Origin of the sequence: Streptomyces sp. Ncost-T10-10d (assembly GCF_900091955.1) — a bacterium.
GTDB lineage: Bacteria > Actinomycetota > Actinomycetes > Streptomycetales > Streptomycetaceae > Streptomyces.
Map to the genome: position 1 here is coordinate 1 of NZ_FMDF01000071.1, position 57,671 is coordinate 57,671.

Sequence of the window (57,671 nt, forward strand, 5' to 3'; positions counted from 1 at the left end):
CGGATACGGCGCGCGGGACGGTCGGCGGACATGGCTGCGGTCAGCTCCGTCCGTGCCGGAGCGCCGGGTGGGCGCCTGCGGCGACCAGGTCGGCGACGGCGGCCCGCGGGTCGCGGCCGGTGACCAGGGATTCGCCCACGAGCACCGCGTCGGCGCCCGCGTTGGCGTACGCGATCAGGTCGTGCGGGCCGCGGACGCCGGACTCGGCGACCTTGACGATGTGGTTCGGGATCTCGGGGGCGACGCGCTCGAAGGTGGAGCGGTCGACCTTGAGGTCCTTCAGGTTGCGCGCGTTGACACCGATGATCTTCGCTCCGGCGTCCACGGCTCGTTCCGCCTCCTCCTCGTCGTGCGCCTCGACCAGCGGCGTCAGGCCGATGGACTCGGCGCGCTCGATCAGGGAGACGAGGGCCTCCTGGTCGAGGGCGGCGACGATCAGCAGGGCGAGGTCGGCGCCGTAGGCGCGGGCCTCCCAGAGCTGGTACGAGGTGACGATGAAGTCCTTGCGCAGGATCGGGATGTCGACCTTGGCGCGAACGGCCTCCAGGTCGGCGAGCGAACCGCCGAAGCGGCGCTCCTCGGTGAGGACCGAGATGACGGACGCGCCGCCCGCCTCGTAGTCCGCGGCGAGCGCGGCCGGGTCGGCGATCGCGGCGAGTGCCCCCTTGGAGGGGCTTGAGCGCTTGACCTCGCAGATGACGGTCACGCCCTCGCCACGCAGGGCGGCGACTCCGTCCTTGGCCGCAGGAGCGCGCGCCGCGCGTTCCTTCAGCTCGTCGAGGCTGACACGCGCCTGCCGCTCTGCGAGGTCGGCGCGTACGCCATCGATGATCTCGTCGAGCACACTCACGCGAGCGGCCCCCTTCCGGGACGGTGATGAGGGAACAGGATCAGCCATGTCAATGCTATCCGCAGGAGGCCAAAGGGCCCGAATCCAGTCGCCGAATGTCCCATTACCTGGGCATTCAAGGCGCCAGAGTCGATCCGAACGGCAGATTCCGGACGATCGAGAAGATCAGCAGCACGGCTCCGATCCCCCACCAGACGACGGGGTTCGCAGCGACGCTCATGGGCCTGCCCCGGGAGGCGCGGGTCATCCAGACCACCCAGAGGACGGCGAAGATCCCGTAGCCGACGACGGCGAGCGCATTGGAGCCGAGGGCAGCGGCGATGTCGCCGTGCGCGACAGCGTGGGCACTGCGCAGCCCGCCGCAGCCCGGGCAGTACAGGCCGGTGAACCGGAGCAGTGGGCAGACCGGGTAGTGGCCCGGCTGATTGGGGTCGACGGCACCGACGTAGCCGAACGCCCCGATGACGGCGGCCATGACTCCCACCGGGGTGGCGAGCCGCCGGAAACGCGAGACGGGGACGGGGGCGGGAGGGAAGACCTGCGGGGACGGGGGCGGGCCGGGCGTCAGCGGATGACCGGACATCGGCGGGTGGCAGGGGGCGGGCCGGGAGCCCGGCGCCGACGGTGCGGCGGCTGGAGTAGGCGATGCGTCCACCCGGTGATTGTCCCCGCTGATGCGGAAAGGCGCAGCCCGGGCCGGGCTGCGCCTCGCATTCGTACGGGTGGGGCGTGCGTCAGGAGATCTGTGCCTGCCCGGCGCGTGCCCTGGCCGCGGCCATCTCTTCCGACTCCTTCGGCATGCCGAGGCCCGCGGCCTTCATCGCGAGGCCGACGACCCCGCCGAGGAAGATGACGGCGATACCGGCCCAGAAGCCGATCGGGTTGGCCGCGACCATGAAGACGCCTGCGGCGCAGAAGCCGATGAAGGAGATGATGACACCGGTCCAGGCGGCCGGGGTGTGTCCGTGGCTGCTGCCCGCCATGAGTTGCTCCTTGTTGGTGATGCGCTGTTGGTATCGCTGTACGCAAAGCTGGTGCCGCTGTTGGTGCCGCTGTGCAGAAAGCTCGGCTTCATTGTCCCGTACGTGCGGGTAGGACGTGAGCTGGGGGGGTCATGCCTCGCGCGTCGGGTCCTCGCCGCGGTCCAGGGCCTTCCACAGGTCCTCGGGCCGGTCCGGGTCCGGGGCGGTGCGGGCGGCTTTGCGGGGGCGGGGGGTGCCGTCCCGTTCGTACCGTCCCGACATGGTGGGCCAGAGCTTCCCGTACCGCAGGGCGAGCAGCCCGGCGAGCAGGATCAGCAGGCCGCCGGCCGCGGTGACGTACGGCCACGCGGTGTGACTGAGGGCCCCGATGGTCGCCGAGGCGTCGCCGGTGGTCTGCGCGGCCTTCTCGTCGAGCGCCGAACTGTCGGAGGCCCCGAGGCAGGCGCTCAGTCCGGCACCGAGGCCGCTGAGGGCGAGGAGTCCGGCGACGATCAGTCGCGTGCCGCTACGGACGGCGAAGACGGCGACGAGGGCGGCCAGGCCGACTATGGCGAGGGCCGCCGGAAGGCCGGTGACGTCCTGGCCGTCGGCGGTCAGCGGCAGGGAGCCGCCACCGACGGCCGCCCGGCCCTCGGCCCAGGTCTGGCCGGAGGCGAGCAGGACGACGGTGGCGCCGGCCGCCCCGAGGAGCAGGCCGGCGGCCAGGCTGCGGCGGCTTCCCGCGACGTCGGGCGCGGTGGCGGCTCGGGCACGGGGCTGGGGTACGGGGACAGCACTCACGCCCTCCACTATCCCTTACCGCCTCATGCTCCGTGGAGCCGGTTGGCCGTATGCACCGCGCGGAGCACCGCGGCGGCCTTGTTGCGGCACTCGGTGTCCTCGGCGACCGGGTCGGAGTCGGCGACGACACCTGCTCCGGCCTGGACATACGCCGTGCCGTCGCGGAGCAGGGCGGTCCGGATCGCGATGGCGGTGTCGGAGTCCCCGGCGAAGTCGAGGTAGCCGACGCAGCCTCCGTACAGTCCGCGGCAGGTCGGTTCGAGCTCCTCGATGATCTGCATCGCGCGGGGCTTGGGAGCGCCGGAGAGGGTGCCCGCGGGGAAGCACGCGGTGAGGACGTCGAAGGCGGTGCGGCCCTCGGCGACGCGGCCGGTGACGGTGGAGACGATGTGCATCACGTGCGAGTACCGCTCGATCGACATGAAGTCGACGACCTCGACGCTGCCGGGTTCGCAGACCCGCCCCAGGTCGTTGCGGCCGAGGTCGACGAGCATCAGATGCTCGGCGCGTTCCTTCGGGTCGGCGAGGAGTTCGTCGGCGAGCGCCTGGTCCTCCTGCGGGGTGGCGCCGCGGTGCCTGGTACCGGCGATCGGGTGGACCATGGCCCGTCCGTCCTCGACCTTGACGAGGGCTTCCGGGCTGGAGCCCGCGACGTCGAAGCCGTCGAAGCGGAAGAGGTACATGTACGGCGACGGGTTGGTGGCGCGCAGCACCCGGTAGACGTCCAACGCGCTTGCCGCGCACGGGGTTTCGAAGCGCTGGGAGGGGACGACCTGGAAGGCCTCGCCGGCCCTGATGCGCTCCTTCACGTCCTCGACGGCGTCCTGGTACGCCTTGCCGCCCCACAGCGCGGTGTACGGGGGGAGCTCGGACGGCGGGAGGGCGGCGGGGGCGTTCTCGACGGGGCGCGAGAGGTCCTGCTCCATGGCGTCGAGACGGGCGACGGCGTCCGCGTACGCCTCGTCGACGCCGGTCGCGAGGTCGTTGTGGTTGATCGCGTTGGCGATCAGCAGGACGCTGCCGTCCCAGTGGTCGAGTACGGCCAGGTCCGAGGTGAGCAGCATGGTCAGCTCGGGAACGTGGAGGTCGTCCTCGACGCTGTCACCGATCTTCTCCAGGCGGCGCACGATGTCGTAACCCAGGTAGCCGACCATGCCGCCGGTGAACGGGGGCAGCCCGTCGTCGACGACCAGGTCGTGGGGGGTGTGCAGGGTCTCGATGGTGGCGCGCAGGGCCTGCAGCGGGTCGCCGTCGACGGGGACGCCGACGGGCGGGGTGCCCAGCCAGTGGGCCTGTCCGTCGCGTGCGGTGAGGGTGGCGGCGCTGCGTACCCCGATGAAGGAGTAGCGCGACCAGGTGCGGCCGTTCTCCGCGGATTCGAGGAGGAAGGTGCCGGTGCGCTCGCCCGCGAGTTTGCGGTAGAGCCCGACCGGGGTGTCGCCGTCCGCGAGGAGCCGGCGGCTGACGGGGATGACACGGCGGTCGACGGCCAGCTTGCGGAAGGTATCGAGATCCATGACGGCTGACCCTACTGAGCGAGCGGGAGGACGTCTGCGTCGAAGCAGGTGCGGTCGCCGGTGTGGCAGGCGGCACCCGTCTGGTCGACCTTGACGAGGACGGTGTCGGCGTCGCAGTCGAGGGCGACGGACTTGACCTGCTGGATGTGGCCCGAGGTGTCGCCCTTGACCCAGTACTCCTGACGGCTGCGGGACCAGTAGGTGCAGCGGCCGGTGGTGAGGGTGCGGTGCAGGGCCTCGTCGTCCATCCAGCCGAGCATCAGCACCTCACCGGTGTCGTACTGCTGGGCGATCGCCGGGACGAGGCCGTCGGCACCGCGCTTGAGGCGCGCGGCGATGGCCGGGTCGAGGTTGCCGGACGGCGGCGGAGTGCTGGGCGTGGGCGCGCTGGTCATGCGCCCATTGTGCCGTGGCCGCGGGAGCGGCTCTGTGCGGCGTCCACTGGGCGGACCGCGTGCGGCGGTCGTACGCTGGCGAGCATGTCGACCCATGCGAAGCGTGAACGACTTCTGCTCGCCGACCTGTTGGAGGCGGCGGGACCGGAAGCCCCGACCCTGTGCCACGGCTGGACGACCCGGGACCTGGCCGCCCATGTGGTGGTCCGCGAGCGCCGGCCGGACGCGGCGGGAGGAGTGGTGCTGGGCGTGCTGAAGAACCGCCTCGAACGGGTGCAGGCGGAGTACGCGGCGAAGCCGTACGAGGAGCTGATCCAGCTGATCCGTACCGGACCACCGCGGATGTCCCCGTTCGGTCTGAAGCAGATCGACGAGGCCGCCAACACCGTCGAGTTCTACGTCCACACCGAGGATGTGCGCCGGGCCCAGCCGGACTGGTCGCGGCGGGAGCTGGACCCGGTCTTCGCCGATGTGCTCTGGTCGCGCGCCGAGAAGACGGCCCGGCTGTTGGGCCGCAAATCCCCGGTGGGGCTGGTGCTGCGCCGCCCGGACGGCCAGACGGCGGTGGCGCACAAGGGCACCCCGGTGGTGACGGTCACCGGCGAGCCGGGCGAGTTGCTGCTCTTCGCGTTCGGCCGGCAGGACGCGGCGACGGTGGACCTCGATGGCGACAAGGAGGCGGTGGCCCGGCTGCACACGGCGGAGCTGGGGATGTAGGGCCGACCGCTGGACGGGGGCGATGTCAGCGCGGGAGTTCCGCGCGGCGCAGCCGGGTGAAGGCCAGACCGGCCGTCGCTCCCGCCGCGCACACCGCGGCACTGGTGACGAAGACCGGGCCCGTTCCCCAGGCGGCGACGGCGGCTCCCGTGACCGGGTAGCTGAGCGGGGCGATCGCATGGGTGAAGAGCGTCGAGACCGAGGTGACCCGGCCCAGGTAGGCGGGGTCGGTGACCGTCTGGGTCAGGGCGCCGCACAGGGAGCCGCCGAGGCCGGCGAAGAGCCCGATGCAGACGGCGACGGTGACGGCGAGGCCCACCGAGGGGGCGTGGGCCAGGACCGCTATGGCGACTGCGCCGATCAGCATCGTCAGGCACATCACGAGCCCGGCCCGTGGAACCCGGCCGCGCACGGCGAGCAGCAGGGCCGACGCGCCGGCGCCGATGCCGAACGCGGCAACGATCAAGCCCATGCCGGACGCCCCAGCCGCGCTCACGGACGAGCAGGATCAGTCCGAGGTTGAGCGGCCCCGCGAAGCCCAGTTCGCTGAGGGCGACAGCGAGCATCAGCGGTCCGAGCACCGGGTGACGGCGGATGTGACGCAGTCCGTCGGCCAGATCGTGCCAGGCGGTACCGGACGGTTCGGCGGCTTCCCGGGCGGGCAATGGGCTGATCCGCAGCGACAGGAGCAGCGGCAGTGATACGGCGAAGAGCACCCCTGCCGCGGCGAACGCGAGCCTCGGGCCGCCGACGGCCACCGCGGCGCCGCCGAGCGGAGCCCCCACGACATTGGCGGTCCGGGAGGCGAGTCCGCGCAGTCCCTGGACGCGGGCCAGCTGTCCGGCGGCGGTGATCCGGGGTGGCAGGGCGCCGACGGCGGGCAGGAAGAGGGCGTCGACCACGCCGAAGACGAGCGCGACGGCGATCAGCATCCACACGGCGGGCGAGGTGAGCAGCAGCGCGCCCGCCAGGCCCAGCACGACCAGGCAGCGGGCGGCGTCGCTGCTGACGACGACGCGGCGCGGTCCGATCCGGTCGGCGAGCACTCCCCCGCCGAGCATCAGTAAGGCTCTGGGTATGGAGCCGACGGCGAGCACGAGTCCGGTCTGGGAGGGGCTGCCGGTGCGGGCGGCGGCCCAGGCGAGCGCCATGTAGTAGACGCTGTCGCCGATCATCGACGCGGTGTAGGCACCGAGCCAGCGCAGGACGTTGCCGTCGCGATGGGCGGGGCGTTCGGGGGCTTTCGTGGCCGCTTCGGTGGCGGTCATGAGGGTGTCCTCTCGGGGCGACGGCTCAGGTGCGGAACGGGAATGCGTGCAGGTGCACCGCGACGTTCTCGCGGCCTTCGGTGTCTCCCGCCTCGTCACGGGCGCGTCCGAGCTCCTCGTACCGGTCGATCACCTCGTGCATCTCACGGCTGAGTGCGGCGAGCTCCTCGGCGGTGAGCCGGGCCAGGTATTCGGAGCCGGAGGCGGCGCTGCGCCACTCCGGTGGCCAGCTCTGGGCCGAATCGATGTAGCGGCGGTACAGCTCGACGTGCTGGTCGAACGAGAGCCGGCCGACAGCGGCGTGGGTAGCGGCCTTCTCGGGTGCGTCGCTGAAGTCCTCCTCGTGGAAGGTCAGCCCCTTCGAGGCGGGCTGCCACCAGCGCTCGCGGCCGTCCTTGCCCTGCTGCTCGGCCTCCTCGATCAGACCGTGGTCGGCGAGCTTGCGCAGGTGGTAACTGACCAGCGAGACCGCCTCGTCGACCTGCTCGGCGAGCTGGGAGGCGGTGGCCTGACGGGAGATGTAGAGCGCCCGGTAGAGCTTCATCCGCAGCGGGTGCCCGAACGCCTTCAGGGTCCCCAGATCCGAGATCCGGCGCGATTCATTGCTTGCCATGCCCTCCACCGTAGACAGGAAGGAAAACTTGCGCAATCTTTATTGCGCAATAAAAGTTGCAGGTTTTGGGTGGCCGGAGAAGCGACGCAACCGCCCTCGGAACGCCGATCGCCGGGTGGAGCCCAAAACGGCTCCACCCGGCGATCGATGAGTGCTGTGCGGTCAGCGGACCGGGTGTCCGGCCTCCCTGAGCGCGCCCTTGACCTCGGAGATCCGCAGATCACCGAAGTGGAAGACGGACGCGGCGAGCACCGCGTCGGCGCCCGCCGCGATGGCCGGCGCGAAGTCCGCGAGTCGGCCCGCGCCACCGGAGGCGATGACGGGGACGGTCACGTGCTCCCGTACCGCTGCGATCATCTCGATGTCGTAGCCGTCCTTGGTGCCGTCCGCGTCCATCGAGTTGAGCAGGATCTCGCCCGCGCCCAGCTCGGCGGCCCGGTGCGCCCATTCGACGGCGTCGATGCCGGTGCCCTTGCGGCCGCCGTGCGTGGTGACCTCGAAGGTGCCCGCGGGCGTGCGCCGGGCGTCCACGGAGAGCACCAGCACCTGGCGGCCGAAGCGCTCGGCGATCTCCCGGATGAGGTCCGGGCGGGCGATGGCCGCGGTGTTGACGCCGACCTTGTCCGCACCGGCCCGCAGCAGCTTGTCGACATCGTCGGCGGTACGGACGCCGCCGCCGACCGTGAGCGGGATGAAGACCTGCTCGGCGGTGCGGCGCACCACGTCGTAGGTGGTCTCCCGGTCGCCGCTGGACGCGGTGATGTCCAGGAAGGTCAGCTCGTCGGCGCCCTCGGCGTCGTACAGCTTCGCCATCTCGACGGGGTCGCCCGCATCGCGCAGGTTCTGGAAGTTGACGCCCTTGACGACCCGGCCGTTGTCGACGTCCAGGCACGGAATGACGCGTACCGCGAGGGTCATCGCGCACCTGCCCGGTATGCCTCGACCTCGACCTCGACGACCAGGCTCGGGTCCACGAAACCGGACACGATGATCATCGACGCGGCGGGGCGGACGTCGTCGAAGAGCTCCTTGTGGGCGCGGCCGACCTCGTCCACGTCCCGGGCGTGCGTGATGTACATCCGGGTGCGGACGACGTCCTCGCGGCCCAGACCGAGCTGCTTCAGGGCGTCGAAGGCGACCTTGAAGGAGGTGACCGTCTGCTCGTACGGGCCGCCCGCGGAGATCTGCCCGTTCTCCACCGACGTGCAGCCGGCGACCAGGACGAGGCCGTTCGGCAGCTCGACCGCGCGGGAGTAGCCGAACTTGTCCTCCCAGGGGGCGCCGGAGGAGATGCGGTTGACGGAGTCGGTCATCCGGAGACCACCTGCAGTGCTTCTTCGAGGGTGAACGCCTTCGCGTACAGCGCCTTGCCGACGATCGCGCCCTCGACGCCGTCCGGGACGAGCGAGGAGATGGCCCGCAGGTCGTCCAGCGAGGAGACACCGCCGGAGGCGACGACGGGCTTGTCCGTGGCGGCGCAGACGTTCTTCAGGAGCTCCAGGTTGGGGCCCTGGAGCGTGCCGTCCTTGGCGATGTCGGTGACGACGTAGCGGGCACAGCCCTCGGAGTCGAGGCGGGCGAGCGTCTCGTAGAGGTCGCCACCGTCGCGGGTCCAGCCACGCCCGCGCAGTGTCGTGCCGCGGACGTCGAGGCCGACGGCGATCTTGTCTCCGTGTTCGGCGATGACCTTGGCGACCCACTGAGGGGTCTCCAGGGCGGCGGTGCCGAGGTTGACCCGGGTGCAGCCGGTGGCGAGGGCCGCGGCGAGCGAGGCGTCGTCGCGGATGCCGCCGGAGAGCTCGACCTTGATGTCCATGGAGCGGGCGACCTCGGCGATCTGCGCCCGGTTGTCACCGGTGCCGAACGCGGCGTCCAGGTCGACCAGATGCAGCCATTCGGCGCCCGCCTGCTGCCAGGCGAGGGCGGCCTGCAGGGGGTCACCGTAGGAGGTCTCGGAGCCGGACTCGCCGTGGACGAGGCGGACGGCCTGGCCGTCGCGGACGTCGACGGCGGGGAGGAGTTCAAGCTTCGGCATTACAGCGTCTCAATCCAGTTGGTCAGCAGCTGGGCCCCGGCATCGCCGGACTTCTCGGGGTGGAACTGGGTGGCCCACAGGGCGCCGTTCTCCACGGCCGCGACGAACGGCTCGCCGTGGGTGGCCCAGGTGACCCGGGGCGCGCGGATCTTGGCGTTGGTGACCTCCAGGCTCCAGTCGTGCACGGCGTAGGAGTGCACGAAGTAGAACCGGGCCTCGGGGTCGAGACCCGCGAAGAGCTGGGAGTCCTCGGGGGACCGCACAGTGTTCCAGCCCATGTGCGGGACGATCGGCGCCTTCAGGGGGGCGACGGTGCCCGGCCATTCGTCCAGCCCCTCCGTCTCCACACCGTGCTCGATGCCGCGCTCGAAGAGGATCTGCATACCGACGCAGATGCCCATGACAGGGCGGCCTCCGGCAAGCCTGCGGCCGATGATCCATTCACCGCGAGCCTTCTTCAGCCCCTCCATGCAGGCGGAGAACGCGCCGACGCCGGGCACCAGCAGCCCGTCGGCGTTCATCGCCTTCTCGTAGTCGCGGGTGATCTCGACATCCGCGCCGACGTGGGCGAGGGCCCGCTCGGCGGACCGGACATTGCCGAAGCCGTAGTCGAAGACGACGACCTTCTTCTTGTCGCTCTTCTTCTTGTCGCTCACAAGTCGTACCTCAGTCCCAGAGTCCCTGGATCCGCATGACGCCTGCCACCAGGCACATCACGGACGCGAGCCCGAGCAGGACGATGACGCCCTTGGGCATCTTCTGCTTCGAGAAGGAGTAGACCCCGCCCGCCAGGAACAGGCCGACCAGGATCAGGATGGTGTTGAGGCCGGTCACAGCGCGCCCTTCGTGGAAGGAAGAATCCCGGCAGCGCGCGGATCGTGCTCACTGGCGTAGCGCAGGGCGCGGGCGAGCGCCTTGAACTGGCACTCCACGATGTGGTGGGCGTTGCGCCCGTACGGCACGTGGACGTGCAGGGCGATCTGTGCCTGGGCGACGAAGGACTCCAGTATGTGCCGGGTCATCGTCGTGTCGTACTCGCCGATCATGGGCGCCATGTTCTCGGGCTCTGTGTGCACGAGGTACGGGCGGCCGGACAGGTCGACGGTGACCTGGGCCAGCGACTCGTCCAGCGGGACGGTGCAGTTGCCGAAACGGTAGATGCCGACCTTGTCACCGAGGGCCTGCTTGAACGCGGCGCCCAGGGCGAGGGCGGTGTCCTCGATGGTGTGGTGCGAGTCGATGTGCAGGTCGCCGTCGGTCTTGACCGTGAGGTCGAAGAGTCCGTGCCGGCCGAGCTGGTCGAGCATGTGGTCGTAGAAACCGACCCCGGTCGACACCTCGACCTTGCCGGTGCCGTCGAGGTTGATCTCGACGAGTACCGAGGTTTCCTTGGTGGTGCGTTCGACTCTTCCTACGCGGGCCGCGCGAGTCATGCGTCGTGCTCCTTCTTCAGTTCGCGTACCGCATCGAGGAACGCGTCGTTCTCTGCCGGGGTGCCCGCGGAGACCCGCAGCCATCCCGGTACGCCGTTGTCCCGGACCAGGACGCCCCGGTCGAGGATCTGCTGCCAGGCGGTGTGGCTGTCGGCGAAGCGGCCGAACTGGACGAAGTTGGCGTCCGAGTCGGTGACGTCGTAGCCGAGAGCGCGCAGCCGGGTGACGATCCGGTCGCGCTCGCTCTTGAGCTGCGCGACGTATCCGAGCAGCGTATCCGTGTGCTCCAGGGCGGCGAGCGCGGTGGCCTGGGTGATGGAGGACAGGTGGTACGGCAGCCGCACCAGCTGGACCGCATCGACGACGGCCGGGTCGGCGGCGAGGTAGCCGAGGCGCAGTCCGGCGGCGCCGAACGCCTTCGACATCGTGCGCGAGAGCACCATGTTCGGCCGGCCCTCGATCAGCGGGAGCAGCGAGGCGTGGTGGCTGAACTCGCCGTACGCCTCGTCGACGACGACCATCGACGGCTTGGCCGCCTGGGCGGCCTCGTACAGCGCGAGTACGGTCTCGGCGTCGACGGCGGTGCCGGTGGGGTTGTTGGGCGAGGTGATGAAGACGACGTCGGGCCGGTGCTCGGCGATGGTCTTCCGGGCGGCTTCGACGTCGATGGTGAAGTCCTCGTTGCGCGGTCCGCAGATCCAGCCGGTGCCGGTGGAGCGGGCAATGAGGGCGTGCATGGAGTACGAGGGCTCGAAGCCGATCGCGGTGCGCCCCGGGCCGCCGAAGGTCTGCAGCAACTGCTGGAGCACTTCGTTGGAGCCGTTGGCCGCCCAGACGTTGGCGAGGCCGACCTCGTGCCCGGCGGTGCGGCTGAGGTAGCGGGCCAGCTCCGTACGGAGCTCGACGGCGTCCCGGTCGGGATAGCGGTTGAGGTCGCGGGCGGCCTCGCGGACGCGCTCGGCGATCCGGTCGACGAGCGCCTCGGGCAGCGGGTACGGGTTCTCGTTGGTGTTCAGCCGCACGGGTACGTCGAGCTGCGGCGCCCCGTACGGGGACTTGCCGCGCAGTTCGTCGCGGATCGGGAGCTCGTCCCAGGCATTGCGGGTGGTGCTGCTGTGCGTCACTGCTGTGGAACCTCTCCGCCGAACCTGGCCTTGAGCGCGGCGCCGTGGGCGGGGAGGTCCTCCGCCTCGGCGAGGGTCACGACATGGTGGGTGACCTCGGCGAGCGCGTCGCGCGTGTAGTCGACGATGTGGATGCCGCGCAGGAAGGACTGCACGGACAGGCCCGAGGAGTGGCAGGCGCAGCCGCCGGTCGGCAGAACGTGGTTGGAGCCCGCGCAGTAGTCGCCGAGCGAGACCGGGGCCCACGGGCCGACGAAGATCGCCCCGGCGTTGCGGACCCGGTCGGCGAGCGCGGCGGCGTCGGCGGTCTGGATCTCCAGGTGCTCGGCGGCGTACGCGTCGACGACCTTGAGGCCGTCCTCCACGTCGTTGACCAGGACGATCGCGGACTGGCGGCCGGCCAGTGCGGGCTCGATCCGGTCGGTGATGTGCTTCGTCGCGGCGACCTGCGGCTTCAGCTCGGCCTCGGTGGCTGCGGCCAGTTCCTCGGAGTCGGTGACGAGGACGGCGGCGGCCATCGGGTCGTGTTCGGCCTGGCTGATCAGGTCGGCGGCGACGTGCACCGGGTCGGCGGTGGAGTCGGCGAGGATCGCGATCTCGGTGGGGCCCGCCTCGGCGTCGATGCCGATCCGGCCCTTGAGGAGTCGCTTGGCGGCGGCGACATAGATGTTGCCGGGGCCGGTGACGAGGTTCACCGGAAGACATTCGGCCGTTCCGTACGCGAACATCGCGACGGCCTGGGCGCCGCCGGCCGCGTACACCTCGTCGACGCCGAGCAGGGCGCAGGCGGCGAGGATCGTCGGGTGCGGCAGACCGTCGAAGTCCTTCTGCGGCGGGGATGCCACGGCGATGCCCTCGACGCCCGCCTCCTGGGCCGGTACGACGTTCATGACGACGGAGGACGGGTAGACGGAGCGCCCGCCCGGTACGTACAGCCCGACGCGCTCGACCGGCACCCACTTCTCGGTGACGGTGCCACCGGGGACGACCTGGGTGGTGTGTGTGGTGCGGCGCTGCTCGCGGTGGACGAGGCGGGCGCGGCGGATCGACTCCTCCAGGGCGGCCCGTACGGCGGGTTCGAGCCGCTCCAGCGCCTCGGCGATCGCCGCGGCCGGGACGCGGATCGAGTCGATCCGTACGCCGTCGAATTTCTCCCCCCACTCGATCACTGCCGCCGAGCCACGATGGCGTACGTCCTCGCAGATGGGCCGCACCGTCTCCAGGGCGGCTTCCACGTCGAACTCGGCACGGGGCAGCAGGTCGCGCAGGGCTCCACCCTCGGGGAGGGCGTTGCCGCGCAGATCGATTCGAGAGATCACACCGCAATTCTCTCAGACCGCCTCCGGCATCCGGTCGCCCGTATCACTGGCTGATACATGTCCCGGCCGTCACTGCTGACCAATAGTGTTCACGTCGTCACACAGAGGGAAGAACAGCTCCGAGCGGAAGGGGCACCGGTGACCGAACCGCACGACGGCGATTTTCCGGACGGTCTCAGCGCGGCCGAGCTGGGCATGTGGCAAGCCTTCCGGAACGGCAGCACCTACGATCTGCGCGCCCGCGACCCGGCGCGGGACGATCCGTTCGCGCCGCGCACCTGGGGACCGGAGCGCAGTGTGGACGGGCGCGTCGTCGCCCGGCTGCTGCTGTCCGGGCCACCACCGCGGCCCGGCCGGGTCGCCGCGCTGAAGCTCCGGGGTGTACGGATCACCGGGACACTGGATCTCGCGGGCGGGCGCGTCGCGCCGTACGTCGAGCTGACCGGATGCCGCTTCGAGAACGAGGTGGTACTGCCCGAATGTCATTTCACGACGTTGCGGATGGTCGGCTGCGCGATGCCGCGGCTGGAGGCGGCCCGGCTGCGTACCGAGGGCGATCTGCATCTGCCGCGCTGCCGCATCAAGCGCGGGATCCGGCTCACCGACGCACAGATCGGCACCGATCTGCTGATCAACCAGATCGAGATCGGCTCCGACCGGGGCGGGCGGTCCCTGGCCGGTGACGGGCTGGCGGTCGCCCAGGACCTGCAGGCGGAGATGGTCGAGGCGCGCGGCGAGCTGAGCCTGCGCGGGGCGAAGGTCGGCGGTTCGCTGAGTCTGCGCGGCAGTCGGCTGCGGGGCAGGGAGGGGCGCCGCGCGCTGAACGCACCTCAGCTGACCGTGGAGCGGACGCTGTACATGAGCGAGGCGTGGGTGAGCATCGACACCGGGAACCAGGGCACCACTCCCCCGTACGGCATCGTCATGGCGCCGACCCCGGCGCGCGGTACGCGTTCGCAGATCTTCGAGTGCCGCGGCGGGGTGCGCCTGGACGACGGACGGTTCGGCGACGCGGTCGATCTGCACAAGGCACGGTTCGTACTGGCCAGGCACGAGGAGCTGTCGCTGCGCCGGATCGTCACCCCGGAGCTGCGGTTCAACGCGGAACGGCCGGAGGAGGGCCGGGTCGTGCTGAACGGTGCGAAGGTCGTCACGCTGATCGATGTGTCGACCAGCTGGCCGGGGCCCGGCGGACTGGCGATGGGCGGTTTCGTCTACGAGAACCTCGTCCCGTACGGGCACTTCCCGCTCTCCCGGCGCCTGGAGTGGGTGGCAGCGGCGACCCCGGAGTACGTACCGGAGCCGTACGAACGCCTCGCCACGGTGCTGCGCAACTGCGGGGAGGACGCGGATGCCCGCGAGGTGCTGCTGGCCAAGCAGCGGCGGCGCCGCGAGACGCTGCCGCCCGCCGCGAAGCTCTGGGGCTTCCTCCAGGACTGGACGGTGGCGTACGGCTACCGGCCGGGGCGGGCCGCGGTGTGGATGGCGGTGCTGTGGGCGGCGGGTGCGCTGGCCTTCGCCCAGCACGTGCCGGCGGCGATCAAACAGGATGAGCATCCGCAGTGGAATCCGGCGCTCTACGCACTCGATCTGCTGGTGCCGGTCATCAACCTCGGCCAGGACGGTTACTGGCGCATGGAGGGTGGCTGGCAGTGGGCGGCGGCCGTGCTCGTCCTGCTGGGTTGGATACTGGCCACGACGGTCGCGGCGGGCGCCTCACGGCTGCTGCGCCGGGGCTGACCCGAGTCCGGCTGCGGCCGGCCGGACGACCGACCGTCCCACCGGCCGAAGCCCTTCTGCGCAGTGGCCGTCGCGGTGGCCGGAGGCCGTGGTCGAACGATCTGCCGAGCCATACCCGAAGCATCGGAAACCAATGACCGGATCATTGGAAACAAGCCAAATTCCTCGCTTTCCTTTACCTCTTATTGACCCAGCTCGATACAACCCATCCACTCGGCACCAAAGCTTCACAGCACCCCCCTGGCGCCGTCCCGACCAGCGCTTTTCAATGATCTGCACCATGTCATTCCTTCGCGCTCTGCTCCGTACCGCGCGCGTGATCCAGCACTCCCCCCAGGGGGCCGCCGGGCTGCCCTCGGACGACGCGGTGCTGCTCGACGCCCCCGACGAACGGCTCTCCCCGGCGCTTGTCGCCGCCGCCCTCGGGGAGTACGAACCGGCCGCGAAACTCCTCGCCACCACCCGGGACGGCGCCGAGTGGGAGAACCGGGACCGCTACCTGAGCCGGCTCGCCACGTTCGCCCGCAACCGCGACGGATGGCTGACCGACTGGCTCGCCGCCGCACCGCACGACCCGGACGCGCTGCTCGTCAAGGCCGAGCTGGCAGTCCGCCGGGCCTGGGAGTCGCCCGTCCGGGCGGAGCAGCTGCGCGAGGTGGGACCGCTGATCACCGCGGCGGCCGAGAGCGACCCCCGCGACCCGGTGCCGTGGCGGCTCGCGCTCGACCATGCGCGCGGCACCCATGCCACGCACACCATGTTCGAGGCGCTGTGGGAACAGGCGATCCAGCGCTCCTCGCACCACTACGGCTGCCATGTCGCGGCGCTGCGATACCTCTCCGCCGCCTGGTACGGCTCGCACCGCGAGTGCTTCGACTTCGCCGAGCGGGCCGCCGAGGACTCACTGCCCAGCTCACTGGTGCAGGCGCTGCCGCTGCGGGCCGCCTTCGCCCTGCTGATCGAGGGGCCGGACGTACGGACCACCTCGGTGCAGGAGGAACGGATCGACGCGGCAGCGGATCTGGCGATCACGCTGTCCGCCTCGTTCCCGCCCGGCGACCCGTGGCCCGCCGAGGTCCGCAACCTGCTGGCGTACGTGCTGGTCACGCGGGGCCGCTGGGGCGAGGCGCTGGAACAGTTCCGGCAGATCGGACTCCACGCGGCGTCGTTCCCGTGGTCGTCGGTCTCAGACGATCCGCTCGGCCGGTTCCTCGACGCGAGGGACGAGGCGCGGCTCCGGGCGGCCTGTGCGACGTCCTTGTCGGGCCGGGCCGACCGTGGTCGGCCCCGCGGCCATTACGCTTGACCGTTGTGACCACCGCTCGCCTGCCTCTGTTCCCGCTGAACGCGGTGCTGTTTCCCGGCCTCGTGCTGCCGCTGAACGTCTTCGAAGAGCGCTATCGCGCCATGATGCGCGAGCTGCTGAAGACCGACGACGACGAACCCCGCCGTTTCGCCGTGGTCGCGATCCGCGACGGCCGCGAGGTCGCCCCGACGGCCGCCGGAATGCCGGAGGCGGTGAGCACCCCCGCCGAGCGCGGTCCCGCGGACGGCTTCGGCCCCGACCCGATCCAGACCTTCCACCGGGTCGGCTGCATCGCCGACGCGGCGAAGATCCGGGAACGGCCGGACGGCAGCTTCGAGGTCCTCGCGACCGGCACCACCCGGGTCAAGCTGCTCTCCGTCGACGCGAGCGGCCCCTATCTGACGGCCGAACTCGAAGAGCTGGACGAGGAACCCGGCGAGGAGGCCGGCGCACTCGCCGAGGGCGTCCTGCGGGCCTTCCGCAGCTACCAGAAGCGACTGGCCGGGGCGAGCGAACGCTCCCTGACGACGGGTGCGGACCTGCCCGACGACCCCTCCGTCGTCTCCTACCTGGTCGCGGCGGCGGCCGTATTCGACATCCCGTGCAAGCAGCGGCTGCTCCAGGCACCCGACACCGCGACCCGGCTGCGCGAGGAACTGACGCTGCTGCGCTCCGAGACCGCCGTCATCCGGCATCTGCCGTCCCTGCCCGCGGTGGATCTGACGCGTGCCCCGACCCATCCCAACTGACTGACGACCGACCGACCCGAGGACCCTCCCCCGTGGCGAAGAAGCCGAAGAAGCAGCAGCAGTCCGGCGGCACCCCGGCAACAGTCGCATTGACCGCGGCCGGCACGGCGTTCACCGTCCACTCCTACGACCACGACCCGGCGTCGGCCTCCTACGGCGAGGAGGCGGCCGAGGCACTGGGCGTCTCCCCCGACCGGGTCTTCAAGACCCTGGTCGCGGACGTCGACGGCTCGCTCACCGTGGCGGTCGTCCCGGTGGCCGGTTCCCTGGATCTCAAGGCCCTGGCCTCCGCGGTGGGCGGCAAACGAGCCGCGATGGCCGACCCGGCGGCCGCCGAACGCACCACCGGCTACGTAAGGGGCGGCATCTCACCCCTCGGCCAGCGGAAGCGGCTGCGTACGGTGCTGGACGCGTCGGCACAGTCCCACGAGACAATCTGCGTCTCGGCGGGCCGCCGCGGCCTGGAGGTCGAGCTCTCCCCCACGGATCTGGCGTCCCTGACGGGGGCGGTATTCGCCGAGATCGGCCGGGGGTAGCCGCCCTGGGCACTTTTCGGCCCGGCGCTCCTGGGTGCCGTTCAGCCCGTCCGGCGTTCGAGGACCGGAGTCCGGGGCGGAGCCCCGGTCCGGGAAGGGGCGGGCGGGGGACAAGCCCCGCGCAATGGCCCACCCCGCACCGGCACCCCGCGCCCGCCTAGGACTCAGCCGGCGGCACCGGCGGCACGCCCCCACCCGCGGGCGACGGCCCCGCCCCCGGCACAGGCCCGCCCGCGGCCCACCCCGGAAACACACCCCACTCCGGCTCCGGATCCCGCGGCCCGAACAACGCCGTCAGACCGAGATGAACCGCCATCGCCCCCAGCGGCCACGCCAGCAGCGCCCCCTTGGCCCGCAGCTGAAGCGGCGCATCGAAGACCACGCCCTTGCCGACCGCCCGCGCGTGCGCGACCACGTCCTGGTCCGGCCCGAGCCACACCCCCAGCCGCCAGGCAAGCAGCGAACCGAGCAGGCCGCCCAGCGCGAGCCCCACCACCAGGGCGATCCCGCCACGCCGCTGGAACAGGAAGACCAGCGCCGCGGAGAGAGCACCGAAGGCCAGCGCCAGCAGCACGAACGTACCGTCGGCGCCGATCGCCTCCTCGCCCTCGCTGTCACTGAGGAAGACGGCCGTGCTGTCGGAGATCAGCGGAACCCGCGGCGCCAGCCACACCCAGAGGAGTCCGAGCCCGATGCCCGCGACGGTCACGAGAACGGTGACAACAGCGGCACGCAGCAGATCCGACCGGAGATTCCGCTCCTCCTGGGACGCCGGCAGGGTGCCGGAGTGGGAGGCACCCGGACCGCCGGGACGACCGGGCCCACCCCATTTCGGCGGGGTCTGCCAGGGGTCGTTGGACGAGGGCTGGTGAGGCGGCGTCAGAGGTGCGGTCACCTTGCCATCGTGCCAGGCGTACCTGTGCCGCGCCTCACCGGACCGCTGCTCTGCGGTACGCCCAGGTGGCCGCAGCCAGCGAGAGGACGCCGACGACGGCGCAGACCGCGAGATCCAGTGCGACGACCGCCCAGTCGGGGTGGGCGTCGAAGGACCGGGAGAGCGCCTCGACACCGTACGTGGAGGGCATCAGATCGCGGGCCCAGCCGATCGGCCCGGGCAGCCGGTCGGCCGGCAGGACACCGAGCAGCAGCGCCGCCGACATGCCCAGCTGCCCGAGCAGCGTGGCCAGCTCCTGCCGGGGCGCGAGCAGCCCCATCGCGGCACCGAGCCCGGAGAGCGCCGCTCCGGAGAGCGGGATGACGGCGACGAGCACCCACAGATGCGTCAGCGGCAGTCCGAACAGCACGCTCCCCGCCACGGCCGTGACGATCGTGCCGGGCACGGTGAAGGAGGCGTACGCCCCGGCCGCACCGAGCACCACCGCGGCAGGCGGCACCGGCAGGGTGGCGTAGTGGTCGAGTCCGCCGCCGGCCCTCAGCTGCCCGAAGTACTGGGCGAGCAGATTGAGCGCGACGAAGGCCACCACGAGGACGCTGGATCCGGCGACGACGGCGCGCGCCTCGGAGCCGCCGTCGACGACCCCGCGCATCAGCACCATGATCCCGACGGACTGGAAGGTCGCGACGAAGAGCAGCGGGATACGGGCGACCCTGGCCCTGGACAGCTGGGCACGGTAGACGGCCGCCAGCGAGGGGAACAGCCGGGCCCGTGGCGCGAGCGGCGCGGGGACCGCCTCATCCTGGCCGTCGCGGCCGGTACGGCCGTCATCGGCGGTCCGGACGGGTCCGGTCACCGCCTGCGCGGGAACGATGCTCGTCACCTGGCGCTGCTCCTGTTCGCTCCCTGCCCTGCCACGCATGCGCAGCCGGTCGCCCCGCCCGCCGCGGTCATGACTTCACCAGCCCCTTGATCGCGTCCCCGCCGAGCGCGAGATAGACGTCCTCCAGGCTGGGCGTCGCCAGCGTGAAGTCGTCGAGTGCGGCAAAGGCCGCGCCGCCGGTCACGGCGGCGACCGCCGCCCGCGCCTCGTCGGGACCGAGCCTGAGCACCCAGCGCCGCCCGGACTCCTGGGCCGAGCCGCGCAGCGCGGCCACTTCGGGCACGTCCAGGGGCGCCCGTTCGCGCCACACCAGCTCGACCCGGACCTCGCCCGCGACACGTTCCTTGAGCCCGGTCGGTGTGTCGCAGGCGATGACCTTGCCGCGTTCGATCACGGCGACCCGGTCGAGAACCGTCTCGGCCTCGATGACGTTGTGGGTGACGAGCAGCACCGTCGTGCCGCGTTCGGCCCGGCGCCGGTCGACGGCGGCCCAGACGGCGCGCCTCGCGACGGGGTCCATGCCGGTCGTCGGCTCGTCCAGCACCAGCACCGGCCGCTCGCCGACCAGCGCGGCCGCGAAGCAGGCGAGCCGCCGCTGTCCGCCGGAGAGCTTCTTCAGGGGGCGTCCCGCGATCTCGGTGAGGCCGAGTTCGTCGAGTACGTCGTCGCGCTCGGCGCGGGCGTCCCGCACCGCGAGGCCGCGCAGCCGTCCGGTGGTCTCGGCGGCGAGCGAGACGGTCAGCTCGTCGAGAGCGGTGGACTCCTGCCCGAGGTACCCGATCAGCCGGGAGGCCCGCTCGGGATGGCGTACGAGATCGTGGCCCAGCACGATGACGCTGCCGGAGTCGGGCCTCATCAGCCCGGTGAGCTGCCGTACCAGGGTGGACTTTCCGGCGCCGTTGGGGCCGAGGAGGCCGAAGATCTCGCCGCCCCGCACATCCAGGCTGATCCCGTCGGTGGCGCGCACCTCGGGTGTGGCGGGTGCACCGCGGCGGCCGCGGGCGGCGGGATAGGTCTTGACCAGATCACGCACCGCGCACACGGTCCCGGTCGCCGTCTGCGCCTGTGCTGTGCCCGTACTCACGAGGTACGAGAGTACGGGGTCGGATGCCCCTTATTGCGCCCGGGGCCATGCCGGTCGGACGTCGACGCCGCAATCGCAGGCCGGGTTGCCCGACCGCCCGACCGTTGTGCCGTCAGTCGCCGGGCGGGCTCGTCCGCTCCACCGCCGGGGCGTGTTCCGCCGCGGCCCGTACATCGATCTCCCGCCAGAATCCGGCCCTGATCGCGTAGCGGTCGTGCTCGTCGATCTGGTCGTCCTTGTGGGCGAGGAGGCCGAACCGTGCCGCGTACCGCAGCAGTTCACCGTCGATACGGTGCGGGATGCGCGGATACATGGTCGACAGCTTCTGCAGATGGGCGGTCTCCGGCAGCCGCTCCATCCAGCGCCGGGCGAAGACCTGACCCACTTCGAAGGGGTCGCCGCCCACGGTGGTGATGTCCTCCTCCCGGTCCGCCCAGCGCTGCTCGGCGCTGGTGAGCTGGGCCAGCGTCGGGAGGGACGCGGTTTCGGCGGGCTCGCCCAGCGGTCCGCCGCGCTCCATCCAACCCTTGTCGGAGGACCAGCGCAGTGTGGCGTTGGCAGGCGACACCTGGGGGGGCTGGGCGCCGGGTCCGCGCAGGCTGCCCGCCAGGTCCTTGGGTGTGGGGACGCCCCTTCCAACGTGGCCGGGCCGGTCGGCGGTGGAACTCTCCTCGGGCGACGGCACCGCACCGTTGCCGGCGGCCGCGGCCTGGGCCTCCGATGCCCGCTCGGCGGAGGCTGCGAGGGCCGCCTCGGGCAGCGGTGCGGAGAGGATCGCAGCGATCTCCGGCCGCGGGGCGGGCGGCGGGGCGCCGACGCCGCCGGTCTCCTTGGCCCGTACGGCCTGGGTGATCCAGGCCCGGTCGAGCACTCTTCGTTCGTCGGCCTCGGCGACCAGGTCCTCGGACTGGTTGTAGTCGCCGTCGGCGGCCTGGACGGCCCACAGATGGACGGCGACGCCGTGTTCCTTGGCGGACATCAGGCCGGGCAGCAGATCGCCGTCACCGGTCACCAGCACCACGTCGGAGCAGGCCCGGTTCCTGGCCAGTTCGGTGAGCTCGGCATGCATCGCGGCGTCGACGCCCTTCTGCGCCCAGCGCCCGTCGCTGCGGGTGAGAGCACCGAGCCGGACGGTAACCCGGGGCATCACACGAAGTCTGCGGTGCTCGGGCTGCGGTACGCGGTCGGGGGCGCCGTCGAACCAGTAGATCCGCAGCAGCGGCTGCCGCGTATCGGCCTCTGCCAGCTCGCGCAGGCCCCGGATGAGGGCCGCGTGGTCGACGGTGATGCGGGAACGGGCGGGCTCCCCGGCCAGCAGACTCGCGGCTGCACCCAGCAAGTAGCCGGCGTCCACCAGGACGACGCAACGGTCCACGCGTTCCACCCTCTTCCAGAAGTTCGGGTGTGGTCTTTGCCAAGGGTTTCCTTCGAGTCTGCCCGACCGCGCAGGGGTTGACGGCCGGAACTCGATCATCGGCGTGGCGGATCAGGAAAACGGCGCATGATACCCGTTCACTACGCACGGTAATGATCCAACATGCATGCTTTACCCCGCTATGTGAATCTGACAGCGGTCCTGGCCCCGAGAGTCCCCGTAGGAGGAACACCATGGCCAAGAACAAGAACCGCAAGCAGAGCAGCCGGCAGAACCGCGCGGCGGGTCCGGAGCACGGTGCGGAAGAGACCAAGTCGACTGGTTACGACCCGCAGATACAGCCTCAGTCGCAAGCCCAGGGCAGCCCTGCCGATGTTGCCCGCAAGCACCAGCGACGCTTCGGCCACAACTGACCGGGCGGATCTCCGGTCACGGCCGCAGGCCGGGTGGCCGAGAGGGGCGCTCCCGCTCTCGCGGGGCGCCCCTCTCGTACGTCTGCCGTGAACCGGCTCAGCCGGCCAGGCAGGACGGTCCGAGCAGCACCTTCAGGTCACCGAAGAGCGCCGGGTCGGGCTTCACCCGGTGCCGGTCGAGCCGGAGCACCGTGGTCTTGCGGGGGCCCTGGAGCTTGATCCGCACCTCGGTGTCGCCCCGGTGGTTGCTGAGGACCTCGCCGAGGCGGCTGACCATCGGTGGGGTGATCTTGACCGTGGGGATGGTCAGGACCACGGGGGCGTTGGTGCCGGCCGACGAGATGTCGGGGACCTGCATCTCCATGGCGACGAGCCGGGGCACGTCCTCCCGCTTGTCGAGACGTCCCTTGACGAAGACGACGGTGTCCTCGACGAGCTGGGTGGAGACCAGCTGGTAGGTGGCGGGGAAGAACATGCACTCGATGGATCCGGCCAGGTCCTCGACGGTGGCGATGGCCCAGGCGTTGCCCTGCTTGGTCATCTTGCGCTGCAGGCCGGAGATGATGCCTCCGACGGTGACGATGGCGCCGTCTGCGTGCTCCCCGCCGGTCAGCTGCGAGATCGAGGAGTCGGCCTTGTCGGACAGCACGTGTTCCAGACCGAAGAGCGGGTGGTCGGAGACGTACAGGCCGAGCATCTCGCGCTCCTGGGCCAGCAGGTAGGACTTCTCCCACTCGATGTCGGAGAACTCCACGTCGAGCCCGAAGCCCGGCTCGTCGCTCTCCTCCTCGCCCATGCCGCCGAAGAGGTCGAACTGGCCCTCGGCCTCCTTGCGCTTGACCTGCACCACGTTGTCGATCATCGGCTCGTGGTGGGCGACCAGGCCCTTGCGGGTGTGGCCCATCTCGTCGAAGGCGCCGGCCTTGATCAGCGATTCGACGGTGCGCTTGTTGCAGACGACCGCCTCGACCTTGTCCAGGAAGTCGGGGAAGCTGCTGTACTTCCCCTTCGCCTTGCGGCACCGGATGATCGAGTCGACGACGTTCTGACCCACGTTCCGGACGGCCGTGAGGCCGAAGAGGATCACGTCGTCGCCCTGCGCGGCGAAGTTCGACAGCGACTCGTTCACATTGGGCGGCAGCACCTTGATGCCCATGCGACGGCACTCGTTGAGATAGACCGCCGACTTGTCCTTGTCGTCCTTGACAGAGGTCAGCAGCGCCGCCATGTACTCGGCGGGGTAGTTCGCCTTGAGGTACGCGGTCCAGTAGGTGACCAGGCCGTACGCGGAGGAGTGTGCCTTGTTGAACGCGTATCCGGCGAACGGGACCAGAACGTCCCACAGCGCCTTGATCGCGGCGTCGGAGAAGCCCTTCTCCTTGGCACCCGCCTCGAAGAGGACGAAGTTCTTCGCCAGTTCCTCGGGCTTCTTCTTGCCCATCACGCGGCGCAGGATGTCGGCTTCGCCGAGCGAGTACCCGGCGACGATCTGGGCGGCCTTCTGCACCTGCTCCTGGTACACGATCAGGCCGTAGGTGAGGCCGAGGACCTCCTTGAGGGGCTCCTCCAGCTCCGGGTGGATCGGGGTGATCTCCTGGCGGCCGTTCTTGCGCTCGGCGTAGTTCGTGTGCGAGTTCATGCCCATCGGGCCCGGCCGGTACAGGGCCGAGACGGCGGAAATGTCCTCGAAGTTGTCGGGCTGCATCTGGCGCAGCAGGGAGCGCATCGGACCGCCGTCGAACTGGAACACGCCGAGCGTGTCGCCGCGGCAGAGCATTTCGTACGTCTTCGGGTCGTCCAGCGGGAGGCCGAGCAGGTCCAGCTTGACGCCCTTGTTGCTCTCCACCATCTTGACGGCGTCGTCCATGATGGTCAGGTTCCTGAGGCCCAGGAAGTCCATCTTCAGCAGGCCGAGCGACTCGCACTGCGGGTAGTCCCACTGCGTGATGGTGACGCCGTCGGTGTGCCGCACCCAGATCGGGGCGTGGTCGACGATGGGCTCGCTGGACATGATGACGCCTGCGGCGTGCACGCCCATCTGCCGGACCAGGCCCTCGACACCCTTCGCGGTGTCGATGACCTTCTTCACGTCCGGCTCGTTCTCGTACATCCCCCGGATCTCGCCCGCCTCGCTGTAGCGCGGGTGCTTGGGGTCGGTGATGCCGTTGAGATCGATGCCCTTGCCGAGGACGTCGGCGGGCATCGCCTTGGTGAGCCGGTCGCCCATCGCGTACGGGTAGCCGAGGACGCGGGCGGAGTCCTTGATGGCGTTCTTCGCCTTGATCTTGCCGTACGTGCCGATCATGGCGACCTTGTCGGCGCCGTACTTCTCCGTCACGTACCTGATCACTTCGACGCGCCGACGCTCGTCGAAGTCGATGTCGACATCGGGCATGGAGACACGCTCGGGATTGAGGAACCGCTCGAAGATCAGTCCGTGCTCGATCGGGTCGAGGTCGGTGATGCCCATCGCGTACGCCACGATCGAACCGGCCGCGGAACCACGGCCGGGGCCGACCGCGATGCCGTTGTTCTTCGCCCACATGATGAAGTCGGCGACCACGAGGAAGTAGCCCGGGAACCCCATCTGGATGATGATGTCCATCTCGTACTCGACCTGCTTCTGCCGGTCGTCGGGGACACCGCCCGGGAAGCGGCGCTCCATCCCGCGCCGCACTTCCTCCTGGAACCAGGTGATCTCCGTGAACCCGTCCGGGATCTCGAACTTCGGCATCAGGTCGCGCTTCTCGAACATGCCGCCGGTGTCGATCTGCTGCGCGACCAGCAGCGTGTTGGCGCACCCCTCCTGCCAGGCGTCGGAGGAGTCGACGGCGTACATCTCGTCGGTCGTCTTGAGGTAGTAGCCGGTGCCGTCGAAGCGGAAGCGGTCCGGGTCGGAGAGGTTCTTGCCGGTCTGGATGCAGAGCAGCGCGTCGTGCGCGGTGGCCTCGTGCGCGTAGGTGTAGTGCGAGTCGTTGGTCACCAGCGGCGGGATGTTCAGCTTCTTGCCGATTTCGAGGAGCCCGTCACGGACCCGGCGCTCGATCTCGATGCCGTGGTCCATCAGCTCCAGGAAGTACTTGCCCTCGCCGAAGATGTCCTTGTAGTCGGAAGCCGCCTGGACCGCCTCGTCGAACTGGCCGAGCCGCAGTCGCGTCTGCACCTCGCCCGAGGGGCAGCCGGTGGAGGCGATCAGGCCCTCGGACCACTGGGCGATGGTCTCCTTGTCCATACGGGGCCACTTCTGCAGCCAGCCCTCGGCGTACGCGTCCGAGGAGAGCCGGAAGAGGTTGTGCAGTCCCGTCGCGTTCGACGCCCAGATCGTCTTGTGGGTGTAACCACCCGAGCCCGAGACGTCGTCGCGCTTCTGGTGCGGCTGGCCCCACTGGATCTTCCGCTTGTGCTTGCGCGACTCCGGAGCGACGTACGCCTCGATCCCGATGATCGGCGTCACGCCCGCCTTCTGCGCCGAGTGGAAGAAGTCGTAGGCACCGTGCAGGTTGCCGTGGTCCGTCATCGCGATGTGCGACATGCCCATTTCATTGCAGGCAGCGAACATGTCCTTGAGCCGCGCGGCACCGTCCAGCAGCGAGTACTGGGTATGGACGTGAAGGTGCGTAAAGGGCGGCTTGGTCACGGCGTCGGGCCTCCGGGGAAACAGGCAATGACTGACTGGGGGAACAGCGTGGAAGTCTACGTCTCCGAGATGACAACCGAGGGGCACTCCCGGGTACGGTCGCGCGTTGAAGGGGCTGCGAAGCCCGTCCCATTTGTCATGCACGTCAGGTACCAGGAGGCACCCAGAGATGTCGGAAGCCCAGACCGGCGCAGCGCAGCGCGGGGAGCAGATTCTTGAGGTCTTCGACACCGCGTTCGGGGAGCTGCTGGCCGCCGATCCGGCTGCCTTCCGGGTCAAGTTCCGCAAGATGGCAGGCTCGGCTTTCGCCTTCTACCGGGGCACGGCATGCCTGTTCTACAACGACCTGGAGCGGGAGCGGCACGGCGGCCCGTACCTGGACGAGCGGACCGGCCGGGTGTGGATCCACGGCGATCTGCACGCGGAGAACTTCGGCACGTACATGGACGCCAACGGCCGGCTGATCTTCAATGTGAACGACTTCGACGAGGCGTACGTCGGCCCGTTCACCTGGGACCTCAAGCGGTTCGCCGCCTCCGTCGCGCTGATCGGGTACGCGAAGGCACTGGGTGACGACCAGATCACCGAGCTGGTCCGGGTCTACGCGGCGGCCTACCGTGAGCGGATCCACGCACTGGCGACGGGCGCGAAGAACGACGAGGTACCGCCCTTCACGCTGGACACGGCGCAGGGCCCGCTGCTGGGCGCGCTGCGCGACGCCCGGTCGCTGACCCGGTTCTCGCTGCTGGACTCGATGACGGAGATCCGGGACTTCGAGCGCCGGTTCGCGGCGGGCGGCGGCTCGATCGACCTGGACGCGGCGACGCGCTACAAGGTGCTGGCCGCCTTCGACGGCTATCTGGAGACGCTGCCGGAGTCGAGCCTGACCCGCCCCGACTCCTACCGGGTGAAGGATGTCGTCGGCCGTCGTGGCATCGGTATCGGTTCGGCCGGGCTGCCCTCGTACAACATCCTTCTGGAGGGCAACAGCGACGCCCTGGAGAACGATGTGGTGATCTACCTCAAGCAGGCGCAGACCCCCGCGGTCTCCCGGCACATCACCGACGCGGCCGTGCGCGAGTACTTCCAGCACGAGGGCCATCGCACGGTCATCTCGCAGCGCGCCCTGCAGGCGCACGCCGACCCGTGGCTCGGCTGGACCGAGCTGGACGGGGCCGGACAGCTGGTCGCCGAGGTGTCTCCGTACGCGGTCGATCTGGACTGGTCCGACATCGACGAGCCGGAGGAGATCGCCGCGGTCGTCGCCGACCTCGGCCGGGCGACGGCGACGATGCACTCCGCGGCGGACGACGAGAGCGGCCACTCGCTGGTGCCGTTCTCCACCGAGCGGGCGATCGACGCGGCGATCGCGGCGGACGAGGAGGGCTTCGCCGGCCTGCTGGTGGACTTCGCGCACAGCTATGGCGCCCGGGCCCGTGCCGACCACCAGATCTTTGTGGATCTTTTCCGCAACGGCCGCATCCCGGGGCTGTAGGGCTCCGCACGCAACCGGGCCCCTTCAGGGGTCGCTTACAGGTTCGCATGCGACACTCCTCGACGATGGACATATCCGGGACGCAGCTCAGAGTCGTTCGCGCGGCGCTTTTCACAGCGCTCGTCGTGACGCTCTCCGCTGCGTCCCATGTGCTGCTCTCCCAGGTCTCACTGCCGCTGACCGTCGTCGCCCTGCTGGCCGGCGCGGTCTTCGCCGTGGCGTACGCGCTGGCCGGCCGGGAGCGCGGCTTCGGGGCGATCGCCGGACTGCTGGTCCCGCTGGAGCTGGCCGCCGACACCGTCTTCACCACCGGCCAGCACCTCTGTTACGGCGCGGCAGGCGGCCCGATCGCGGGGCCGCTGCGCTCGGTCGGCGTCGATGTGCTGTGCGGCGGCGGTGACATCGGCGCCGGCGCGCCGCAGGTCGGTGACGTCGGCACGCCGCTCACCTCGGTGACCGACGGCGGACACATGGCAGCCGCGCTGCTGGCCTCCCCGGGCCCGGCGGTGCCATGGCTGCTGCTCGCCGCCCATGTGACGGTCGGTCTGCTCGCCGCGGCCTGGCTGCGGCGCGGCGAGTCCGCGCTCGTCGGCCTGCTGGGCGCGGTCGCCGTCCTGGCGTTCCGGCCGCTGCTGATCGCGGTCGCCGTGGTGGGTACGGCACGCCGCTCCGTACGCCGCAGGGTGCGCCCCGCCGGACGCGGCCCGCACCTGCTCGCACACGCCCGTCTGCTCGTGCACTCCGTGGGACGGAGGGGACCGCCGCGCTCGGCCTGCGCCACCGCCTGAGCACGCACATCCCTGACGACGTATCACCCACACCATGGAGAAAAGAACATGAGCAAGCGCAACAGCCAGGCCAACAAGGCGGCCGCCCGCGAGCGTCTGCGCGCCGAGCGCGAGCGCCAGGCCAAGAAGGACAAGGCCCGCAGGCAGATCGTCGTCGGTGTCTCGATCGTCGGCGTGCTGGCGGTCGTGGGCGCCGCCACCTGGGGTGTCATGCAGCTGAACAAGCCGTCCCACTGGGAGGCGGCCAAGGACGCGAAGAACGTCACGGCGCCCAAGAACACCTCGGGCGAGAACGGCACGACCGTCGTCATCGGCAAGTCGACCGCCAAGAAGACCCTGGAGCTGTACGAGGACTCGCGCTGCCCGATCTGCGCCACGTTCGAGCAGTCCGTCGGCGAGACGGTGCACAAGGATGTCGACGCCGGGAAGTACAAGATCAAGTACGTCGGTGCCACGTTCATCGACAACGCCAGTAACGGCGAAGGCTCGAAGAACGCGCTGAGCGCGCTCGGCGCCGCGCTCAATGTCAGCCCGCAGGCGTTCCTCGACTACAAGTTCGCGCTCTACTCCGCGAAGTACCACCCGGAAGAGACCGACGACAAGTTCAAGGACGACGCGTACCTGATCAAGATCGCTGACACCGTCGACGCCCTGAAGGGCAACCAGGCGTTCCAGAAGGACGTCAAGGACGGTACGTACGACAACTGGGCGATGAAGATGTCCGCGGCGTTCGAGAAGAGCGGTGTGCAGGGCACTCCGACGCTGAAGATGGACGGCAAGCCGCTCACCGGCTCGGACGGCAAGAACGCACCGATGACCGCGGCCGAGTTCAACACCGCGATCACCGCCGCCCTGAAGGGCTAGCGGCAAACTCCCGACAGCGGCTCTCCGACGGGCAGGCGAACTTCCTTCATTCGCCTGCCCGTTCGCTCTACCGGTCAGTAGGGTTCTCCTCCGTGACCAGTCGACAGCTTTCTTCGCCGATATCCGCCCCCAGCCGCCGCACGGTCGTCAAGGCCGCTGCCGCCACGGCCGTCGCCGCCCCCGTGCTGGGCGCCGCCACCACCGCGCGTGCCGCGGACGGGCCCGCCTTCCTGCACGGCGTCGCCTCCGGCGACCCCCTCCCCGACGGCATACTCCTGTGGACCCGCGTCACCCCGGCCCCCGACGCCGTGCCCGGCTCAGGCCGTGGCGCCGATACGGCGGTGCGCTGGGAGGTCGCCGAGGACAAGGAGTTCACCCGGATCGTCGCCCGGGGCACGACCGTCGCGAAGGCCGCTTCCGACCACACCGTCAAGGCCGATGTGCGGGGGCTGAGCCCGGCCACCGCCTACTGGTTCCGCTTCTCGGCGGGCGACGGTACGGAAACCTTCTCGCCGACGGGCCGCACCCGTACCGCACCGGCGGCCGGCGCTGCCACACCCGGTGTGCGCTTCGGGGTGGTGTCGTGCACCAACTGGGAGTCCGGGTTCTTCTCCCCGTACCGGCATCTCGCCGCCCGCGCCGATCTCGACGCGGTGCTGCATCTCGGCGACTACATCTACGAGTACGCGTCGGGCAGCTACCCGGACGCCGAGTACGTCGTACGGCCGCACGAGCCGAGGCACGAGATCCTGACCCTCGCCGACTACCGCACCCGGCACGGCAACTACAAGACGGACACCGACCTCCAGGCCCTGCACGCCGCCCACCCGGTGATCGCGATCTGGGACGACCACGAGTTCGCCAACGACGCCTGGTCGGGCGGGGCCGAGAACCACACACCGGGCACGGAGGGCTCCTGGGCCGACCGGGCCGCGGGTGCCAAGCAGGCGTACTTCGAGTGGATGCCGGTCCGCGCCTCCACCGAGGGCACCGTCTACCGACGGCTGCGCTTCGGCAAACTGGCCGATCTGCACCTCCTCGATCTGCGCACCTTCCGCTCCCAGCAGTCCACGATCGGCAACGGCTCGGTCGACGACCCGGATCGCACGATCACCGGCCGGGCACAGCTGGACTGGCTGAAGTCGGGTCTGGCCGGCTCGGACGCCACCTGGAAGCTGGTCGGTACGTCGGTGATGATCTCGCCGGTCGCGTTCGGTTCCGTACCCGCGCATCTGCTGGAGCCGCTGGCCGAGTTGCTGGGGCTGCCCACGGAGGGTCTTGCCGTCAATGTCGACCAGTGGGACGGCTACACGGACGACCGCAAGGAGCTGATCGCGCATCTGCGGGACCGGTCGATCACCAACACGGTCTTCCTGACCGGCGACATCCACATGGCGTGGGCCAATGACGTACCGGTGAAGGCGGCGACGTACCCGCTCTCGGCGTCGGCCGCCACGGAGTTCGTGGTGACGTCGGTGACGTCGGACAATCTCGACGACATCCTGCATGTCGCGCCGCAGACCGTCTCGGTGGTCGCTGCCGCAGCGGTCAAGGCCGCCAACCGCCACGTGAAGTGGGTGGACATGGACGCGCACGGCTACGGCGTCCTCGATGTGACCGCCGAACGCTCACAGATGGACTACTACGTGGTCTCCGACAAGACGAAGCGGGACGCGACATCCGCCTGGACGCGTTCGTACCGGACACTCAGTGGGACGCAGAAGGTCGAGCGCGTGGACCGCCCGGTGCACTGAAGGTCTGTTTTCAGCCACTGCGGTCCATGTTGACGCCGCATTACATCGCTACGGCGGGTGGCGTGCCTCCCGGCTCCAATGGGGACACACCGCCCGCCGGGGTAACGCGGGACGTTACGTCCACGTCTCAAACTCTGGAACACGCAGAATTATTTATTCCCGTTTCCCCGGTTTGCCCCGTGATCGATTGGGCTTGATCGATTCTCCTCAAGATCTGACATGCGCACGTAATCTCCCGGCGGCGGGTGAGGAAATCCCTCCCCCACACATCCGCGAGGAGTCCCTGTGCGCACTCTTGCCCGTATATCGCCGCGTATACGTCACCGTGCGATCGGCACCGCCGTCCTGGCCGGAACCCTGGCCCTGGCACCGCTCTGCGCTTCCACCGGCTCCGCCGTCGCGAAGTCGTCCACCTCCTCGGCATCCGCCGCGTCAGCCGTATCCGCCGCATCCGCCGAGAAGTGCGCGAGCGAGGCGAGCACCTCCGCCACCGCGCGCGAGGCCCGCCCCTCGGGCACCAAGCACGCCGCGGACCCCAACGAACTCACCGCGGCCCAGGCCAAGGCCATGGACACCCAGCTGAAGGAGAGACTCGCGGACCGCCGGCTCAGCGGCTCCACGCTCGCCGCGGGCGCCACCATCCCGGTGTACTTCCACGTGGTGCACTCCGGAACGACCGGCAAGCTCAGCGCGTCCGCCATCAGCAACCAGATCAGCGTCCTGAACGCCGCCTACAGCGGCCAGGGCAGCGGCAACACCAACTCCGGCTTCCAGTTCTCGCTGGCCGGCACGGACTACACGGACAACAGCTCCTGGTACAACGGCGTCTCGCCGGGCTCCTCCGCCGAGAAGGCCATGAAGTCGGCGCTGCGCAAGGGCGGCGCGAACGCGCTCAACCTCTACACCGCCAACCTCGGCGGCGGCCTGCTGGGCTGGGCCACCTTCCCCAGCTCCTACAAGTCCAACCCGTCGGACGACGGCGTCGTCATGCTCGATGCCTCGCTGCCCGGCGGCTCCGCCACCAACTACAACGAGGGCGACACCGCCACCCACGAGGTCGGCCACTGGATGGGGCTCTACCACACCTTCCAGGGCGGCTGTAACGGCAACGGCGACTACGTGGCCGACACTCCGGCCGAGGCGAGCCCCGCGTACGCCTGCCCGACCGGGCGCGACACCTGCACCAACAAGACAGGGGTCGACCCGATCCACAACTTCATGGACTACACGTACGACTCCTGCATGACCCAGTTCACCCCGGGCCAGGTGCAGCGGATGAGCGACAGCTGGATCGCCTACCGGGGCTGATCCGCCCAGTCCGTCCGAAGGGCCCCGCACGGGGCCCTTCGCGCGGTCACAGCGTGGCGAGGAAGCCGAGCGCGACCTTCCAGGCCAGCTCGGCCGAGGCCGCGTCGTGGTCCGGCAGTTCGGGGTCCATGAAGAGATGACCCGCGCCCGGATAGCGGTAGACCTCGACATCGGCACCGGTCCGCTGCATCTGCAGATACCAGGAGTTCAGCCAGTCGTGCGTCTCGAACGGGTCCGGGTCCGCGACATGCAGCTGTACGGGCAGCTCGTCCACCGAGGCGTTCTCGGCGATGTCCGAGGTGCCGTGGAACAGCAGCAGACCGCGCGCCTTCTCATCACCGAGCGCCAGCGTCTGCGCGGTGGACGCCCCGAAGGAGAATCCCGCGTACACCAGGCCCCGGTCGGAGTAGGGCGCAGCGGCCAGTACTGCCCTCCTGAGCAACTCGTCCTTGCCCACCTCTTCCTTGAAGGCCATGCCTTCCTCGACGGTTTCGAAGGTGTGCCCCTCGAAGAGATCGGGCACCTGCACCTCGTGCCCGGCGGCGCGCAACCGGTCGGCGGCCGCGTGCACCGCGGGGCGCAGACCGTACGTCGAGTGGAAAAGCATGATGTTCATGAGGCCAATGGTGCCAGCTACGGTCGGGAGCATGGAGAACGACAGGATGGAGATCGTGCTGCGACCGCTGATCGTCGTCGGCGGCTCGCTCGTGATCACGCTGCTGGTCGGCTGGCTGGTCGATCTGCTGCTCAGACGCGCCGACCGCCGGCATCACGAGACACCGCTGTGGGGTCTGCTGCGGCGCTGTCGGATACCACTGCAGCTGACCCTGTGCGCGGCGCTGCTGCGGGGCACGTACACCCACACCCGGCTCGCACTCGTCAAGGACCACGGGGCCGGGATCGGCCAGGTCCTGACTCTGGTGCTGATCGGGACGTCGGCCTGGCTGGTGGTGCGGATCGCGGCGGCCGTCGTCGACTCCGTCTACGCCCGGTACGCGGCGAGCACCCGCGATCCGGCACGGGTGCGGCGGGTCCGTACGCAGGTGACACTGATCCAGCGGGTGGTCACCGCGATCGTGGCGACCGTCGCCGTCGGCGCGATGCTGCTGACGTTCCCGGCGATGCGGACGTTCGGCACCTCGATGCTGGCCTCGGCCGGTGTGCTCGGCATCGTCGCGGGCATCGCGGCCCAGTCGACGCTCGGCAATCTCTTCGCGGGGCTGCAGATCGCCTTCGGCGACATGGTGCGGATCGGCGACACGGTGGTGGTGGACGGCGAGTGGGGCACGATCGAGGAGATCACGCTGACCTTCCTCGCGGTACGGACCTGGGACGAGCGGCGGATCACGATGCCGGTCTCGTACTTCACCAGCAAACCGTTCGAGAACTGGTCGCGCGGCGGCGCCCAGATGACCGGCTCGGTCTTCTTCCATCTGGACCACTCGGCTCCGGTCGCGGCGATGCGCGACCGGCTGCGGGACATCCTGGGCGAGTGCGCCGCCTGGGACGGCCGCAACTGGTCCCTTGCGGTCACGGACACCACACCGTCGACGATCCAGGTCCGCGCGGTCGTCACGGCGAAGGACGCGGACGACATCTGGACGGTGCGCTGCGCCGTGCGGGAGCAGCTCATCGGCTGGCTGCGCGACCACCATCCGTACGCACTGCCGAGGATCGCGACGGCGCCCGCGCCGCTTCCGCCGGGCGACGACTGGCCCGACTCGCCCCACCCCACGGACGAGAAGCCGACGGGCTGGGACAAGTCACCCCGCACGGGACGCGGCTGACCGGGCGCGGGCGCCGCGTCACCGCAGGCTGCGTACGTCCAGCTGCCGCAGCACCCGGTCGACGACCTCCGGGTCCGTACCCGCCTCGTTGCGGGCCGAGAGCACCGCGTGGCGGGCGGCCGACATCATTTCGCGCTGGACGCGGTTGATCGCCTTGAAGCGTTCGGCGCGCTTCGCGTACGCCTCGCGGCGCTCGTCGTCGACCATGTCGGGGCTGATCCGCGCCCCCACGTCGTACGCCAGCCGCTGCAGTCGCTCCGCGACCTCGTCCGGGAACTCCTCGACCTCCCGGATCTCCTTGAGCCGCTGCTTCGCGGCCTTCGCGGCGCGGATCGCGAGGTCCTTCTCCAGCGCCTCCTCGGCGTCCGTGTCCGCCCTGACCCGTAGCTTGCGGACCAGCCACGGCAGGGTGAGTCCCTGGACGACGAGCGTGGCCATGATCACGGCGAAGGCGATGAAGACGATCTCGTCCCGGCCCGGGAACGGCTTCCCGTCGTCCGTCTTCAGCGGAATCGCGAGCGCCAGCGCGACCGAGGCGACTCCCCGCATCCCGGACCACCACATGACGACGGTCTCCCGCCAGCTGGTGGGGATCTCCTCGCTGACGTCGCGCCGGGTGTGCAGCCGCTTGGCGAGCCAGGTCGCGGGCAGCAGATACAGCAGCCGTACGCCGACGACGACCGCGACGACGGCCAGGCCCCAGCCGAGCATCTGGAGCTCGCGCCCGTCGGCCGTCCCGAAGACGTTGTGCAGTTCGAGGCCGATCAGCCCGAAGGCGACCCCGGTGACGAGGGTGTCGACGATCTCCCAGAAGGTACGGCCGGTGAGCCGCCCGAGGACGTCGTCGGCGTCGGCGGTGTGCTCGGCGAGGAAGAGCGCGGTGGTGAGGACGGCGAGGACACCCGACCCCATCAGTTCCTCCGCGAGGACATAGCTGACGAACGGCACCAGCAGGGTGAGGCCGACCTGGAGCGTGGCATCGCCGAGCAGACCCATGAGTTTGATGGTGATCCAGCCGAGCGCGACACCCACCGCCACGGCGACGACTGCGGAGAGGATCAGCAGCCCGAACGCCTCCGGCAGCGAGAAGGTACCGCTCACCGCGGCGGCGATCGCCACGTGGTACAGCACGATCGCGGTCACATCGTTGAACAGCCCCTCGCCCTCCAGGATGGAGACGAGTCTGCGCGGCAGCCCGACCGAGCCCGCGACAGCCGTCGCCGCGACCGGGTCGGGCGGGGCGACGAGCGCGCCGAGCGCCACGGCGGCGGCGATGGGCAGTCCGGGGACGATCGCGTTGGCGACCGCGGCGACGGCAGCTGTCGTGATGAAGACCAGCGCCACGGCCAGCAGAAAGATCGGTCGTTTATTGGCGGCGAACTGCCGCCAGGAGGTGCGCTGCACGGAGGCGTAGAGCAGCGGCGGCAGCAGCGCGGGAAGAATGATCTCGGGTGGAATGTTCACATTCGGCACGAAGCTGAGGAACGCCATGCCGACTCCGGCGAGCGTCATCAGCACCGGCGCGGGCAGTCCGAGACGCTCCCCGAGTGGCACCGTCACCACGGCTCCGAGCAACAGCAGCAGGAGCAGTGCCATTTGGTCCACGAGGTGCCTTCCGGAATGCGGCGAGCCGACCTCTTCGGTCGGCCGATCTGGACTTCAAGCCTGCCACGCAAGGCCCGCAATCCAGACAACACCCCCTCGGTATCGCCTCCTTAATCGACCATTCCTCCGATGTTTATGCCGTCAGCCCCCTTCCGCCACCTCCCCTGGGCGGGCAGTATGCGGCGTGTGTCATTCAGGGACAAGAACCTTCACCACATACATGACTGACAGGAGAAACCACGTGACCGCGTTCTCCCGAAGGCATTTCGTCGGCGCCACCGCTGCCGGCACGTCCGCGCTCTGGCTCGCCGGCTCCCGTACCGCATGGGCCGCAGCCGCCCCCGCACCGACGGGCCACCCGGACGCCGACATATACGAGAAGACCGTCCGCGACGCCGCCATGACCTGGCGCACGCTCCCCACCGGCTGGCAGCAGGCCCCCTTCCTCGCCAACGGCTACCTCGGCGTCCAGCTGTACGCGGGAAGGACCGCCAACACCCTGAAGCTGATGCTCAGTCACAGCCAGGTTCAGGACCAGCGCGGTCAGTGGCGCGGCGGCATCGGCTTCTCCCGCCTTCCCATCGGGTACTTCACCCTGACCCTCGCCGGCGACATCACCGCCGTCGACTGGACCCTGGATCTGTACGACGCCGAGCTGCGCGGCACCGTCACCACCACACACGGCTCCCTGGCGTTCTCCGCTCTCGTACAGAACGACACCAGCGCCCTGCTGATCTCCACCCGGCCCACCCCCGGCGAGGAGTCCGCCGCCTGGTCCTTCCAGTGGCTGCCCGCCGCCACCACCCGCAGCAGCGGCAAGCCCGAGGACTACACGGCCAACCCGGACCCACGGGTCGGCGACGGCTTCGTCGAGCAGCCGCTGCTCGCGGGCGGCGGCTGGACCACCGCCTGGCGCGAGCAGCGCGAGGGCACCGGCCGACTGCTCGCCGCACACCTCGTGTACCGCTTTCCCGGCCGGGTGTCGGAGGCGACGGCCGCCGCGCTCCGGGCCGTGGACCGCACCCTCGCCACCGACCTCGATCGGCTGGTGGACCGACACCGCGGTTGGTGGCACGCGTACTACCGGCGCAGCTTCCTGTCCGTGCCGGACAAGCGGCTGCAGAGCTTCTACCTCATCCAGCTCTACAAGCTCGCCGCGTCGACCAGGGCCGAGGGCCCGACGATCTCCGAATGGGGCCCGTGGTTCCCCGAAGTCGGCAACAACTGGACCGCGGTCTGGTGGAACCTCAACGTCCAGATCGGCATGGCGCCCATCCACGGCTCCAACCACCCCGAACTCGACTCGGTGACGGGCGCCTTCCGCCGCTTCGAGCGCAACCTCCCGGCCTCCGTCCCCGTCGACCACCGCGACGGCGAGAGCTACGCGCTGGGCCACCCCTCCGACTGGCAGTTGCGCGCAGGCGATACGTACGACGTCGGCGCCCCGGGCTCGGACCACGTCTCCGACAACTTCGGCAATCTCACCTGGGCCCTGCACAACGTCTGGCAGTCCTACCGGCACTCGATGGACCTGTCCGTCCTGCGCGACGTGGTGTATCCGATCCTCGCGAAGGCCATCAACTTCTACGCGCACTTCCTGCACGAGGGCCCGGACGGCAGGCTGCATCTGCTGGAGACCCGCTCCCCCGAGTACGCCAACGCCGAGGACTGCACCTACGACCTCTCGCTCGTCCGCTGGGGTGTGCGCACCCTGATCGCGTCGGCGAAGCTGCTGCGCAGCAATGATCCGCGACTGAAGCGCTGGCAGGACATCGACCGAAGGCTCACCCCGTACGCCGAGGACCCGGCGGCCGGCGTCATGATCGGCAAGGACGTCCCGCTCGCCGACTCGCACCGGCACCACTCGCATCTGCTCTGGCTCCACCCGCTGCGCGAACGGAACTGGGACCGGGCCGGGGACCGCGTTGTGATGCAGCGCTCCATGGACCACTGGGTCTCCATGCAGCAGCTGTGGCACGGCTACAGCTACGCCACCGCCTCGTCCATGTACTCGGTGATGGACGAGCCGGAGAAGGCCCTCGACTTCCTGACCTTCTTCACCGATCTGAAGGTGGTCGCGGACTGCCAGATGACCGTCAACACGATGTACCGGGAGGGCAAGAACCTCGCCCTGGAGAGCCCGCTGTCCGCCGCCCAGTCGATGCTCGACATGGTGGTGCAGGGCCACGAGGGGGTGGTGAAGGTCTTCCCGTCCGTCTCGGACCGCTGGGCGGACGCGTCGATCGCGTCGCTGCGCACCCAGGGCGCCTTCCTCGTGGACGCGGACCGCTCCGGCGGTGCCACGCGCTGGGTACGGGTGCACAGCGAGGCGGGCGCCCCACTGACCCTGGACCACTCCATCGCAGGCCGGATCGACGTACGGGACGCACACGGGCGCCCGCTGCGCTGGCGGGAGGCCGGACCGGGCCGGATCACGGTCGCCCTGTCGCGCGGTGGCACGGCGGTGGTCACTCCGCACGGCGCGCGCCACCCCGGGACGGGACCGCGCGATGTGCCGTCGAACGGCGCGTGGACGCGCTGGGGCCTGCCGGGCCGACCCTGACATGTGCGGGGGCCGCTCGCTCCGTACGGCCGGGGCGGCACCCGGCACTCGTTCGCCTGCTACAGAGCGCGGCGCATCGCCCGGTGGGCGATCCCGGCATCCGGGAATTCGGGGCCGTACGTCACATACCCGAGCCGCTCGTAGAAACCGAGCGCATGGGTCTGGGCGTGCAGATCGACGGCGGCCAGACCGAGCTCACGAGCCGCATCCTCAATGGCCCGGACCAGCGCCGCGCCGACGCCGAGACCGCGCGCCTGCTTGGTCACCGCCAGCCTGCCGAGCGAGCCCACGGTGAGGTCGCCGCCGGTCTTGGCGACGGCGGCCGGTCCGTGCAGCAGCCGCCCGGTGCCGAGCGCGGAACCGTCCGCCGCGACGGCGATCACATGCACCGCGTCGGCGTCGTAGGCGTCGTACTCGATCTCCTCGGGCACCTTCTGCTCGCCGACGAAAACGTCCTTGCGGACTTGGAAACAGGCGGCGCGGTCCTGCTCGTCGACGACGGTACGGGTGGTGTACGGGGCGGACGTGCCGGTCACTCGCTCTCCGCCGCGATCTTGTCCAGGGCCTGCTGGAGGTCGTCCGGGTAGTTGCTGGAGAACTCCACCCAGCTGCCGTCGGACGGGTGCTCGAAGCCGAGCCGGACGGCGTGCAGCCACTGCCTCGTCAGACCGAGGCGCTTGGCCATCGTCGGGTCGGCGCCGTAGGTGAGGTCACCGACGCAGGGGTGGCGGTGGGCCGACATGTGCACCCGGATCTGGTGGGTGCGGCCCGTCTCCAGCTTGATGTCCAGGAGGCTGGCGGCCCGGTAGGCCTCGATGAGGTCGTAGTGCGTCACGGAGGGCTTGCCCTCGGCCGTGACGGCCCACTTGTAGTCGAGGTTGGGGTGGCGCCCGATGGGGGCGTCGATGGTGCCGCTCATCGGGTCCGGGTGGCCCTGTACCAGCGCGTGGTACTTCTTCACGACGACCCGGTCGCGGAACTGCGCCTTCAGCAGGGTGTAGGCCCGCTCGGACTTGGCGACGACCATCAGGCCGGAGGTGCCGACGTCGAGGCGGTGGACGATGCCCTGGCGCTCGGCGGCGCCGGATGTCGAGATGCGGTACCCGGCCGCGGCGAGACCACCGATGACGGTCGTGCCGGTCCAGCCGGGGCTCGGGTGGGCAGCGACCCCGACCGGCTTCACGATCACGACGATGTCGTCGTCGTCGTGCACGATCTCCATGCCCTCGACGGGCTCGGCGACGATCTGCACCGGAGCGGGTGCCTGCGGCATCTCCACTTCCAGCCAGGCGCCGCCCCGTACCCGCTCGGACTTCCCGACCACCGCGCCGTCCACCTGCACCTTCCCGGCAGCGGCCAGGTCGGCGGCCCGGGTGCGGGAGAAACCGAACATCCGGGAAATGGCGGCGTCGACGCGCTCGCCCTCCAGGCCGTCGGGTACGGGCAGGGTGCGGACCTCGGGATACGTACTCACCTGTCGAGTATGCCTTGCGCCCGCTAGTCCTTGTGCACGGTCCCGTCGGGGTCCAGGCCCTTGAAGGAAAGGATCACGATCAGGATGCCGCCGCAGACGATCGCGGAGTCGGCGAGGTTGAAGACGGCGAAGTGCGCGGGGGCGATGAAGTCCACCACCGCGCCCTCGAAGGTGCCGGGAGCGCGGAAGATGCGGTCGGTGAGGTTGCCGAGCGCACCGCCGAGCAGCAGGCCGAGCGCGATGGCCCACGGCAGGCTGTAGAGCTTGCGGGCGAGGCGGGCGATCACGACGATGACGGTCGACGCGATGAAGGTGAAGATGATCGTGAAGGCCTCACCGATGCCGAACGCGGCGCCCGCGTTACGGATCGCGTCGAGCTTCAGCCAGTCGCCGAGGATCTCGACCGGCGGATGGTGTTCCAGCTTCGCGACCACGATCATCTTGCTGATCAGGTCGAGCAGATAAGCGAAGACGGCCACGGCGAAGAGCACCATGATCTTCCGCTTGCCCCTGCTCGGGACCGTCTCCTCGACCCGGCTCTCGGCCTCGTCCCCTTCGGTCCCCTCAGCATCGGGGATGTCCGGCGTACCGATGATGCGCTCCGCCTCTGCCACGTGAGTCCCTCAACCTAGGTTCCTGACTGAGGACGAGGGTACGACACACGGCCACGGATCAACCGCGGCGCTCCTGCTTCTGTTTGTCCTCGACGCAGAGCGTGGCGCGGGGGAACGCCTGCATCCGCGCCTTGCCGATCGGATTGCCGCATACCTCGCACAGTCCGTACGTTCCGGCGTCGAGCCGCGCCAGGGCCCGCTCGGTCTGGTCCAGCATCTCCTGGGCGTTGGCGGCGAGCGACATCTCGTGCTCGCGGGTGATGTTCTTGGTGCCGGTGTCCGCCTCGTCGTCACCCGCCCCGTCGCCGGAGTCGCGCATCAGCCCGGCAAGTGCGGCGCTCGCGGCCTCCAGCTCACTGCGCAGCCGCATGATCTCGCTGCTCAGCACGGCCCGTGCCTCTTCGACCTCTTCCGGCGTCCAGGGGTCCTCACCCGGCCGGACCGCCAGCTCGCCGGGGGCTGTCGTGGCGACTCCACGGGCCGTGGGCACGGGCGCCGCGCCCTTGCCGGCCGTGCGGGTCCGGGCCGCGCTCTTCTTGGCTACCACCGTGTGGGCTCCCGTCTGCTCGGCGGCCTCGGCCGCCACCGTGGCCGCCGCAGCGGCCTTCTTCGAAGCCTTCTTGGCCGCGCTCTTCTTCTCAGGTGCCTTCTTGGCCTGCGCCGCGTGCTCGGCGGGCGCCGCCCGCTTCCGGGCTGCGGTCTTCTTCGCAGCCGCCTTCTTCATGGCCGCTGCCGTCGGGCCGGCCTCGGGAACGGTCTCCGCATCCGCCGTCTCCGCACCCGTCTGCGAACCGCCCTCCGCACCTGCCTTTCCGCTTGTCCTCCCGGCCGCCGCACCCGTGGATCTCGCCGACGCCGACTTCTTTGCGGCGGTCTTCTTCGCCACCATGGCCGCGGCCCCTTCACATATTGTGATCTTGCACGCGAATCGTGCTGGGACGATAAATCGACCCCAGCCCCGCGGCAACGGGGCACGCCGCCGAATCGCCCCTCCCCGTGTCCGGATACCGACGCGCCTGAATCCGTTGTGCCCAGCTCCCCGCCGGGTAATCCGCCTCCAGGCCCCCGCCCGGACTCCGTACATCCCCGTCTGCCCATTCGGGTCACGCCCCGCCCCACGGGTTAAACCGGTCGGCCGTCGCCCGTACGGGCCCGTACACTGGCCTCAGCGAGAGGCGTGGATGGGACGAGTAGCGTCGTACGCAGCCAGGAGCGACCCGGGGACGGTGCGAGCCCGGGGGCGAGCGCGTCGTGAAGATCACCCGGAGCCGTCGGAAGAAAGCTTTGGACAGTGGGCTCCGCCCACGGGCGCAAGGCGAGTAGAACCGGCATCGCGACCCCAATGAGGGGGCCACGGGTGCACACCCGGGGCCAAGGAGGGTGGTACCGCGGGAGTCGATGAGGCTCTCGTCCCTCCGACGGAAGTGGAAAACGTCCGCCGGAGGAAGTCCGCCCATGACATCGCCGCAGTACCGCCAGGTACCCGCCCAGGTCGACCTGCCCGCGCTGGAGCACGCCGTGCTCGATTTCTGGCGCGAGAGCAAGGTCTTCGCCAAGAGCCTCGAACAGTCCGAGGGCCGTCCCGAGTGGGTCTTCTACGAGGGCCCGCCCACCGCCAACGGTATGCCCGGCGCCCACCACATCGAGGCGCGCGTCTTCAAGGACGTCTTCCCCCGCTTCCGCACCATGCAGGGCTACCACGTCGGCCGCAAGGCCGGCTGGGACTGCCACGGACTGCCGGTCGAGCTCGCGGTCGAGAAGGAGCTGGGCTTCAACGGCAAGAAGGACATCGAGGCGTACGGCATCGCCGAGTTCAACGCCAGGTGCCGCGAGTCCGTGACCCGCCACACCGACGCGTTCACCGAGCTCACGACCAGGATGGGCTACTGGGTCGACCTCGACGACGCCTACCGCACGATGGACCCCGAGTACGTCGAGTCGGTGTGGTGGTCCCTGAAGGAGATCTTCAACAAGGGTCTGCTGGTCCAGGACCACCGTGTCGCCCCTTGGTGCCCCCGCTGCGGCACCGGCCTCTCCGACCACGAGCTGGCGCAGGGTTACGAGACCGTGGTCGACCCGTCGGTCTTCGTACGCTTCCCCCTCACCTCCGGCCCGCTGGCCGGCGATGCCTCGCTCCTCGTCTGGACGACCACCCCCTGGACCCTGGTCTCCAACACCGCCGTCGCCGCGCACCCCGACGTCACCTACGTCGTCGCGACCAACGGCGAGGAGAAGCTCCTCGTCGCGCAGCCGCTCGTCGAGAAGGCGCTGGGCGAGGGCTGGGACACCACCGGCCAGACCTTCACCGGCCGCGAGATGGAGCGCTGGACGTACGAGCGCCCGTTCACCCTCGTCGACTTCCCGGCGGAGGCCCATTACGTGGTCAACGCCGAGTACGTGACGACCGAGGACGGTACGGGTCTGGTCCACCAGTCCCCGGCCTTCGGCGCCGACGACCTCGTCGTCTGCCGCGCCTACGGCCTCCCGGTCGTGAACCCGGTCCGCCCCGACGGCACCTTCGAGGAGAATCTGCCGCTGGTCGGCGGCGTCTTCTTCAAGAAGGCCGACGAGGCGCTCACCGAGGACCTGGCCGCCCGCGGCAAGCTCTTCCGGCACGTCCCCTACGAGCACAGCTACCCGCACTGCTGGCGCTGCCACACCGCGCTGCTCTACTACGCGCAGCCGTCCTGGTACATCCGTACGACCGCCATCAAGGACCGGCTGCTCGAAGAGAACGAGAAGACCAACTGGTTCCCCGACTCGGTCAAGAACGGCCGCTTCGGTGACTGGCTGAACAACAACGTCGACTGGGCGCTGTCCCGTAACCGCTACTGGGGCACCCCGCTGCCGATCTGGCGCTGCGAGGACAGCCACCTCACCTGCGTCGGCTCGCGCGCCGAGCTGAGCGAGCTCACCGGCACCGACCTCTCCGGTCTCGACCCGCACCGCCCGTTCATCGACGAGATCACGTTCACCTGCTCGCACGAGAACTGCCAGCTGGAGGCGTACCGCGTCCCGGAGGTCATCGACGCCTGGTACGACTCGGGCTCGATGCCGTTCGCGCAGTGGGGCTACCCGTACAAGAACAAGGAGATCTTCGAGAGCCGCTACCCGGCGCAGTTCATCTCGGAGGCCATCGACCAGACCCGCGGCTGGTTCTACACGCTGATGGCGGTCGGCACCCTGGTCTTCGACAAGTCCTCCTACGAGAACGTGGTCTGCCTGGGCCACATCCTCGCCGAGGACGGCCGCAAGATGTCCAAGCACCTCGGGAACATCCTTCAGCCGATCCCCCTCATGGATCAGCACGGCGCCGACGCGGTGCGCTGGTTCATGGCGGCGGGCGGCTCCCCGTGGGCGGCGCGCCGCGTCGGCCACAACACGATCCAGGAGGTCGTCCGCAAGACCCTCCTGACGTACTGGAACACGGTCGCCTTCCAGGCCCTGTACGCCCGTACGTCGGACTGGGCGCCGTCCTCGGCCGACCCGGCCCCTGCGGACCGCACGGTCCTGGACCGCTGGCTGCTGAGCGAGCTGAACGCGCTGGTGGACCAGGTCACACAGGCTCTGGAGGGTTACGACACCCAGCGCGCAGGCAAGCTCCTGTCCGCGTTCGTCGACGACCTGTCCAACTGGTACGTACGCCGCTCGCGCCGCCGCTTCTGGCAGGGCGACAAGGCGGCCCTGCGCACCCTGCACGAGGTCATCGAGACGGTGACCCGGCTGATGGCCCCGCTCACCCCGTTCATCACCGAGCGGGTCTGGCAGGACCTGGTGGCTCCGGTCACCCCGGACGCCCCCGAGTCGGTCCACCTGTCCGCCTGGCCGAAGGCGGACCTCGCGGTCATCGACCCGACGCTCTCCACCCAGATGGCACTGGTTCGCCGCCTGGTCGAGCTGGGCCGGGCCACCCGCGCCGAGTCGGGCGTCAAGACCCGTCAGCCGCTCTCCCGGGCGCTGGTCGCGGCGTCGGGCTTCGACACGCTCTCCCCCGAGCTGCACGCCCAGATCACGGAGGAACTGAACGTCTCCTCGCTGGCCTCGCTCTCCGAAGTCGGCGGTTCGCTGGTCGACACCACCGCGAAGGCGAACTTCCGTGCGCTCGGCAAGCGGTTCGGCAAGGGCGTCCAGGCGGTGGCCAAGGCGGTCGCGAACGCCGACGCGGCGGCCCTCTCGCTGGCCCTGCGCGAGGGCACGGCGTCGGTCGAGGTGGACGGTGAGACGGTCACTCTCTCCCCCGACGAGGTGATCATCACCGAGACGCCGCGCGAGGGCTGGTCGGTGGCGTCCGACTCGGGCGCGACGGTCGCCCTGGACCTGGAGATCACACCGGAACTGCGGCGCGCGGGCCTCGCCCGTGACGCGATCCGCCTCATCCAGGAGGCCCGCAAGAACAGCGGCCTGGACGTCGCGGACCGCATCGCCGTCCGCTGGACATCCACCTCCCCCGCCACGGTGGAAGCCCTGACCGAACACGCGGCCCTGATCGCGGACGAGGTCCTGGCGCTGGACTACGCCCGGGGCGAGGCGGACGAGGCATACGGTGCCCCGTTCGAGGACGAGGGCCTGTCCCTGACGTTCCGCCTCCGCAAGACGGAGCAGTAGCCCAAGCCCATCGGAGGCCCGCCCGGAACACATGTTCCGGGCGGGCCTCCGGCGTTCTGCCCTACCCGCCCCTTCCCGTAGCCGGAGGGGCTTGACCGTGCCGGGTGCGGCGTCAGATTCAGCCTCGCCGGCGTTTGAGGCGCGGGTCCGGGGCGGAACTCCGGTTACGGGACGGGACGGGGAGCAGCCCTGTCCCGGGCACACCCCCGCCGACGCCCACGGCAAAAGGGCCGGGCCCCGGGGAAAACCCCGGGGCCCGGCCCTCAGCCTGCCGACGGCTACGCGCTCATCGCGCGCACCCGGCTCAGTTGTCGTCCTCGTCGATCAGGAACCCGCGCATCGGCGAAGGAGCCTGCTGCATCGGCTGCGGCGCCTGCGGCCGCACCGGCGCCATCGGCTGGGTCATCGCCGGCGACATCTGCTGCTGGCCGCCGTACGAGGGCCCACCACCCATGGACGGGTTGCCGCCCATCGGCGGGTTGCCGTGACCGCCGTGGTTGCCGCCCATGGTGTGACCCATGGCACCCGCACCGGCCGGAGCCAGCGAGGGCGACGGCGGCAGCGAAGCGGTCGCCGGGGTCCGCGGCGGGGCCAGCGAGTCGTCGGCCTGGGTCTCCAGCTGACGCAGCTGGCTCTCCAGGTAGGACTTCAGCCGGGTCCGGTACTCACGCTCGAAGCCACGCAGGTCCTCGACCTTGCGCTCCAGCGTCGCGCGGGCCGACTCCAGCGAGCCCATCGCCACGCGGTGCTTCTCCTGCGCGTCCCGCTCCAGCGCGTCCGCCTTGGCACGCGCGTCCCGCTCCAGTCCCTCGGCGCGGCTGCGCGCCTCGCCGACGATCTTGTTGGCCTCGGAACGGGCCTCCGCGATCGCCTGGTCGGCGGTCTGCTGTGCGAGCGAGAGGACACGGGCGGCGCTGTCGCCGCCGGGGCCCTGACCGGGCTGCTGCATCTGCGGCGGCTGCTGCATCTGCTGCATCTGCTGCTGGGGGGCGTGACCGCCCATGGGGCCGCCCATCGGGCCACCCATGGGACCGCCCTGCATCGGACCGGGGCCGTGCGGGCCCTGCGGGCCGGGGCCGTGCTGGCCCTGGGGACCAGGACCGTGACCGCTGGGACCGGCGGGCAGCTGCGGAGCGCCACCAGGCAGCTGGGGCGGACCCATCTGCGGGGGCTGCTGCTGGACCGGCGGACCCGATATGGCGGCGGGCACAGGTGCCCCGGGCCGGTCCTGCGGCTCCGGCTTGCGCATCCCCTGCTGCTGGTTCTGCGCGGCGGCACGCGTGGCGGCGGCCAGCTTGGCGCGCAGGTCCTCGTTCTCACGGAGCAGGCGGGTCAGCTCGGACTCGACCTCGTCGAGGAAGGCATCGACCTCGTCCTCGTCATAGCCTTCTCGGAGACGGACGGTCGTGAACTGCTTGTTCCGCACGTCCTCGGGGGTCAGCGGCATCTCTTCTTCACCTCTACGTAGTCGTCGGCAGTCGGCAAGACCGTATCGCTCACAGCCTGATCACGATGCTGATCAGGATGTAGACGATGATCATCAGAACGAAGAAGGACAGGTCGAGTGCCACGCCCCCGAGACGCAGCGGCGGGATGAACCGCCGCAGAAGCTTGAGCGGTGGATCCGTGACAGTGTAGGTGGCCTCAAGTATGACCACCATCGGCTTGCCTGGCTGCCATGAACGTGCGAACTGGAAGACGTAGTCCATGACCAGCCGGAAGATCAGCACGATGAGGAAACACATCAACGCGATATAGACAACCTGCAGTGCGACGCCCATTTCGCGCTTCCCTCTCCCCTGGCTCTCGTAGCTCCGGCCATACGGCCGGGTCGTTCCTGGTGCCGTGTTCTCAGCTCTGGTTGAAGAATCCGCCCTCAGCAATGCGGGCCTTGTCCTCCGCCGTGACATCGACGTTAGCAGGCGACAACAGGAACACCTTCTGCGTCACGCGCTCAATGCTGCCATGGAGACCGAAGACGAGTCCTGCGGCAAAGTCGACAAGTCGCTTTGCGTCCGTATCGTCCATCTCCGTGAGATTCATGATCACCGGAGTGCCCTCACGGAAGTGTTCCCCGATGGTACGGGCCTCGTTGTAGGTCCTGGGGTGCAGCGTGGTGATCCGATAGGGCTCCCGCTCGGACACAACCTTGGGCATGATCACCGGTGCGTTCTTCTCCATGTTCGGGCGTTCAGGTGTGATGGATGCCACGGGGGCGATTCGGGCGGGTCGCTCCCTCTCCGCCGAGATCTGAACCGGCTCCCGCTGCGCGGGAGGCTGCACTACTCGTACCGGTTCGTCCCTTTCCCGGTCCCGCTCCACCTGATGCGCGGGCTGGTGCCGCCGCCGGTCGCGCTCGGGCTCCGGCTCGGGTTCGAATTCGTCGTCGGGGTCGAACCCCGGACCGTCGTACCCATCGTCCTCCACGAGGCCGAGGTAGACCGCCATCTTGCGCATCGCGCCGGCCATGCTCTGAGTCCTCCGCTCTGTGGTGGATCGGCATCTGTCACCAAGTGCCCCGCGATCCACTGAGGCCTGCCCGCCAAAGGCGGGAATGACCATATTTTCTGCTGTGGTCCGACTTGCTTGGCGACGTTACCCGAGCCTCGGTCGGACTCCGAGTACCGCCGTACCGACGCGCACATGTGTCGCTCCGGCCGCAACCGCTTCCTCGAGGTCCGCGCTCATCCCTGCGGAGACCATGTTCGCAGCCGGATGGTTCCCGCGCAGGCGGGATGAGAATTCCATCAGCCGGTCGAAGGCGGCGCGTTGCCGTCCCGCGTACGGTCCGGCGAGCGGTGCGACGGTCATCAGACCACCGAGCCGCAGCCCGGGCGCGGATTCGACCGCGGCGGCCAACTCCTCGATCCCGTCCGGCGCGACGCCGCCCCGGTCACCCCGCTCACCGCTCTCCGCGTCGAGTGCGACCTGGATGAGGCAGCCGAGTTCGCGCCCCTCGCGCACAGCCGCCGCCGAGAGAGCCGTGACCAGTTTGGTCCGATCCACCGACTGCACAACATCGGCATAACTCGCCACAGAACGAACCTTATTCGTCTGCAATTGACCGACAAAGTGCCATGTGAGCGACAGATCAGCACATTCGGCCGCCTTGGGGGCCGCGTCCTGGTCACGATTCTCTGCGACATGACGCACACCGAGTTCATGCAGAATCCGCACATCGCTCGCGGGGTAGGTCTTGGTGACCACGATGAGGGTCACTTCTTCCCGTTTGCGACCGGCGGCGATACAGGCGGAAGCAATGCGTTCCTCCACCCGGGCCAGATTTTCGGCGAGTTGAGTCTTACGGTCCGTCATGCCCTATCAGTCCAACCAGACATATCCGGCGAGCCGCCCGGTGGTGCGGTCGCGGCGGTACGAGAAGTGGTCGCCCGATTCGAGGGTGCAGACCGCAGATGCGCGCCGGTCCTGGACCCCGAGGGCTTCGAGCTGGGCGTGGACCCCGGCGGTGACGTCCACAGCCGGGGTGCCCCAACTGGTCTCGGACCATGAGGCCGGGACGCTCTCGGCGACCTCGGCGCGCATCCGGGACGGGACTTCGTAGCACCGTCCGCAGACCGCCGGTCCGGTGCGGGCGATGATCCGGGAGGGCTCGGCGCCGAGCCCGATCATGGCCTCGACCACGGCGGGGACGACTCCGGCGACCAGACCGGGACGGCCCGCGTGCGCTGCCGCCGCGATCCCGGCGACCGGGTCGGCGAGCAGTACGGGGGTGCAGTCGGCGGTGAGCACGGCGAGCGGGAGTCCGCGCCGTGCGGTCACCACCGCGTCCACTGCGGGGATCTCCGAAGCGTCTCCCCACGGGCCGTCGACGACCGCGACGTCCCGCCCGTGCACCTGGTTCATCCAGACGACCTGCGCCGGGTCCAGACCGAGGGCCCGCGCGGCACGCTCCCGATTGGCCAGAACGGCGGCGGGGTCGTCTCCGACCGCGCCGCCGAGGTTGAGCTCCTCGTACGGAGCGGCGCTCACCCCGCCCCACCTGTCGGTGAAGGCGAAGTGCGCGCGGCCCCCCGAGGGTACTGAAGACACTGCGTGGTGCGGACCTATCACTTCAAGAAGTCCGGAACATCCAGCTCTTCGGCCTGGGAGTCCTGGTAGGGACGGGCCGGCGGGATGTGCGGCGGAGCGACCGGGGGCAGATGACTCTCGCCGGCCGCCGGAACGGGCTCGGCCTGGACCGGGGGCTCCTCGCGCGGCAGCACGGAGCCCAGTCCGCCGGTCTGGCGCACGGGCTCCGCAGTGCGGACCGGAGGGGCCGGCTCCTCACGCTTGGTGGCGTTCGCGCCCAGGACGTTCTCGCGACGGGCCGGCGGCTGTCCGCCGTCGAAGCCCGCTGCGATCACGGTGACGCGTACTTCGTCGCCCAGTGCGTCATCGATGACCGCACCGAAGATGATGTTCGCCTCGGGGTGCGCCGCCTCGCTCACCAGCTGGGCCGCCTCGTTGATCTCGAAGAGACCGAGGTCGCTGCCGCCGGAGATGGAGAGCAGGACACCGCGGGCGCCGTCGATGGACGCCTCCAGGAGCGGCGAGGAGATCGCCATCTCGGCCGCGGCCACCGCGCGGTCGTCGCCGCGGGCCGAGCCGATGCCCATGAGCGCCGATCCGGCCTCGGACATGACCGACTTGACGTCGGCGAAGTCGAGGTTGATCAGCCCCGGGGTGGTGATGAGGTCGGTGATGCCCTGGACACCCGAGAGCAGTACCTGGTCGGCCGACTTGAACGCGTCGAGCACGCTGACCTGGCGGTCCGAGATGGACAGCAGTCGGTCGTTGGGAATGACGATGAGGGTGTCGACCTCTTCGCGGAGCTCGGCGATGCCGTCCTCCGCCTGGTTCGCGCGTCGACGGCCCTCGAAGGTGAACGGGCGGGTGACCACGCCGATCGTCAGGGCGCCGAGCGAGCGCGCGATGTTGGCCACGACGGGTGCGCCGCCGGTGCCGGTGCCGCCGCCCTCTCCGGCGGTGACGAAGACCATGTCGGCCCCCTTGAGGACCTCCTCGATCTCCTCACGGTGGTCCTCTGCCGCCTTGCGACCGACGGCCGGGTTGGCCCCGGCGCCGAGGCCGCGGGTGAGTTCGCGGCCGACGTCGAGCTTGACGTCGGCGTCGCTCATCAACAGGGCTTGCGCATCAGTGTTGATCGCGATGAACTCGACGCCCTTGAGACCGACCTCGATCATTCGGTTGATGGCATTGACACCACCGCCGCCGACACCGATGACCTTGATGACTGCGAGGTAGTTCTGCGGTGCTGCCACGTCGAAGGCCTCTCGCCTCGAGTTACGTGTCGTCGCTTTGCGGTAGTACCGCCGCGACGACGGATGCCGATTGGGACGGTCCGAAACGCCGACCCAAACCCTAACGTTGAAGTTTAGGGTTACCAGTGTGTCTGCTTCATGGACTCTTCCGAACAGGACACTAAGTCGACAAGTGGCGCACGTTCAACGAACACGCCGAACCTCCCGTTTTTCTTTTCACCCTATGTGATCACCCGTAGCGCTGACCAACCAGGGTGCTGGCCAGGCCAAATGTGCGTCAACTGCCCGACACCGCAGGGGCGGTGGGTGCACTCACGTCGAAGTGTCCCGCTTTGGGGGCGGCTTTCATGAGAGCGGTGAGGACTCTCGCCTTCACCGGGCCTTCTTCACCACTGCCCCAGAGCACCGTGCGACCCCGGGTGAGTTCCAGGGAGATCGAGTCGTACGAGGTGACCCGTACGACCTTGGTGTTCTTGGCGACGCCGGCCGGAAGTTCACCCGCGACCCGGACCGCTTCCTGCACCAGCCGGGCACTGCCGAAGCGGCGCAGACTCGCGGACCGACCTGGCGTCAGTTCCAGCAGCGGTACATGCCCGGGAGATTTGTCCACCGTTGCGAAGCGCACGCCCTTCGCGTCCACTTCAATGAACTTTGCACCCTTTTTCACCAGCAGGACCGGCTGCCGTTCGATCACCTTAAGTCCGATTCCGTGCGGCCATGACCGCACGACATCCACCGAGTCGATACGGGGCAACTTCTGGCGCAACCGGTCGGCGACGGCGTCGGTGTCCACGGAAATCAGCGGGGCCCCGATCGGCACCGCCGCAGCAGCTTCCACCTCGGCCGGTGTCAGTACGTCGACACCGGTGATCCTGACCCGTTCGGCCCGGAGCCAGGAGGAGCCGTAGAGCGCCCAGACGGCGCCGGAGGCGAGCAACAGCACGAGCACACCGATCACGATCAGCTGTGTGCGGCTGGGCAATCTGCGACCTCCGGGGCGCGGACGCGGCGGGCGGGCCGAGGAGTCCTCCTGCTTCACTGCACCGCGCTGGGCGGTCGTCGGTCCGGCCACGCTCGCTCCTTACGCCGGGTCCGGGGGCCACCGCTCCCGGACCCGTCCGCCTCACGCGTTGCGGCGTGCGGCAATCGCCTCGTACACCATGCCGACGAGCAGGTCGTCGGCGTCCCGGCGGCCGAACTCGGCGGCGGCGCGGGACATCTCGTACAGCCGGTGCGGATCCGCAAGCACCGGAAGGACGTTGCCCTGCACCCACTCGGGGGTGAGCGCCGCGTCGTCCACCAGCAGACCGCCGCCGGCGTTGACCACCGGCTGGGCGTTGAGCCGCTGTTCGCCGTTGCCGATGGGCAGCGGTACGTAGGCGGCGGGGAGCCCGACGGCGGAGAGTTCGGCGACGGTCATCGCACCCGCGCGGCAGAGCATCATGTCAGCCGCCGCGTACGCGAGATCCATCCGGTCCACGTACGGTACCGGGATGTAGGGCGGCATTCCGGGCATGTTGTCGACGCGCGGCAATTCGTTCTTCGGGCCGACGACGTGCAGGATCTGGATTCCGGAGCGCTGCAGCAGCGGGGCGACCCGCTGGACCACTTCGTTGAGGTGGCGGGCACCCTGCGAGCCGCCGGAGACCAGCAGTGTCGGCAGGTTGGGGTCGAGGCCGAAGGCGGCACGCGCCTCGGGGCGGACCCGGGCCCGGTCCAGGGTGGCGATGGTCCGGCGGAGCGGAATGCCGATGTAGCGGGCACCACGCAGCTTGCTGTCGGGGGTGGAGACGGCGACCCCGTGGGCGTACCGGGAGCCGATCTTGTTGGCCAGGCCCGGCCGGGCGTTGGCCTCGTGGACGACGATCGGCACACCGGCCCGCTTGGCGGCGAGGTAGCCGGGCAGGGCGACGTAGCCACCGAAGCCGACCACACAGTCCGCCCTGGTGCGTTCCAGGACCTGCTCGGCGGCCTTGATGGTGCCGCGCAGCCGTCCCGGGACGGTGATCAGTTCCGGGGTGGGCTTGCGCGGCAGCGGCACGGCCGGGATCAGGGCAAGTTCGTACCCCCGCTCGGGTACGAGCCTGGTCTCGAGTCCGCGCTCCGTGCCGAGGGCAGTGATTCCCACGGTCGGGTCCTGCCTGCGCAGGGCGTCCGCGAGGGCAAGCGCGGGCTCGATGTGGCCGGCGGTCCCCCCACCGGCGAGTACGACATGCACCGAAATTCACCGCTCTCCGGACGGACGCTTCTTGACGCGCCGTCTCATCGTCTTCCATCTCACCCCGGGCCTCCGCATGGCCAGGGCCGCCTTCGCTGCGGGATCCTCTCGCGCGAACGCGATCAGCAGCCCGACGGCGAACATGGTCGGCAGCAGGGCCGATCCTCCGTAGGAGAACAGCGGGAGCGGGACACCGGCGATCGGCAGCAGGCCGAGCACCGCACCAATGTTGATCACGGCCTGCACCGTGATCCAGGTGGTCACACCTCCCGCGGCGTACCTCACGAAGGGGTCCTCCGTGCGTCCGGCCACGCGGATACCCGCATAGCCTAGAGCCGCGAAGAGGGCGAGTACCGACAGCGTCCCCGCCAACCCCAGTTCCTCCCCGGTGATGGCGAAGATGAAGTCGGTGTGCGGTTCAGGTAGTTGGCCCCATTTTTCCACACTTGCACCGAGCCCGGAACCGAACCATCCACCGGACGCCAGAGCATAGATGCCGTGCACGGCCTGCCAGCAGGAGTCCCCCGGGCCGGGTTCGCTGGCGCCGATGCAGGCGAGCCTGGACATCCGGTTCGGGCTGGTCTTGATCAGCACGAAGGCGATCACTCCGGCGAAGGCGAGCACTCCGGCGAAGAGCCGGGTGGGTGCCCCGGCCAGCCAGAGCAGTCCGAACAGGATCGCCGTGAGAATGATCGCAGTGCCCATGTCGCCACCGAGCATGATCAGCCCGAGGAGCATGAAGGCGACCGGAACAAGCGGTACGAGCATGTGTTTCCACTGCGTGAGCAGCCGTTTGTCCTGTTTACGGGCGAGCAGGTCCGCGCCCCACAGGACCAGGGCGAGCTTCCCGAACTCGCTGGGCTGGAGCTGGAAGGGGCCGCCCAGGTAGAGCCAGTTCTGGTTGCCGTTGACCGACATCCCTATCCCCGGCACCTGGACCAGCACCATCAGGAAGACGGTTCCCATGAGCAGCGGATAGGCGAACGCCCGGTGCAGTTTGGCGGGCATCCGGGCAGCGAGCGCCATCAGTCCGGCGCCGATGACGGCAGCGAGGAACTGTTTACGGAAGAAGTACGTGCCGGGTTTGTCCAGCTCCAGGGCCTTGATCATCGAGGCTGAGTAGACCATCACCAGGCCGAGCACGGTGATCAGCAGGCCGGCGCCCAGGATCAGGTAGTACGCGGTCAGAGGGCGGTCCCAGGCCCGGCGTGCCTGCTCGTACATCCGCCGCACACCGCCGCCGCGGGGGGACCGGGGCCGCCGGAACGCCCCTTGGAGCGTGGCGCCGAGGGGCGCCGGGAGCCGGTGACCGACCGGACCCGCAGGGCGGGGCCGAGGGGCGCCGGGGAGCTCGCACCCGCGAGCAGGGGCGGGGTGAGCGCCCGGCTGATCGCCGCAGTGGCCCGTGAGCGGTCCCCACGGAACGCGGCGAAGCTCTCTTCGGCCGGCATTGTCGCTGTCCCCTCCACTGCTCGTGCCCGGGGCTGCTGCCGAGGGCCGGGGCCCGTGGCGCGGCCGCCCGCACCCGGTCGTCCGGGACAGTACGGCGCCGGGGCCGGGCCCGTCAGTCGCTCTCGGCGGCGAGTGCGCGGACCGCGGCCGCGAACGCCTCGCCCCGCTTGTTGTAATTGACGAACATATCCATCGAGGCGCAGGCCGGGGCCATCAGTACGGTGTCCCCCGGGCGGGCGAGCCGTGCCGCCTCGCGGACCGCCTCGGACATCGCCCCAGTGTCGGTCCGGTCGAGGTCGACCACCGGGACCTCGGGGGCGTGTCGCGCGAGGGCTTCGCGGATCAGGGCCCGGTCGTGGCCGATCAGTACGACGCCCCGCAGCCGCCCGGCGGCCCCGGTCACCAGCTCGTCGAAGGTGGCTCCCTTGGCGAGGCCGCCGGCGATCCAGACGATCGGATCGTAGGCCGCGAGGGAGGCCTCGGCAGCGTGGGTGTTGGTGGCCTTGGAGTCGTCGATGTACGCGACCCCGGCCACGTCCGCGACATGCTCGATACGGTGCGGGTCGGGGCGGAAGGCCCGCAGTCCGTCCCGTACGGCCGCGGGCTCGACGCCGAAGGCGCGGGCGAGGGCCGCGGCCGCCAGGGCGTTGGCGATGTTGTGCGGGGCCGGCGGGTTGACGTCGGTGACTTCGGCGAGCTCCTGGGCCTGCTTCTGCCGGTTGGCCACGAAGGCGCGGTCGACGAGGATGCCGTCGACGACGCCCAGTTGGGACGGGCCCGGTGCGGCCAGCGTGAAGCCGATGGCGCGGCAGCCCTCCTCGACGTCGGCCTCGCGGACCAGGTCCTCGGTTGCCTTCTCTGCCACGTTGTAGACGCAGGCGACGCGGTTGCCCTCGTAGATCCGGCCCTTGTCCGCGACGTACGCCTCCATGGAGCCGTGCCAGTCGAGATGGTCCGGGGCCAGGTTGAGGACGGCCGCGGAATGGGCGCGCAGCGAGGGCGCCCAGTGCAGCTGGTAGCTGGACAGCTCGACGGCGAGTACGTCGTACTTCTCGTCACCGAGGACGGCGTCGAGGAGGGAGACGCCGATGTTGCCGACGGCGGCGGTGCGCAGCCCGGCCGCCTCCAGGATCGAGGCGAGCATCCGGACGGTCGTGGTCTTGCCGTTGGTGCCGGTGACCGCGAGCCAGGGTGCGGGCTCCCTGCCGTCCAGACCGCGCAGCCGCCAGGCGAGTTCGACGTCGCCCCAGACCGGGACGCCCGCCTCGGCGGCTGCGGTGAAGAGCGGCTTGTCGGGCTTCCAGCCGGGGGTGGTGACGATGAGCTCGGTGGACTCGGGCAGGGTCGCCCCGTCGCCGAGGCGCACGGTGATGCCCTGCGCCTCCAGCTCCGCGGCCTGCGCACGGGAACGCTCGTCGTCCCCGTCGTTGACCACCGTGACGACGGCCCCGAGGCCGTGCAACACCTTGGCCGCCGGGATTCCGGAGACCCCGAGTCCCGCGACGGTGACGCGCTTGCCCTGCCAGTCCTGGTTGCTCACTTCTCGGCTGCCCATCCTGCGTAGAAGAGACCGAGTCCGACGATCACGCACATGCCCTGGATGATCCAGAAGCGGACCACGACAAGGACTTCGGACCACCCCTTGAGTTCGAAGTGGTGCTGGAGCGGAGCCATCCGGAAGACCCGCTTACCGGTCATCTTGAAGGAACCGACCTGGATGACCACGGACATGGTGATCATCACGAAGAGACCACCGAGGATGGCCATCAGGAACTCCGTGCGGGAGCAGATCGCCAGGCCGGCGAGCGCGCCGCCGAGCGCCAGCGAACCGGTGTCGCCCATGAAGATCTTGGCGGGCGAGGTGTTCCACCACAGGAAGCCGAAGCAGGCACCCATCAGCGCGGAGGCGACGACCGCGAGGTCGAGCGGATCGCGTACCTGGAAACAGGCGTTGGGGTTGGTCAGGGTGTCCGCGTTGACGCAGGACTCCTGGAACTGCCACAGCCCGATGAAGGTGTACGCGCCGAAGACCATCACCGACGCGCCGGTGGCCAGACCGTCCAGACCGTCCGTCAGGTTCACACCGTTGGACATGGCCAGGATCATGAACAGCGCCCAGACGACGAACAGCACCGGGCCGATCGACCAGCCGAAGTCCGCGACGAACGACAGCCTGTCGGAGGCCGGGGTGTTGCCCTGCTTGTCCGCGAACTGGAGCGAGAGCACCGCGAAGGCGATACCCACGATCAGCTGGCCGGCCATCTTCGCCTTGGCCCGCAGACCCAGCGAACGCTGCTTGACGATCTTGATGTAGTCGTCGAGGAAGCCCACGAGGCCCATGCCGGCCATCAGGAAGAGCACCAGCACGCCGGAGAATCGCATCTCCTCGCCGGTGATCAGCTTCGCCGCGAGATACGCGATGATCGTCGCCAGGATGAAGGCAATGCCGCCCATGGTGGGCGTGCCCTTCTTGGACCCGTGGGTGCGCGGGCCGTCGTCCCGGATGAACTGCCCGTATCCCTTGCGGGCCAGCAGCTTGATCAGCAGCGGAGTTCCGACCAGGGTCAGGAAGAGCCCGATGGCCCCCGCGAAGAGGATCTGCCTCATCGGCCGGCGACCTCGCCCTCGGTCGAGTTCTCCAGCAGTGCCTGGGCGACCTTCTCCAGGCCGGCCGACCGGGACGCCTTCACCAGCACGACGTCTCCCGGGCGCAGTTCACTGCGCAACAGGTCGACGGCAGCCTGTGCGTCGGACACGTGCACCGACTCCTCACCCCACGAACCCTCGTTGTATGCGCCCAGTTGCAGCCAGGAGGCCTCTCTGCCCCCGACTGCGACGAGCTTGCTGACGTTGAGTCGGACGGCGAGCCGCCCGACCGCGTCGTGCTCGGCGAGCGAGGCGTCGCCGAGCTCGGCCATGGGGCCGAGCACCGCCCACGTACGCCGGCCCTTCCCCATGGCGGCCAGCGCGCGCAGCGCTGCTCTCATGGATTCGGGGTTCGCGTTGTAGGCGTCATTGACGAACGTCACGCCGTCCGGACGCTCGGTGACCTCCATGCGCCAGCGGGAGAGGGTGCCCGCCTCGGAGAGCCCTTCGGCGATCTCGTCTGCGGACAGGCCCAACTCATGGGCGACGGCGGCCGCGGCGAGCGCGTTCGACACGTGGTGCTCACCGTACAGGCGCATGGTCACGTCGCTGCACCCGGTGGGTGTGTGGAGCTTGAAAGTGGGGCGCCCGTCGTCGGTGAGACGGACATTCTCTCCCCGTACGTCCGCATCCGCGGCTTCACCGAAGAGCAGCACCCGGGCTTTCGTACGGGAGGTCATGGCGCGCACGAGCGGGTCGTCGGCGTTGAGTACGGCGAGGCCGTCCTCGGGCAGGGCTTCGACCATCTCGCCCTTCGCCTTGGCAATCTGCTCGCGGCCGCCGAACTCGCCGATGTGCGCGGTGCCGACGTTGAGGACGAGGCCGATCCGCGGCGGGACGAGGCCGGTGAGGTAACAGATGTCACCGATGTAACGTGCACCCATTTCGAGGACGAGGTGCTGGGTGTCCTCGGTGGCACGCAGTGCGGTGAGCGGCAGGCCGATCTCGTTGTTGAGGTTGCCCTCCGGGTAGACGGTGGGCCCCTTGCGTTCGAGAAGCTGGGCGATGAGGTCCTTGGTGGAGGTCTTGCCCGCGGAGCCCGTGAGGGCGACGACGGTGGTACCGAGGCGGCCGACGACGGCGCGGGCGAGCGCGCCGAGCGCGGCCACGACGTCGTCGACGACGATCGCCGGAACGCCGACGGGGCGGGCGGCCAGCACGGCTGCCGCGCCCGCCTCGACGGCGCCCTGCGCGAAGTCGTGGCCGTCGACCCGCTCGCCTGTGAAGGCGACGAACAGACTGCCTTGCTTCACCGCTCGGGAGTCCATGACGACAGGCCCGCTGACGGTCACTGCCGGATCCGGTATGTCGTACGACTGCCCGCCGACGATTTCGGCGATCTCGGCGAGGGAAAGGGCGATCACTTGGTCATCCCTGACTGTTGTTCTCGTGGGTGTGGGCGCGGTGGGCGGCGCTCTCCGTGCTGCTCCGCCCCAGGGACCGCTCGATGGCCGCGCGCAGAACCACGCGGTCGTCGAAGGGGCGTACCACGCCATGGATGTCCTGGCCCTGCTCGTGGCCCTTGCCGGCGATCAGCACCGTGTCACCGGGCTCGGCGCGGGCG

At 69.9% G+C, this 57,671-nt stretch carries 52 protein-coding genes and 2 pseudogenes (1 of these 54 running past the window's edge); 14 read left to right on the forward strand and 40 right to left on the reverse strand.

Annotated elements, in window-relative coordinates; genetic code table 11:
• Positions 1 to 40 precede the first annotated feature (40 nt).
• The 6 genes from trpC to hisI all read right to left on the reverse strand — a co-directional run bounded on the left by trpC (position 41) and on the right by hisI (position 4,525).
• On the reverse strand, positions 41 to 850 hold the full coding sequence (gene trpC / locus GA0115254_RS09900) for an indole-3-glycerol phosphate synthase TrpC (RefSeq protein ID WP_093894906.1): 810 nt from the start codon (positions 848 to 850) through the stop codon (positions 41 to 43).
• Between the two features lie 115 nt (positions 851 to 965).
• The gene (locus GA0115254_RS09905; protein WP_370740846.1) at positions 966 to 1,505 is read right to left on the reverse strand and encodes a DUF2752 domain-containing protein; all 540 of its coding nucleotides are present in this window, start codon (positions 1,503 to 1,505) and stop codon (positions 966 to 968) included.
• A gap of 79 nt (positions 1,506 to 1,584) precedes the next feature.
• Positions 1,585 to 1,833 (reverse strand): HGxxPAAW family protein, encoded by a 249-nt coding sequence (locus tag GA0115254_RS09910; RefSeq protein WP_093894908.1) that lies wholly within the window; start codon positions 1,831 to 1,833, stop codon positions 1,585 to 1,587.
• A gap of 129 nt (positions 1,834 to 1,962) precedes the next feature.
• Entirely contained in the window at positions 1,963 to 2,622 is a 660-nt protein-coding gene (locus GA0115254_RS09915) for a TIGR02234 family membrane protein (RefSeq protein ID WP_093894909.1), read from the reverse strand.
• A gap of 14 nt (positions 2,623 to 2,636) precedes the next feature.
• Positions 2,637 to 4,130, reverse strand: coding sequence for an anthranilate synthase component I (locus tag GA0115254_RS09920; RefSeq protein ID WP_093894910.1), 1,494 nt, complete (start codon positions 4,128 to 4,130; stop codon positions 2,637 to 2,639).
• Positions 4,131 to 4,141: 11 nt separating this feature from the next.
• Positions 4,142 to 4,525 (reverse strand): phosphoribosyl-AMP cyclohydrolase, encoded by a 384-nt coding sequence (hisI, locus tag GA0115254_RS09925; protein WP_093894911.1) that lies wholly within the window; start codon positions 4,523 to 4,525, stop codon positions 4,142 to 4,144.
• 84 nt (positions 4,526 to 4,609) lie between these two features.
• Between hisI and GA0115254_RS09930 the strand changes: the two genes are divergently transcribed.
• Entirely contained in the window at positions 4,610 to 5,242 is a 633-nt protein-coding gene (locus GA0115254_RS09930; protein ID WP_093894912.1) for a TIGR03085 family metal-binding protein, read from the forward strand.
• Between the two features lie 25 nt (positions 5,243 to 5,267).
• On the opposite strand, the pseudogene GA0115254_RS09935 reads toward GA0115254_RS09930, so the two are convergent.
• From GA0115254_RS09935 to hisD, 10 genes and pseudogenes are all read right to left on the reverse strand, one after another.
• Positions 5,268 to 6,510 (reverse strand): annotated as a pseudogene (locus GA0115254_RS09935) (MFS transporter).
• Between the two features lie 25 nt (positions 6,511 to 6,535).
• Entirely contained in the window at positions 6,536 to 7,123 is a 588-nt protein-coding gene (locus tag GA0115254_RS09940; protein ID WP_093894913.1) for an ArsR/SmtB family transcription factor, read from the reverse strand.
• A 162-nt stretch (positions 7,124 to 7,285) separates the two neighbouring features.
• Positions 7,286 to 8,041, reverse strand: a complete 756-nt coding sequence (hisF, locus tag GA0115254_RS09945; RefSeq protein ID WP_093894914.1) for an imidazole glycerol phosphate synthase subunit HisF — start codon at positions 8,039 to 8,041, stop codon at positions 7,286 to 7,288.
• On the reverse strand, positions 8,038 to 8,436 hold the full coding sequence (locus tag GA0115254_RS09950; RefSeq protein WP_093894915.1) for a RidA family protein: 399 nt from the start codon (positions 8,434 to 8,436) through the stop codon (positions 8,038 to 8,040). Before GA0115254_RS09950 ends, hisF begins: the two co-directional genes overlap by 4 nt.
• Positions 8,433 to 9,158: a bifunctional 1-(5-phosphoribosyl)-5-((5-phosphoribosylamino)methylideneamino)imidazole-4-carboxamide isomerase/phosphoribosylanthranilate isomerase PriA gene (priA, locus tag GA0115254_RS09955; protein ID WP_093894916.1), complete on the reverse strand. Its 726-nt coding sequence runs from the start codon at positions 9,156 to 9,158 to the stop codon at positions 8,433 to 8,435. Before priA ends, GA0115254_RS09950 begins: the two co-directional genes overlap by 4 nt.
• Positions 9,158 to 9,814 carry an imidazole glycerol phosphate synthase subunit HisH gene (gene hisH, locus GA0115254_RS09960; protein WP_093894917.1) on the reverse strand — a complete coding sequence of 219 codons (657 nt, stop codon included), beginning with the start codon at positions 9,812 to 9,814 and terminating at the stop codon, positions 9,158 to 9,160. Before hisH ends, priA begins: the two co-directional genes overlap by 1 nt.
• Before the next feature lie 10 nt (positions 9,815 to 9,824).
• Positions 9,825 to 9,992, reverse strand: a complete 168-nt coding sequence (locus GA0115254_RS44320) for a hypothetical protein (RefSeq protein WP_176740053.1) — start codon at positions 9,990 to 9,992, stop codon at positions 9,825 to 9,827.
• Entirely contained in the window at positions 9,989 to 10,591 is a 603-nt protein-coding gene (gene hisB / locus GA0115254_RS09965; protein WP_093894918.1) for an imidazoleglycerol-phosphate dehydratase HisB, read from the reverse strand. The genes GA0115254_RS44320 and hisB overlap by 4 nt, the downstream gene beginning before the upstream one ends.
• Positions 10,588 to 11,715 (reverse strand): histidinol-phosphate transaminase, encoded by a 1,128-nt coding sequence (locus GA0115254_RS09970; RefSeq protein ID WP_093894919.1) that lies wholly within the window; start codon positions 11,713 to 11,715, stop codon positions 10,588 to 10,590. Before GA0115254_RS09970 ends, hisB begins: the two co-directional genes overlap by 4 nt.
• A complete protein-coding gene (hisD, locus tag GA0115254_RS09975; RefSeq protein WP_093894920.1) occupies positions 11,712 to 13,034 on the reverse strand; it encodes a histidinol dehydrogenase in 1,323 nt (440 codons plus the stop codon). Before hisD ends, GA0115254_RS09970 begins: the two co-directional genes overlap by 4 nt.
• Before the next feature lie 138 nt (positions 13,035 to 13,172).
• Between hisD and GA0115254_RS09980 the strand changes: the two genes are divergently transcribed.
• From GA0115254_RS09980 to ybaK, 4 genes are all read left to right on the forward strand, one after another.
• Positions 13,173 to 14,774, forward strand: coding sequence for an oxidoreductase (locus GA0115254_RS09980; RefSeq protein ID WP_093894921.1), 1,602 nt, complete (start codon positions 13,173 to 13,175; stop codon positions 14,772 to 14,774).
• A gap of 268 nt (positions 14,775 to 15,042) precedes the next feature.
• Positions 15,043 to 16,080 carry a hypothetical protein gene (locus GA0115254_RS09985; protein ID WP_093894922.1) on the forward strand — a complete coding sequence of 346 codons (1,038 nt, stop codon included), beginning with the start codon at positions 15,043 to 15,045 and terminating at the stop codon, positions 16,078 to 16,080.
• A 5-nt stretch (positions 16,081 to 16,085) separates the two neighbouring features.
• Positions 16,086 to 16,829, forward strand: coding sequence for an LON peptidase substrate-binding domain-containing protein (locus tag GA0115254_RS09990; protein WP_093894923.1), 744 nt, complete (start codon positions 16,086 to 16,088; stop codon positions 16,827 to 16,829).
• A 32-nt stretch (positions 16,830 to 16,861) separates the two neighbouring features.
• Positions 16,862 to 17,365 carry a Cys-tRNA(Pro) deacylase gene (gene ybaK, locus GA0115254_RS09995; protein ID WP_093894924.1) on the forward strand — a complete coding sequence of 168 codons (504 nt, stop codon included), beginning with the start codon at positions 16,862 to 16,864 and terminating at the stop codon, positions 17,363 to 17,365.
• Between the two features lie 157 nt (positions 17,366 to 17,522).
• Here the strand turns inward: ybaK and GA0115254_RS10000 are convergent, their stop codons facing one another.
• The 4 genes from GA0115254_RS10000 to GA0115254_RS10015 all read right to left on the reverse strand — a co-directional run bounded on the left by GA0115254_RS10000 (position 17,523) and on the right by GA0115254_RS10015 (position 21,611).
• Positions 17,523 to 18,260, reverse strand: coding sequence for an ABC transporter permease (locus tag GA0115254_RS10000; protein WP_176740054.1), 738 nt, complete (start codon positions 18,258 to 18,260; stop codon positions 17,523 to 17,525).
• A 34-nt stretch (positions 18,261 to 18,294) separates the two neighbouring features.
• Complete coding sequence (locus GA0115254_RS10005) at positions 18,295 to 19,023, reverse strand: ABC transporter permease (protein ID WP_176740057.1); 729 nt, start codon at positions 19,021 to 19,023, stop codon at positions 18,295 to 18,297.
• A 187-nt stretch (positions 19,024 to 19,210) separates the two neighbouring features.
• Positions 19,211 to 20,185, reverse strand: a complete 975-nt coding sequence (locus GA0115254_RS10010) for an ABC transporter ATP-binding protein (protein ID WP_093894954.1) — start codon at positions 20,183 to 20,185, stop codon at positions 19,211 to 19,213.
• A gap of 154 nt (positions 20,186 to 20,339) precedes the next feature.
• Positions 20,340 to 21,611, reverse strand: coding sequence for an NYN domain-containing protein (locus tag GA0115254_RS10015; RefSeq protein WP_093894926.1), 1,272 nt, complete (start codon positions 21,609 to 21,611; stop codon positions 20,340 to 20,342).
• 224 nt (positions 21,612 to 21,835) lie between these two features.
• Between GA0115254_RS10015 and GA0115254_RS10020 the strand changes: the two genes are divergently transcribed.
• The gene (locus GA0115254_RS10020; protein WP_093894927.1) at positions 21,836 to 22,015 is read left to right on the forward strand and encodes a hypothetical protein; all 180 of its coding nucleotides are present in this window, start codon (positions 21,836 to 21,838) and stop codon (positions 22,013 to 22,015) included.
• 97 nt (positions 22,016 to 22,112) lie between these two features.
• Here GA0115254_RS10020 and dnaE read toward each other — a convergent pair whose 3' ends face one another.
• Positions 22,113 to 25,652, reverse strand: a complete 3,540-nt coding sequence (gene dnaE, locus GA0115254_RS10025; RefSeq protein WP_093894928.1) for a DNA polymerase III subunit alpha — start codon at positions 25,650 to 25,652, stop codon at positions 22,113 to 22,115.
• Positions 25,653 to 25,821: 169 nt separating this feature from the next.
• Between dnaE and GA0115254_RS10030 the strand changes: the two genes are divergently transcribed.
• The 5 genes from GA0115254_RS10030 to GA0115254_RS10050 all read left to right on the forward strand — a co-directional run bounded on the left by GA0115254_RS10030 (position 25,822) and on the right by GA0115254_RS10050 (position 31,861).
• A complete protein-coding gene (locus GA0115254_RS10030) occupies positions 25,822 to 27,147 on the forward strand; it encodes a DUF2252 domain-containing protein (RefSeq protein ID WP_093894929.1) in 1,326 nt (441 codons plus the stop codon).
• Positions 27,148 to 27,212: 65 nt separating this feature from the next.
• A complete protein-coding gene (locus tag GA0115254_RS10035; protein WP_176740055.1) occupies positions 27,213 to 27,935 on the forward strand; it encodes a hypothetical protein in 723 nt (240 codons plus the stop codon).
• Between the two features lie 48 nt (positions 27,936 to 27,983).
• Positions 27,984 to 28,799 carry a DsbA family protein gene (locus tag GA0115254_RS10040; protein ID WP_093894931.1) on the forward strand — a complete coding sequence of 272 codons (816 nt, stop codon included), beginning with the start codon at positions 27,984 to 27,986 and terminating at the stop codon, positions 28,797 to 28,799.
• Between the two features lie 92 nt (positions 28,800 to 28,891).
• Positions 28,892 to 30,553, forward strand: coding sequence for an alkaline phosphatase D family protein (locus tag GA0115254_RS10045; RefSeq protein ID WP_093894932.1), 1,662 nt, complete (start codon positions 28,892 to 28,894; stop codon positions 30,551 to 30,553).
• A gap of 285 nt (positions 30,554 to 30,838) precedes the next feature.
• Complete coding sequence (locus tag GA0115254_RS10050; RefSeq protein ID WP_256102477.1) at positions 30,839 to 31,861, forward strand: zinc metalloprotease; 1,023 nt, start codon at positions 30,839 to 30,841, stop codon at positions 31,859 to 31,861.
• Between the two features lie 46 nt (positions 31,862 to 31,907).
• On the opposite strand, the gene GA0115254_RS10055 is transcribed toward GA0115254_RS10050, so the two are convergent.
• Positions 31,908 to 32,486: a dienelactone hydrolase family protein gene (locus GA0115254_RS10055; RefSeq protein ID WP_256102479.1), complete on the reverse strand. Its 579-nt coding sequence runs from the start codon at positions 32,484 to 32,486 to the stop codon at positions 31,908 to 31,910.
• Positions 32,487 to 32,523: 37 nt separating this feature from the next.
• Here GA0115254_RS10055 and GA0115254_RS10060 point away from each other — a divergent pair, with 37 nt between their 5' ends.
• A complete protein-coding gene (locus GA0115254_RS10060; RefSeq protein WP_093894933.1) occupies positions 32,524 to 33,648 on the forward strand; it encodes a mechanosensitive ion channel family protein in 1,125 nt (374 codons plus the stop codon).
• An 18-nt stretch (positions 33,649 to 33,666) separates the two neighbouring features.
• Here GA0115254_RS10060 and GA0115254_RS10065 read toward each other — a convergent pair whose 3' ends face one another.
• Positions 33,667 to 35,253 (reverse strand): Na+/H+ antiporter, encoded by a 1,587-nt coding sequence (locus GA0115254_RS10065; RefSeq protein WP_093894934.1) that lies wholly within the window; start codon positions 35,251 to 35,253, stop codon positions 33,667 to 33,669.
• Positions 35,254 to 35,494: 241 nt separating this feature from the next.
• Between GA0115254_RS10065 and GA0115254_RS10070 the strand changes: the two genes are divergently transcribed.
• A complete protein-coding gene (locus GA0115254_RS10070) occupies positions 35,495 to 37,816 on the forward strand; it encodes a glycosyl hydrolase family 95 catalytic domain-containing protein (protein WP_093894935.1) in 2,322 nt (773 codons plus the stop codon).
• Between the two features lie 59 nt (positions 37,817 to 37,875).
• Here the strand turns inward: GA0115254_RS10070 and GA0115254_RS10075 are convergent, their stop codons facing one another.
• From GA0115254_RS10075 to GA0115254_RS10090, 4 genes are read right to left on the reverse strand one after another with little or no spacing between them, the layout of a single operon-like run.
• The gene (locus tag GA0115254_RS10075; protein ID WP_093894936.1) at positions 37,876 to 38,352 is read right to left on the reverse strand and encodes a GNAT family N-acetyltransferase; all 477 of its coding nucleotides are present in this window, start codon (positions 38,350 to 38,352) and stop codon (positions 37,876 to 37,878) included.
• Positions 38,349 to 39,290: an RluA family pseudouridine synthase gene (locus GA0115254_RS10080; protein ID WP_093894937.1), complete on the reverse strand. Its 942-nt coding sequence runs from the start codon at positions 39,288 to 39,290 to the stop codon at positions 38,349 to 38,351. Before GA0115254_RS10080 ends, GA0115254_RS10075 begins: the two co-directional genes overlap by 4 nt.
• Positions 39,291 to 39,313: 23 nt before the next feature.
• Positions 39,314 to 39,904 carry a signal peptidase II gene (gene lspA, locus GA0115254_RS10085; RefSeq protein WP_093894938.1) on the reverse strand — a complete coding sequence of 197 codons (591 nt, stop codon included), beginning with the start codon at positions 39,902 to 39,904 and terminating at the stop codon, positions 39,314 to 39,316.
• Positions 39,905 to 39,962: 58 nt separating this feature from the next.
• Positions 39,963 to 40,793: a TraR/DksA family transcriptional regulator gene (locus GA0115254_RS10090; protein ID WP_093894939.1), complete on the reverse strand. Its 831-nt coding sequence runs from the start codon at positions 40,791 to 40,793 to the stop codon at positions 39,963 to 39,965.
• Positions 40,794 to 41,359: 566 nt separating this feature from the next.
• Here GA0115254_RS10090 and ileS point away from each other — a divergent pair.
• Entirely contained in the window at positions 41,360 to 44,509 is a 3,150-nt protein-coding gene (gene ileS / locus GA0115254_RS10100) for an isoleucine--tRNA ligase (RefSeq protein ID WP_093894940.1), read from the forward strand.
• A 304-nt stretch (positions 44,510 to 44,813) separates the two neighbouring features.
• Here the strand turns inward: ileS and GA0115254_RS10105 are convergent, their stop codons facing one another.
• From GA0115254_RS10105 to GA0115254_RS10170, 13 genes and pseudogenes are all read right to left on the reverse strand, one after another.
• Positions 44,814 to 45,956, reverse strand: coding sequence for a DivIVA domain-containing protein (locus GA0115254_RS10105; RefSeq protein WP_093894941.1), 1,143 nt, complete (start codon positions 45,954 to 45,956; stop codon positions 44,814 to 44,816).
• A 49-nt stretch (positions 45,957 to 46,005) separates the two neighbouring features.
• Entirely contained in the window at positions 46,006 to 46,290 is a 285-nt protein-coding gene (locus tag GA0115254_RS10110) for a YggT family protein (RefSeq protein ID WP_072483208.1), read from the reverse strand.
• A gap of 70 nt (positions 46,291 to 46,360) precedes the next feature.
• A complete protein-coding gene (locus GA0115254_RS10115) occupies positions 46,361 to 46,978 on the reverse strand; it encodes a cell division protein SepF (protein ID WP_093894942.1) in 618 nt (205 codons plus the stop codon).
• Between the two features lie 126 nt (positions 46,979 to 47,104).
• Positions 47,105 to 47,824: a YggS family pyridoxal phosphate-dependent enzyme gene (locus GA0115254_RS10120; RefSeq protein WP_093894943.1), complete on the reverse strand. Its 720-nt coding sequence runs from the start codon at positions 47,822 to 47,824 to the stop codon at positions 47,105 to 47,107.
• A gap of 6 nt (positions 47,825 to 47,830) precedes the next feature.
• Positions 47,831 to 48,580: a peptidoglycan editing factor PgeF gene (gene pgeF, locus GA0115254_RS10125; protein WP_176740056.1), complete on the reverse strand. Its 750-nt coding sequence runs from the start codon at positions 48,578 to 48,580 to the stop codon at positions 47,831 to 47,833.
• Positions 48,577 to 49,791, reverse strand: a complete 1,215-nt coding sequence (ftsZ, locus tag GA0115254_RS10130) for a cell division protein FtsZ (RefSeq protein WP_093894945.1) — start codon at positions 49,789 to 49,791, stop codon at positions 48,577 to 48,579. The genes pgeF and ftsZ overlap by 4 nt, the downstream gene beginning before the upstream one ends.
• Before the next feature lie 277 nt (positions 49,792 to 50,068).
• Positions 50,069 to 50,863, reverse strand: coding sequence for a cell division protein FtsQ/DivIB (locus GA0115254_RS10140; RefSeq protein ID WP_093894947.1), 795 nt, complete (start codon positions 50,861 to 50,863; stop codon positions 50,069 to 50,071).
• A gap of 51 nt (positions 50,864 to 50,914) precedes the next feature.
• Positions 50,915 to 52,009 carry an undecaprenyldiphospho-muramoylpentapeptide beta-N-acetylglucosaminyltransferase gene (murG, locus tag GA0115254_RS10145; RefSeq protein ID WP_093894948.1) on the reverse strand — a complete coding sequence of 365 codons (1,095 nt, stop codon included), beginning with the start codon at positions 52,007 to 52,009 and terminating at the stop codon, positions 50,915 to 50,917.
• 6 nt (positions 52,010 to 52,015) lie between these two features.
• A pseudogene (gene ftsW / locus GA0115254_RS10150) lies at positions 52,016 to 53,460 on the reverse strand (putative lipid II flippase FtsW).
• A gap of 113 nt (positions 53,461 to 53,573) precedes the next feature.
• Entirely contained in the window at positions 53,574 to 55,001 is a 1,428-nt protein-coding gene (gene murD / locus GA0115254_RS10155) for a UDP-N-acetylmuramoyl-L-alanine--D-glutamate ligase (RefSeq protein ID WP_093894949.1), read from the reverse strand.
• The gene (gene mraY / locus GA0115254_RS10160) at positions 54,998 to 56,068 is read right to left on the reverse strand and encodes a phospho-N-acetylmuramoyl-pentapeptide-transferase (RefSeq protein ID WP_093894950.1); all 1,071 of its coding nucleotides are present in this window, start codon (positions 56,066 to 56,068) and stop codon (positions 54,998 to 55,000) included. Before mraY ends, murD begins: the two co-directional genes overlap by 4 nt.
• Complete coding sequence (murF, locus tag GA0115254_RS10165; RefSeq protein ID WP_093894951.1) at positions 56,065 to 57,471, reverse strand: UDP-N-acetylmuramoyl-tripeptide--D-alanyl-D-alanine ligase; 1,407 nt, start codon at positions 57,469 to 57,471, stop codon at positions 56,065 to 56,067. Before murF ends, mraY begins: the two co-directional genes overlap by 4 nt.
• Before the next feature lie 4 nt (positions 57,472 to 57,475).
• A protein-coding gene (locus GA0115254_RS10170) for a UDP-N-acetylmuramoyl-L-alanyl-D-glutamate--2,6-diaminopimelate ligase (protein ID WP_093894952.1) crosses the window boundary here: on the reverse strand, positions 57,476 to 57,671 show its end. 1,532 nt of this gene lie beyond the right edge of the window; the window shows 196 of its 1,728 coding nt (coding positions 1,533–1,728); its start codon lies off the right edge, out of view; it ends in the stop codon at positions 57,476 to 57,478.

What these genes read in the sequence shown, in the direction of transcription:
- GA0115254_RS09910 (WP_093894908.1), bottom strand. Translation starts at nt 1,833, where the DNA reads ATGGCGGGCAGCAGCCACGGACACACCCCGGCCGCCTGGACCGGTGTC.
- GA0115254_RS09920 (WP_093894910.1), bottom strand. Translation starts at nt 4,130, where the DNA reads ATGGATCTCGATACCTTCCGCAAGCTGGCCGTCGACCGCCGTGTCATC.
- hisI (WP_093894911.1), bottom strand. Translation starts at nt 4,525, where the DNA reads ATGACCAGCGCGCCCACGCCCAGCACTCCGCCGCCGTCCGGCAACCTC.
- GA0115254_RS09930 (WP_093894912.1), top strand. Translation starts at nt 4,610, where the DNA reads ATGTCGACCCATGCGAAGCGTGAACGACTTCTGCTCGCCGACCTGTTG.
- GA0115254_RS09940 (WP_093894913.1), bottom strand. Translation starts at nt 7,123, where the DNA reads ATGGCAAGCAATGAATCGCGCCGGATCTCGGATCTGGGGACCCTGAAG.
- hisF (WP_093894914.1), bottom strand. Translation starts at nt 8,041, where the DNA reads ATGACCCTCGCGGTACGCGTCATTCCGTGCCTGGACGTCGACAACGGC.
- GA0115254_RS09950 (WP_093894915.1), bottom strand. Translation starts at nt 8,436, where the DNA reads ATGACCGACTCCGTCAACCGCATCTCCTCCGGCGCCCCCTGGGAGGAC.
- priA (WP_093894916.1), bottom strand. Translation starts at nt 9,158, where the DNA reads ATGCCGAAGCTTGAACTCCTCCCCGCCGTCGACGTCCGCGACGGCCAG.
- hisB (WP_093894918.1), bottom strand. Translation starts at nt 10,591, where the DNA reads ATGACTCGCGCGGCCCGCGTAGGAAGAGTCGAACGCACCACCAAGGAA.
- GA0115254_RS09985 (WP_093894922.1), top strand. Translation starts at nt 15,043, where the DNA reads ATGATCTGCACCATGTCATTCCTTCGCGCTCTGCTCCGTACCGCGCGC.
- GA0115254_RS10020 (WP_093894927.1), top strand. Translation starts at nt 21,836, where the DNA reads ATGGCCAAGAACAAGAACCGCAAGCAGAGCAGCCGGCAGAACCGCGCG.
- GA0115254_RS10030 (WP_093894929.1), top strand. Translation starts at nt 25,822, where the DNA reads ATGTCGGAAGCCCAGACCGGCGCAGCGCAGCGCGGGGAGCAGATTCTT.
- GA0115254_RS10035 (WP_176740055.1), top strand. Translation starts at nt 27,213, where the DNA reads ATGGACATATCCGGGACGCAGCTCAGAGTCGTTCGCGCGGCGCTTTTC.
- GA0115254_RS10040 (WP_093894931.1), top strand. Translation starts at nt 27,984, where the DNA reads ATGAGCAAGCGCAACAGCCAGGCCAACAAGGCGGCCGCCCGCGAGCGT.
- GA0115254_RS10060 (WP_093894933.1), top strand. Translation starts at nt 32,524, where the DNA reads ATGGAGATCGTGCTGCGACCGCTGATCGTCGTCGGCGGCTCGCTCGTG.
- GA0115254_RS10090 (WP_093894939.1), bottom strand. Translation starts at nt 40,793, where the DNA reads ATGGTGGCGAAGAAGACCGCCGCAAAGAAGTCGGCGTCGGCGAGATCC.
- ileS (WP_093894940.1), top strand. Translation starts at nt 41,360, where the DNA reads ATGACATCGCCGCAGTACCGCCAGGTACCCGCCCAGGTCGACCTGCCC.
- GA0115254_RS10105 (WP_093894941.1), bottom strand. Translation starts at nt 45,956, where the DNA reads ATGCCGCTGACCCCCGAGGACGTGCGGAACAAGCAGTTCACGACCGTC.
- GA0115254_RS10110 (WP_072483208.1), bottom strand. Translation starts at nt 46,290, where the DNA reads ATGGGCGTCGCACTGCAGGTTGTCTATATCGCGTTGATGTGTTTCCTC.
- GA0115254_RS10115 (WP_093894942.1), bottom strand. Translation starts at nt 46,978, where the DNA reads ATGGCCGGCGCGATGCGCAAGATGGCGGTCTACCTCGGCCTCGTGGAG.
- GA0115254_RS10120 (WP_093894943.1), bottom strand. Translation starts at nt 47,824, where the DNA reads ATGACGGACCGTAAGACTCAACTCGCCGAAAATCTGGCCCGGGTGGAG.
- mraY (WP_093894950.1), bottom strand. Translation starts at nt 56,068, where the DNA reads ATGAGGCAGATCCTCTTCGCGGGGGCCATCGGGCTCTTCCTGACCCTG.